Genomic DNA, 45,923 nt, shown 5'->3' on the forward strand with positions numbered 1-45,923 from the left:
AAGCTCGGCCGAGTCACGATCGATCGCACGCTGGACGAGCAAGGCAACAACAAGCATGTCGGCCGGTTGGTGACGTTGAAGCATTGGGCCTCGCCGCTCAAACTCGACGAGAGCCGATTGACCGCGCATGTGCTGGAAGCCGTCGATCCCGCAGGCGCGATCCTGGAATTTGCGGAAGCCAATCATATCGATCACATCGTGATCGGCGCGGGGCAGAATTCGTTTCCGCGCTTACTGCTCGGCAGCACGTCCGCCAAAGTCGCAACTGAGGCTTCCTGCACCGTCACCGTGGTTCGTCCGCCGCGGCAGGCAACGCTGTCCGGCGGGCGCGAGCCGCCGCCCGATGACCGGTCGATACCGGTACTTTAAATCGCTTCGCCCCGCGCGATTGCCGCGGCCTGGCGGATCGCCGAGATATTGGCCTTATAGGCCTCCATCGTGCCGCCCTTGAACACCGCCGAGCCCGCCACAAAGGCGTTGGCGCCGGCGGCGGCGAGTTCGCCCGAATTATCCTTGGACACGCCGCCATCGACTTCGATGTCGATCGGCCGGCCCGCCGTCATCGCACGCAGGTCGCGGACCTTGGCCAGCGTCGAGGGAATGAAAGCCTGGCCGCCGAAGCCGGGGTTCACCGACATCACCAGCACGAGGTCGATGTTATCGAGCACATATTCGATTGCGGAAAGCGGCGTCGCCGGATTGAGCGAGACGCCGGCCTTCTTGCCGAGCGCACGGATCGCCTGCAACGAGCGATGCAGATGGGGACCTGCCTCGGCATGGACGGTGATGTGGTCACATCCCGCCTTGGCAAAGGATTCGAGATAGGGATCGCACGGCGAGATCATCAAATGGGCGTCGAAAATCTTCTTGGTGTGCGGACGCATCGCCTTGATGACGTCAGGCCCGTAGGAAATGTTGGGGACGAAATGCCCATCCATCACGTCGAGATGGATCCAGTCGGCGCCGGCGGCATCAACGGCGCGCACCTCTTCGCCGAGTTTCGAAAAGTCGGACGCCAGGATCGAGGGCGCAATCACGAGGGGACGGGGGACGAAGGAAGCGGGCATTAGCGCTGTCTTTCGAAAGCTGTTTCGAATGCGCGGAAAGCGCTTTTTCGGCCTAACATGTCCTAGTGTTCCGATTCTGACATTCGTCCGGTGTTGCCGCGAGCGATTTTACGAATGTCAGAATCAAAGGAACACTAGCAAATGTTGTCTTGCAGTACAGTTTTGGATTTGACATTCGCGAGACGGACTCGCTGCGGCACCGAGCGAATGTCAAATCCACTGTACTGGCGTCCTGCCGGCAATGCAGGGCCATTGGAGCGGAAAAATCTGCCGTCGAGCGGCACCAATTGCCGATCGGAGGCGGTGTTCCGGAATCGCGAAAGCCATCATATCACTGACTTTTTCGCCATGGCACGGCGCTTGCTCACCAGTATCAAGGTTACTTTCAAAGCTTGCTTATTCGGAGCTCTGCCATGTTGCCTGCCATTGGCGCCGCCTCGGCCGCACTCGACGCCATCCAGTCGCTGACTTCGCCCCAGCCAGGGTCGTCGTCGCAGTCGGCTGACTTTTTTGGATCCTTCTCCGATGCGGGCGACAGTTCGGCCGCGTCATCGGTCCAATCGCCCGTTTCCGGTTTCAGTACTGCCCAGATTTCGTCCGATAACCTCAATGCGCTTTTCAATGCGCAGAGCCAGTCCTCAGGCGATGTCGCTGGCGCGCCGGATTCCGATAGTTCGAACCCGGATTCGTCGTCAGCTTCCGCCCCCGGCACGGCCTCGTCGGCTTACAACGCGATCAATCAGCTAACACAGACGGCGGCGATCCCGCTCGCATTCAGTCCGTTCTCCGTCAGCGCCTGACGCGGAGTCTGTTTTCGGGGCTACTTCGGACCGCTATCCGAAGCGATCCCGCCAGGCCGGCAACGCGCCGGGCAGCGGCAATGCGGTCGCCGCATGAACGCCGCGGGCTATCGCGCGCGCCACGACATTGGCCGCGACCATGCCGAGTTCGGTGATGCCTGCCAGCAGATCGATGGGTCGTTCGCCGGTCGATGCCGCGAATACCACGTCACCATCCATCGGGGCATGCACCGGGTAGATCGCGCGCGCAAATCCGGTCTGCGCCATCACTGCCAAGCGCTTGGCTTGCGTCTTGGTGAGGGCGGCATCGGTCACGACGACGGCCAAGGTCGTATTCTCGACCGCGGTCGCCGCAGGGCCGCCCTTGATGCGCATCTTCAGCATGTCCGACGTAAACGATGCCGGCAGACCGCGCCCGCCATATTCGCCTGACATCTCGAACGGCGCCGCCCAGAACCACGGCCCGTCGCCGACCGTGACGGAGCCGAGCGCATTGACCACGGCGAGGGCGGCGACTTTGGTGCCATCTTTGGTCTGGGCGGAGGCCGAACCGAGACCACCCTTCAAGTTCGCCGTCAACGCGCCGAGACCTGCGCCGACGCTGCCGAGCTCAAAACTGACCGCGGCGTTCGCGGCCGCCTGGAAGCCGAGATCGCGATAGGGGGCATATCGCCCCCAGTTCTTGTTGCCGCCGTTGAGCAGGTCGAAGCAGATCGCGCCGGGCACGATCGGTATCACGGCGCCGCGAACGTTGAGGCCGCGGCCCTGTTCGGCGAGCCAGGCCTGCACGCCGCCGCCGGCCTCGAGCCCAAATGCCGAACCGCCTGACAGCGCGATCGCGTCGATCTTCTCCACGGTGTTGGCGACATCGAGCAGCGCGCCTTCGCGCGTACCGGGGCCGCCACCGCGCACATCCATCGCCGCGACCACCGGCTGGTCGAAGACAACGGCGGTGACACCGGAAGCCAGAGCCGTGTCGCCGGCGTGGCCGACGCGAACGCCCGAGATGTCAGTGAGGAGGTTATTCATGGCGTTCTTTAGCTTTCGAGGGCCAGCCTGATCATGCGTGCCAGATCGGACTTCCGGTACGGCTTGGTGAGCAGCAGCACGCCGGTATCCAGCCGCCCGTGGTGAACGATGGCGTTCTCGGTATAGCCGGACGTGAACAACGTCTTCAATGCCGGACGCAGCACCAGCGCTTCATCGACGAGTTGGCGGCCGTTCAGCGAGCCGGGCATGATGACGTCGGTAAACAAAAGGTCGATTGTCTTGGGGCTGTCGATAATCTTCAGCGCTTCCGACGCCCGGCTCGCCTCAAGCGTCTTGTAGCCGAGGCTTTCGATCTGGGTGATGACATAGCGGCGTACGAGCGCATCATCTTCGACCACCAGGATGGTCTCATGCCCGCCCTTGATGCTGGCCGACGCCTGCGATTCCACGGATGTATCCGACAGCCCGGTCGCGCGGGGCAGATAGATCTTCACCGTGGTTCCATGGCCGACCTCGCTGTAAATCTTGATATGGCCGTTCGACTGCTTGACGAAGCCGAACACCATGCTCAAGCCCAGGCCCGTACCCTTGCCGACTTCCTTGGTGGTGAAGAAGGGATCGAACACCCGTTCCAGATTTTCGGGCGAAATTCCGGTGCCGGTATCGCTCACGGCGACCATGACATAGTTGCCGACGGTCACATCCGTGTTCATCGCGGCGTAGCTCTCGTCGAGATAGGCATTGGCGGTCTCGATGACGAGTTTACCGCCGAACGGCATGGCGTCGCGGGCATTCAGCGACAGATTCAGGACAGCGGTCGTGAGCTGGTTTGGATCGACCAAAGCAGGCCAGCCATCCTCCGCAAGCTGCGCACTGATCTGGATATGCTCGCCAAGCGTCGGTCGCAACAATGTGGTGGTTTCCAGCACCAGGGTTTTGACGTCGATCTCGCGCGGTTGCAGGGGCTGTCTGCGGGCGAAAGCCAGCAAATGTTTGGTCAGGCTTGCGCCGCGCTCGGCTGCATCGTCGATCATTTTCGCGATCGCCGAAAGCTGCGGCTCATCCGCCACGGCGTCGGCCAGAATGCCGATCGTGCCTGTGATGACGGTCAGAATATTGTTGAAGTCGTGGGCGACGCCCCCGGTCAGTTGGCCGACGGCATCCATCTTTTGCGCCTGGTGGAAATGGGCTTCGGCGGCCTGTTTTTCGGTGAGGTCACGCCCGACGAAGAAATGACGGTGAATCGGCTCGGACCAGGCTCCCATCCAGCTCAGATTCACGATGCGTCCGTCCTTGTGGACGTAGCGGGTTTCAAAGTTGCGCATCAGGTGTCCGCGCCTGGCCGCGCGCATTTCCTGCCGCGTGCTTTCGAGATCGTCGGCGTGAATGAAATCGACGGCGGTGTGGCCGGTCATCTCCTCCGGCCGATATCCAAGGATCGCCATTGAGCTCGGGCTGACCTGGACGAACGTTCCCTTGGTGTCCGTAACCAGGATCAGATCCTGCGAGGTCTCGAAAATGCGCTGGCGCTCCTCAATTTCCTGGTTGAGCGCCGTCTGGATTTTCCTGCTTTCGGTAATGTCGCGCGCGATCTTCGAAGCGCCGACGATCTCGCCGGAAATGGAGCGCAGGGGAGAGATCGAGATTGAAACATCCAGTATCCTTCCGTCTCTCGTCTTCCGCTGGGTTTCGTGGTGGGCGATGGCCTCGCCTCGGCCGATACGGGCAAGAATATCGCGTAGCTCCGCAAGCCTTTCGGGCGGGGCGATCAGGTCGATATGCTCACCGACAGCCTCAATGGATGTGTATCCGAACAGGTGTTCGGCGGCAGGATTCCAGCCGGTGATGGTGCCGTCGAGCGTCTGGGTGATGATGGCGTCGTTGGAGGATTCCACCACCGCGCTGAACAGGCGTTCGCGTTCGCCATGGCGCAGTTGCTCGGAGGCGCTCTCCCGGCGCATGGTGTGCAGCAGGCGCGACAGCCGCGCCTGCAAGTTGATATTTTGCAAGAGCAGCACCGCCAGCACAAAACAGGCGGCGAACAGCCCGTAGACGCGTCCGATGTAGAAGCCGAAGTCGAACCGCCCAGCATTGAGCAGCGCCGACGACACCACATCGAGCAGCCAAGCGTACAAAACCACCATGATCCAGATGTCGAGCACCGAATGTGGCCGTCGCAGCCACAGAACGATCAGGGCTGCAAAATTTAAGAGCGAAACGGCGATAGCTGCGCCATAGAGCGCCGGCCTGTAGGACGGGCCATAGAGCGCGGGACCACCTCCCTTGGCGTCAAGAAGCGCCGGTAGCAGGTGATGCAGCTCCGTCACCACATAAACCGCGGCTGCCATCGCGGCAAAGACCGCAATGATGCTCCAGACGATCGCTTCGGTGACCGATCCCTTGATTTCGCGGCCGCCGTCCTTGTCTTTGAGCAGGGCGTAGCCGAGCACGAAGAGCGGAAATCCGCCGTGCCAGATCATATAAAGCCAGGCGGTGGTTTGCGATCCGGCGTTAAAGAGACCCGTCGGAGTAAGCAGATTCGGGAAGGTGAGGCCGTGAACGACGGCTATGACGGAAGTGAACAAGTAACCACTGGCAAGCACCAAGAGGGCTCGCGACCGCAGCAACGAAAACTGCGAAAGCAAAAGAATCGTCGTGATCAGGTCGTTGATTGCCAGCGCCGACTGGTAGCTGGCGACAAATGCCGGAACCGCCGGTAGCTGCACCCGCGAGAAGGGAAGGGTAACCCCAAAGAAAATCGTCGAGACAATAACGACGCCAAGGGCAATGTGACGGTCACGGTTGGTGGCAGGCAGCGTCGAGAGAAAAATATTGCGGTCGTCGCCTGCTTCCACCTTCGTCTCCTGGCGACCACTTTTTCGAAGTTCGTGCGCTGCCTCAGTCCGCGTTCGCCCGCCGCGTCAGTGGCCCGCCGACGCGAAGCAGTCGACAGCTATATTGGCCTTATTGTCGTTCAGAGGGAATGCCCGCCGGCATTTTTCGGCTCACGCCGGGTGGAGCTGTGAACCCGACAGAATGCTATCGACCGCGGCCAACAGCTGGGCGGGTTTGAATGGCTTTTGCAAGCTTGAGACGGCGCCCAACCTGGTCGCCATGTGCAGGAAGTCCGGCGGCCGATCCGATACAAGACTGAATTGCTGTCCTGAAATCACGATGACCGGCATGTCCGGCCTCGATTGATGAACCAGCCTCATCGTTTCAAAGCCGTCCATTCCCGGCATGAAGATATCGACGATGAGCAGATCGAAACTTCGTGTTTCGAGCAGTTGCAGACCGTTGCGACTGGTGTCGACGGCTTCGACCGTATGTGATGTCCGTTCAAGCAGCACCTTGATCGTGGCAAGGACCGCGCGGTCGTCGTCGATGACGAGAATGCTCGCCATAGGTTCCCTAACGAATTTGTCCGTTCAACCAAGGGTTACATGATTTTCGATTAAAGCCAAGGTGGCTACGGACGCCGAGATTTTGATGGTTGATGCCAACTTACTGCGTCGCCGCGGAATCCAGATGATTTGGCACCGCGGTTCCCACGCAAGTCCAACCGGCGGCCGGGCTGAACGAGTTCGATTGTGCCGAACAAAGTAAAACGCCCCGGCGGACCGGGGCGTTCGACAATCTTGCTGTGAGCGGATCAGAAACCGGAATTCAGGAGCCTTTGGGATTGATCTCGGTGTACCCGCCCTTGGCATCCCATTTGTAGACCACGTAGTCGATCTGCTTGATGTCGCCCTTGGCGTCGAACTCGAGCTTGCCGATCACCGTATCCCAGGCGCCGGCCTTGATGGTTTCCATGACCTTCTTCGAGTCGGTCGTGCCAGCCTTTGCCACCGCCTGCGACCACACCTGCATCGCGGCATAGGTGTAGAGGGTGTAGCCTTCGGGGTCGATGTTGTTCGCCTTGAACTTCTCGACGATGGACTTTGCGGTCGGCTTGTTGCGCGGATCGGGCCCGAAGGTGAAGAGCGTGCCTTCGCCGGCCGGTCCGGTGATCGAAGCGAATTCCGCATCGGCGAGCGCGTCGCCTGCCATCAGCACCGTCTGCATGCCCTGATCACGCATCTGGCGCACGATCAGGCCGGATTCCTGATGGTAGCCGCCAACATAAACCAGATCGATATTCTCTCGCTTCATGCGCGAGACGATGGCCGTGAAATCCTTGTCGCCCTTGTTGTAGGACTCGTACATCTTTTCGGTGAAGCCGGCCTTGTTGAGCGCCTTCTTGGTCTCGTCGGCGAGGCCTTTGCCATAGGTGGTCTTGTCGTTGAGGATGGCGACGTTCTTGCCCTTGTAGAACTTGGCGATGTAGTCGGCCGCGACCAGGCCCTGCTGATCGTCGCGGCCGCAGACGCGTGCGACGTTCCAGAGCTTGCGTTCGGTGAACAGCGGATTGGTGGAGGCGGGCGTGATCTGCAGCACGTTGCCGTCGGCATAGGCTTCCGACGCCGGGATCGACGACGACGAGCAATAGTGACCCACGACAAACGGGATTTTGGCGCTGGCAAACTTCTCCGCCACCGAGCGTGCCTGTTTCGGATCGCAGGCGTCGTCGCCGATTTCCAGCGTGAGTTTCTTGCCGAGCACGCCGCCGGCGGCGTTGAGATCCTTGACCGCCTGTTCGGCGCCGTTCTTCATCTGGCGGCCGAAAGCGGATTCGCCACCGGTCATGGGGCCAGCCACGGCGACGGTGACGTCTTGCGCAAACGCCGCCGTCGACAGCGCCAGCGACGCGCCGATTGCCAGGCCAAAGAGCTTGATTGATTTCATAGGGATCCTCGCGGGTGGTTCGCCATGGGATTTCGCCGGCAGGCCGCCGGATTGAGAACGTATGGCGGTATTCTCGGCTGATTTTGCGGCGAAGTCATCGGTAAATTTTGGCCAAACGGGCTTTCAACGGGTGGTCATTTCCGGGTCTGGCGCCGGCCGTCCCGGAATGACGTGAGGATCAGCCCCGCCGTCCGCCTTCCAGATAGGCAGCGCGGATTTCCGGCCGTTGCAGCAGTTCCGCACCCGTTCCCTGAAGCGTAATGAGGCCATTGACCATGACATAACCACGATGGGCGAGCTTCAGCGCGTGGTTGGCGTTCTGTTCGACGATCAGGACGGTCAAGCCGTCTTGGCGGTTGAGCGTCCGAATGGCGTCGAAAATCTGGCGGGCGATCAAAGGCGCGAGCCCGAGCGATGGCTCGTCGAGCAAAAGCAGGCGTGGGCGGCTCATCAGCGCTCGCCCGATCGCCAGCATCTGCTGCTCACCGCCCGACAGCGTGCCGCCGCGCTGGGTCAGCCGCTCCTTCAACCGCGGAAACAGCGCCAGCACACGTTCGAGCGCGCCCCGGCGCTCGGCTTCGCTGGAATCGGTGGCGTCGGCGCCCATTTGCAGGTTTTCCGCCACGCTCATCCGTGGGAAAATCCGGCGGCCTTCGGGCGACTGTGCAATACGCAAGCGGGCGATCTCATGGGTCGGCACGCCGGTGATGTCGCGGCCGTCGAACAAGACTTGGCCGGCGCGGGCTCTCGGCTTGCCGAAGATCGTCATCATGAGTGTCGATTTGCCGGCGCCGTTGGCGCCGATCAGAGCGACAATTTCGCTGGAATTGATGTCGAGATCGACGCCCTTGAGCGCCTCGATCTTGCCATAGGCGGCTCGAAGGCCACGGATCGCGAGCAGGGGAGAGACGGCTGGCGCGGTCACGTTCCGCTCTCCATGACGGCGGCGGCTTCCTCTTCGTCGGCGCCCAGATAGGCGGCCACGACCTTGGGATCGTCGCGCACCGCCTGCGGCGCGCCTTCGGCGATTTTCACGCCGTAGTCCATCACCACGATGTGGTCGGAAATTTCCATCACCACACTCATGTCGTGCTCGATCAGGAGGATCGAGGTGCCTTCGCCGCGGATCGAGAGCAGCAATTCGCTCAACGCCGAACTTTCGCGCGCATTCAGTCCGGCGGCGGGTTCGTCGAGGCAGAGCAGCGCCGGTTCGGTGCACATCGCGCGTGCAATCTCCAGACGGCGCTGATCGCCGTAAGGCAGATTGCCGGCGGCATCGTCGGCACGCTCCAGAAGGCCGATCCGGTCCAGCCAACGCTTGGCCTGATCGATGGCGTGCTTCTCGGCGGACCGGTACGACGGCGCGCCGATCAGCCCCAGAAAAGTGAAACCGGAAGCCAGCATCAGCGCGTTGTGCTGGGCGACCATCAGGTTTTCCAGCGCCGTCATACCGGGAAACAGGCGGATGTTCTGAAACGTGCGCGCGATTTTCGCCTGTTTGGAAATCCGGAAATCGTTCAGCCGTTCGAGCTGAATAACGCTGCCATCCTCGTGGGCGAGGCGCATCGTGCCGGAGGTAGGTTTGTAAAATCCGGTGATGCAGTTGAAGACCGTGGTCTTGCCGGCGCCATTCGGTCCGATCAAGGCGGTGATCTTGCGGCGCTCGGCGGTGAAGGTGAGGCCGTTGACCGCGACCACGCCGCCAAAGCGCATGGTCAGGCCCTCGACGTTGAGGATGGTATCGCCGTTCATCCCCGTCCTTCCCGTGCGAGTTCCGAGGAGATGACCGTGCTTTGCCTCAAGAAAACGGTCGGCGCCCGATGGCCAATCAGGCCGCGCGGCCGCCAGATCATCAGAAACACCATCGCCATGCCGAACACCAGCATGCGGTATTGATCGAAGCCGCGAAACAGCTCGAAGCCGCCGATCAACGTCAGTGCTGCCAGCGCCACGCCGAGCTGCGAACCCATGCCGCCAAGCACGACAATGGCGAGCACGAGCGCCGATTCCTGGAAGGTGAAGGATTCCGGGCTGATGAAACCTTGCCTTGTGGCGAAGAATGCGCCGGCAAAGCCGCCGAACATCGCCCCGGTGGCGAACGCCGTGAGTTTTGTGGTGGTGGTGTTGATGCCGAGCGCGCGGCAGGCGACTTCATCCTCGCGCAAGGCTTCCCAGGCCCGGCCGATCGGCAGGCGGCGGAGTCGAATCGTGACCCAGTTGGTCAGAAGCGCGAGCGCCAGGATCACGTAGAACAGAAACACGATGCGATGGGTCGGCGAGAATTCGATGCCGAGTTTGGCGGCGAGCCCGTCGTCGCCGGGCGTCAGCGGAATGCCGAAAAACGACGGCCTCGGAATGCCGGAGACCCCATTGGGGCCGCCGGTCAGGCTCTGCCAGTTGATGATGACGAGGCGGATGATCTCGCCGAACGCCAGCGTCACGATGGCGAGATAGTCGCCGCGCAGCCGCAGCACCGGAAAGCCAAGCAGCACACCCCAGAAGGCGGCAAGAATGCCCGCGAGCGGCAGACAGACCCAGAACGACAGTCCGAAATTGGTCGACAGCAGCGCATAGGAATAGGCGCCGACCGCGTAGAAGGCGACGTAGCCGAGATCAAGCAGGCCGGCCAGCCCAACCACGACATTCAGTCCCCAGCCGAGCATGACATAGGTCAAGACGAGGATTCCGAGATCGAGAATGTAGCGTTGATCGTAGAAGATCACCGGCACGAGAAACGTGAAGATCAGAAGCACAGGCGGAATGGCGCGGCCTGCAAAGTCGAGTGCTCGTTGCGCCGATGCCGGCACGGCGCTTGCGATCGGTGTCGGTCCCCACCATTGCCGCACCAATTCGACAACGATGCTGCCGACGAACACGATTGCAACCATCGTGGCGAGATCGCCGAACCGCGTCCAGTAGATCAGTTGCCCCGTGGGACCAGCCTCGGTGCGGATGCCGATCATCAGCGCGAACAGCACCAGCGCCACGAGGGCGCTGATCAGGGCTTTCTTGAAGATGAAGGCGATGCCTTCGCGGCGCGAGGCTTGCGTGAGGTCGGTCGAGGCACCCGTCACGCGGTTGTCCTTAAACTTTCTCGACTTCGGGACGGCCGAGCAGGCCGGTGGGCAGGAAGATCAGCACCACGATCAGGATCGAGAACGCCGCGACGTCTTTATATTCGACCGAGAAATAGGCCGACCACATGGTTTCGATCAGGCCGATCAGAAGTCCGCCCAGCATCGCGCCGGGCAGCGAACCAATCCCGCCGAGCACGGCCGCGGTGAACGCCTTGATGCCTGCGACAAAGCCCATGAAGAAATCGACGAGGCCGTAATAGAGCAGGTACATCATGCCGGCGACGGCGGCCAGCGCCGCGCCGATCACGAAGGTCATGGAGATGGTGCGGTCGACGTCCACGCCGAGCAGCGCCGCCATGGTCTGGTCCTGCTCGCAGGCGCGCATGTCGCGGCCCAAACGTGTTCGCGAGACCAGCCAGGTGAAGATCGCGAGCAGCACGATCGTGGTGATGACGACGATGATCTGGGCGTTGGAAAGGCGGACCACAAACCCGCCGTCGTCGAGTAGCGTATAGCCGCCGGTAATGACGGGCGGGATCGGCTTGACGCGGGCGCCTTGCGAGATCTGGGAGTAGTTGATCAGGACGAACGACATACCGATCGCCGACAGCATCGGTGCGAGGCGAAACGAATGCCGCAGCGGCCGGTAGGCGATGCGCTCGATGGTCCAACCGTACAGCGCGGTGACCGCCATCGAGACCAGAAGCACGATCAGCAAAATCACCGGCACCATGGTCAATCCGATCGAGACCAGGATCAGGAAGGTGATCAGGGCGATGAAGCCGCCGATCATGAAGATGTCGCCATGGGCGAAATTGATCATGCCGACGATGCCATAGACCATGGTGTAACCGATGGCGATCAGGCCGTAGATCGAGCCTAGGACGATGCCGTTGATCAGTTGCTGGGCGAAATAATCCATGCGCTGCCGACTGTTGGTGCATTTTCCGGCGAAAATGCCATTTCTATTTTTGACACAGCGAAGGCTCCGGCAGCCGGACGTCGCGTCATTTCGATTTTTAACAGCGGGAACCCATCGCGGCAACTGCGCTGGTCGGCGCCTCAAGAGCCTGTACAGAGATCGTTTTTGTTCCTCTGGGCGGGGGCGTCGGAACCATGTGTGGACGAGCCGGAAAAAGCCGGCGCGGAACCCAACTTTCGCCGCAACCAATGGTGGGTTCCCCAGTTGACCCCCTGCGACTTTGAAAAAGGGAGATCGCAATGTCCAATCAGAACCAGAATCCCGGCCAGCAGAACCAGAACCCTGGGCAGAAGCCGGGTCAACAGCAGGGCGGCGGGCAGAAACCCGGACAGCAGCAGCAGGATCCGAACCGCCAGGGTCAGAAGCCCGGCCAGCAAGGCCACCAGGACAAGGATCGGTAACTCCACGATCCAGTCGAACTCTGGATGAGTTGATCGAAAGAAAGGTCTCGCCAACGCGGGGCCTTTCTTTTTGGATGTTGGCGCAACCGGGCGTCATTCCGAGAGGTCATCTGGACCTGCCGTGGAACCTCAACTAGGTTCCCCTCCCAAGCGGCGGCGCGGCAGTGGCGGCCTTTACCCCCCCTGCAGCGGAACGACCGCATGACCTCAGGAGGAAAATCCGAATGACTTTCACTCGCCGGGATGTATTTGCGACCGCAGGCGCTGCCGCCGCCACGCTGGCCGTTCAGAAGAGCGCCAACGCCCAATCTTTCGACTTCAAGCCGAACCAGCGCTACCCCGACGCCTCGGTCGAGGTGCTTGATCCGAGCTTTACCAAATACCGGCTGTTCTCCTCGACCGTCGAGCAAGTGGCGACGGGCATGCGCTGGGCGGAAGGGCCGGCCTGGTTCGGCGATGGCCGTTACATCCTGGTCAGCGACATCCCGAACAATCGCATCATGCGCTACGACGAGGCCAATGGAAACTGGGGCGTGTTCCGGCAGCCTTCCAATTTCACCAACGGCAATGCGCGCGACCGCCAGGGCCGCCTGATCTCTTGCGAACATCTCACGCGCCGCGTCACGCGCACGGAATATGACGGCAAGATCACGGTGCTGGCCGATAATTTCAACGGCAAGCGTCTCAATTCGCCGAACGACATCGTCTGCAAATCCGATGGATCGATCTGGTTCACCGATCCGCCGTTCGGCATCGGTGGCGACTGGGAAGGCGACAGGCAAACGTCGGAATTGCCGCACTCGGTCTATCGTATCGCGCCCGATGGCAAACTCGGTCTCGTCACGGCGGAGCTCGCAGGTCCGAACGGGCTCGCTTTCTCGCCGGATGAAAAGAAGCTCTACATCATCGAGTCGCGGGCGCAGCCGAACCGGCTGGTGTGGTCCTTTGACGTCGGGGCCGACGGCGTGACGTTGTCGAACAAGACCAAGCTGATCGATGGCGGGGCGACCGCCCTTGATGGAATGAAGGTCGACACTGACGGCAACATCTGGTGCGGCTGGGGCTCTACCGGCGCCCCCAACAGCAAAGGCGAAGAACTCGACGGCGTGAAGGTATTCAACCCCGAAGGCAAGGCGATCGGCTTCATCCGCTTGCCCGAGCGCTGTCCCAATCTGGTATTCGGCGGTCCCAAAAAGAACCGCCTGTTCATGGCGAGTTCGCACTCGCTATACGCGCTCTACGTCGAGGCGCACGGCGCGGTTTGACGTTTTGGCGCGCTCCCCGGACGCAGTGAAGCGCGCCGCTTTTCAGGCGCGTTGCGCTGCTGATCCGGGGTCCAAGGACGTCGGTCTCGGCTCTGCGGAGCAGCGTACCGGACGATGCTTTGCATCGCCGGGAGCACGCTGCTGCGGCGTCCGCAACGCGAGCCGCGCGGAAACCGCTGGATTAAGGTAAACAAAGGGTTTAAATTGCCGATCGCAGTTTAACGGCGTTACTTCCCGAACAACGCGCGAAGCCTAATAGCGCATGGAAAACGGGAAGCGACATGTCGAAAAACTGGCGTATCAGTTCATTCAGCGGCGTGCTGCTTGCCGCCTATTTCATTCCAACCTGGGCGATCATCGCCTGGGACATCGTGGCGTCGCCGGTGCGCGGTTTGTTTGAGCGGCCGAGCGTTGCGGTCGCGCTCTATGTCACCGATCACCTGCAACTGCCGACCATGACCGCGGTGCGCTTTGCCTGGCTGTTGGCGCTCGGCCGGCTGACGGTCGTCGCCTTCTTTGCGCTGTTTCTCGTTCTCACTGTGCGTGGTTTCATTCGCAAACAGAGCGGAGGGAGCGAGGCGCTCGCGATCGCACTCACCATCGGCAGCGTGATCAGCTTTGCGAGTATGTTGATGGCCTCGCAGGTTGGCGAAATCGAAGCGCTCCGGCTGCATGCTTCCGAACTGCTCGTCATGATCGGCACCGGCATCGTGATGCTGTTCGACACGCCTGCGCAGCCGCAGGCGGTAACGGTGCCGTCCGATCTGCCTTCCGATCTACCCTCTGATCTAGCCTTGGAGCAGACCGAGCTCGGCTATAATGGCTGAGGCTTCCTTCACCGCGTGATTGGCGGCCGGCACCCCGCAATAGATTGCCTGTTGAAGCAGGATTTCCTTGATGTCGTCCGGCGTGAATCCGCCCTCGGCCAGCGCCGCGCGCACGTGCAGGCGAAATTCGTCCCACTGGCCGAGTGCAACCATGGTGCCGATCACGAGCACCCGCCGCGTGCGATGATCGAAATGCGGCCGGGTCCAGATTTCACCCCAGGCATGGCGGGTGATGAGATCGATGAAGTCAGCGTTGAACGAATTCTTGCCCTTGATCGATTTGTCGACCCAGGCATCGCCCAGCACCTCGCGGCGCTGCGCCATGCCGTCGTCGCGGCGTTTCTGATCATCCATTGATGAGCCTCCTGGGACGTCGTTCCGGGGCGCCTCCAGGAGGCGAGTCCGGAATCTCGAGATTCCGGGTCTGGTCCTGCGGACCATCCCGGAATGACGATGAAATTACTTCTGCGTCAAAAAGCCGACCACCGCATCCGTAAAAGCGTGCGGCTGTTCGAGGTTGGAGATATGCGCCGCGTCCAGGATCGTCAGCGAGGCGCCCGGAATGTTGCTGCGGATGAATTCGTTGGCGGCGAGCGGTGTCGAGACGTCGTGACGGCCAGCGATCACCAGCGTCGGGCTCGTGATCTTCGGCAACAAAGCGCGCTGGTCGAGTGTTGAGAGCGTCTGGGCGCAGGCGAGGTAGCCGGCCGGCGGCGTGGCGAGCAGCATGGCTTTCAGATTTTGCGTGACCTGCGGCTCGCGCTCACGGAAATCGGCGGTCAGCCATGCCGAGATCACGGCATCGGCGATCGCGGCAATGCCGCCTTCCTCGATCAGCTTGATTCGGTTCTGCCAGTTGGTCGGATCGGGAAAATAACTCGACGTATTGGCAAGAATGATCTTGTTGAATCGTTCGGGCGCATTGGCCCCGAGCCATTGCCCGACCATGCCGCCGATCGAGAGCCCGCACCAATGCGTCTTCCTGATGTTGAGATCGTCCAGGATGGCAAGCACGTCGCGGCCCAGGCGTTCCATGGAATAGGGACCGGGCGGCACGCCCGATTTGCCGTGGCCGCGCCGGTCATAGCGGATCACGCGAAACACCTGCGTGAGCGCTTTCATTTGCGGCTCCCACATCGCCATCGTCGTTCCCAGCGAATTTGACAGCATCAGGGTCGGACCGCCGTCGCGGCCTTCCACCGAAACATTGAGCAGGCATCCGTCGGCGTCGATCATCGGCATTTTCTTTTTCCTTTTTCATGCGCGGCTAAAGCGCGAAGCGCGTCTTCAATAAGGTTACCCGCGCATCGTTCAAAACGAAACCCATTCGAGAAGATGGCTTGCCGGGTCAACGGCAACGATACCGCCGGTTATTTATCTTCGAGGGACGCAAGCAGGCGATCGATCAGGGTTTGCGAGACGCCTTGATAGGCCATCGGCTCAAGTAGTTGCGCGATCCGTTGCGAGTCGAGATGCGCGGCGATTTTCGGATCGCTCTCCAGCGCTGCGCGAAAGCCCTTCTTCTCTGCGACCGCTTTCTTGCTCGCCGCTTCCACCAGATGATGCGCCTCTTGCTTGCCGACTTTCTCGGCCAGCGCAAACGCAACTGCTTCTGCCATGATCAGGCCGCCGGTCGCATCGAGATTGCTGCGCATGCGCGCGGCATCGACTTCAAGGCCTTCCGCAATATCGACGATCGCGGCCAGCGCGCCTGAGGTCACGAGCAAAAGGCTCGGCAAGGTCGGCCATTCCGCGTGCCAGGGGCCGGCGCTGCGTTCGTGATCGCTGACCTGTGCGGCGAAGATCGTCGCCGCCAGATTCGGCGCCATGGTGGCTGCAGCTATCGCGCTGGCGGCCGCGACCGGGTTGCGCTTGTGCGGCATGGTCGAGGAGCCGCCGCGGCCTTCGCCGGACGGCTCAAACGCTTCCGCAACATCGGTCTGCATCATCAACTGGGTGTCGCGGGCGATCTTGCCACAGGTGCCGGCGATGATCGCGAGCACCGAGGCCGCTTCCGCGATCCGGTCGCGGTGGGAATGCCACGGAGATTCCGGCAAGGGGAGTTGAAGGATTTCGGAAAGCTTTTCGGCGACTTTCCAACCCTGGTCGCCGAGCGCTGCGAGCGTGCCGGCAGCGCCGCCGAACTGAAGCGCAAATGCGTGCCGTTTGAGGTGCAGCAAGCGCCCGCGTGAGCGATGTAGCGCCGCGGCATATTCCGCAAGCTTCAGTCCGAACGGCATCGGCAGCGCATGCTGCAGCCAGGTCCGTGCCACGACTGCGGTGTTGCGGTGTTTCTGTGCCAGCCGCGCAAAGCCTGTCACGGCACGGTCGATATCCGACAGCAACGCGTCGATGCCGGCGCGCAGGGTCAACATGGTGGCGGTATCGATCACGTCCTGGCTGGTGGCGCCCCAATGCACGTAACGAGCAGCCTCCTGGTCGGTCTTCGCGACCTCGGCGGTGAGCGCCTTGATGAGGGGGATTGCCAGATTGCCGGACCGCGTGGCGGCCTCGGCCAGATCCGCGAGATCGAAGGCGCTGACCGCGCAGGCCTTCGCGATCGCCTGGGCACTCGCAGGGGGGACGATGCCGATGGAGGCCTCCGCGCGCGCCAGCGCCGCCTCGAAATCGAGCATGTGTTGCAGGGTGGCCAGATCGTCGCAAGCCGCGCGCATGGCGGCGCTGGAAAGCATGGGCGCAAGCAGGGGTGAGAGCGAGGTACTCATCAATCGCGACCTAACCATCGTTGCCGTCTGATGCCAATCTCAAAACGAGAGTGCAACCCTGCTGCGCCGGCGAATCCGCAGGGCCTGTTGTCTGCGCTCTTTCTTTTGGGGCGTTGGTGCATTAGTTCATAGACTGAAGATCGGAAGCAAACGGAGACGCACATGGCCATGACGATGCAGGGAGAAGTCCAGCTTGGGGCTTCGCGCGAGGCGGTCTGGGCCAAATTGAACGACCCCGAGGTGCTCAAAGCCTGTATTCCCGGGTGCGAGGAATTGGAGCGCACCGAGGATAATAACGGTTTCCGCGCGGCGGCGAAAATGAAGGTCGGTCCGGTGTCGGCCCGCTTCAAGGGCAAGGTCGCGCTGAGCGATCTCGACCCGCCGAACGGCTACAGGATCTCTGGCGAAGGCGAGGGCGGGGTCGCCGGATTTGCCAAGGGCGGCGCCACCGTGGCGCTGTCGGAAAAGGATGGCGGCACGCTTTTGAAGTACGACGTCGAGGCGCAGATCGGCGGCAAGCTGGCTCAGCTCGGGCAGCGCCTGGTCAACGGCGCGGCCAAGAAACTGGCGGATGAGTTTTTCGCGAACTTCGCCAAGGCGGTCGAAGGCTGATTTTCCGGCCACCCGCAAAAAGCGGCTTTCTCTATCCGAACCAAGCCATGCGGCGATAAGGTTGCTCATTGTCGGTATGGCCCATATTATAGCCCTGAAACACCTGAAATGACTGCGCCGCCGGGTAGCGTCGGCGTTGATAAAGAGAGCCCGTAAATGGCGAAAATCTCCCTGATCGTGAACGGAAATCCCGTTAACACCAATGTCGATCCCCGCACGCTTCTCGTGCAATTCCTGCGCGAAAATCTGCGGCTCACCGGTACCCATGTCGGCTGCGATACCTCGCAATGCGGCGCTTGCGTCGTGCATCTCGACGGCAAGGCGGTCAAATCCTGCACCACGCTGGCGGTGATGGCGGACGGGCACGAGGTCCGTACGATCGAGGGGCTGGCGGTCGATGGCGGGCCATTGCATCCGATGCAGGAAGCCTTTCGCGAACATCACGGACTGCAATGCGGGTTCTGCACCCCCGGCATGATCATGACCGCGGTCGATATCGTCCACCGCAAGGGCCACGACCTCTCCGACCACACCATCCGCGAAGAGCTCGAAGGCAACCTGTGCCGCTGCACTGGTTATCAAAACATCGTGCTGTCGATCGCCGCCGGCGCCAAGGCGATGGCCAAGTCCGACCTCGCTTAAACGCCTCACGCAACCTCGGGCGACATCCAGGGAATACCGATGTACGAATTCAAATATCATCGTCCGGAGACCGTGCGGCAGGCGGCCAATCTCCTGATCAAGAACGAAGACGCCAAGGTGATCGCGGGCGGCCATACGCTGCTGCCGGTCATGAAGCAGCGGCTCGCAAGCCCGCCGCATCTGGTCGACCTCTCTCATATCGAAGGGCTCGATGGCATCGAGATGAAGGGCCGCTCGCTGGTCATCGGCGCCACCGCGACCCATCATGCGGTCGCGAACTCGGCGATCGTCGGCGAAGCGATCCCGGCGCTTGCTTATCTCGCCGGCCTGATCGGCGACCCCGCCGTGCGTCATCGCGGCACCATCGGCGGCTCGCTCGCCAACAACGACCCGACCGCTGACTATCCGGCGGCGGTTCTTGCGCTGGGCGCGACCATCGTCACCAACAAGCGCCGCCTCAAGGCAGAAGAATACTTTCAAGGGATGTTTTCGACCGCGCTGGAGAGCGACGAGATCATCACCAAGGTGATGTTTCCAGTCCCCAAGAAGGCGGCCTACGTCAAATTCCGCAACCAGGCCTCGCGCTATGCGCTGGTCGGGGTGTTCGTCGCCAAACGTCCGTCGGATGTCCGCGTCACCGTCACCGGTGCGGGCGGCGACGGCGTGTTCCGCGTGACTGCGTTCGAGGAGGCGCTCAAGAAGCGTTTTTCGCCGAAGGCGCTCGACGGTTTGACGGTGCCGGCCGAAGGACTGAACAGCGACCTCCACGGCAGCGCCGAGTATCGCGCGCATCTGATCGCGGTGATGGCACGGCGTGCCGTCGAAGCCGCAGCCGCGAAATCTTAAGACTTGGCTATTCTCGCTGCAGCAAGGCTCGCTCACTCATGACCGCATCGGCGCTGCCAAATTCTGTCGATGCCATGCTGGAATTGTTGTCCTCGCGCGGCTATCTCGCCGAGCGTTCGCTTGCGACCGTCACCTATCTGTCGCTGAAGATGGGCCGGCCGCTGTTTCTCGAAGGCGAGGCCGGCGTCGGCAAGACCGAGATCGCCAAGGTGTTGTCGGCGGGGCTGGGGCGCAAGCTGATCCGCCTGCAATGCTACGAAGGCCTGGACGCGGCATCCGCCGTCTATGAGTGGAACAGCGCCGCCCAGATGATTGCGATCAGGCTGGCGGAAGCCGCCGGCGATACCGACCGCGAGCAGCTTTCGGGCGATATTTTCGCCGAGCGCTTTCTGATCAAGCGGCCGCTGTTGCAGGCGCTCGAACCGGATGTCGCGGGCGCGCCGGTGCTTCTGATCGACGAACTCGATCGCGCGGACGAGGCGTTCGAGGCCTATTTGCTGGAGATTTTATCCGACTTCCAGATCACGATTCCCGAATTCGGCACGGTGAAGGCGCCGCAGCCACCGATCGTGATCATCACCTCAAACCGCACCCGCGAAATCCACGACGCGCTGAAGCGGCGATGTCTTTATCACTGGGTCGATTATCCGAACGCCGAACGGGAGCTTGCGATCGTGAAATCGCGCGTGCCCGGCATTTCCGCGAAGTTGTCGCAGCAGGTGGTGCGCTTTGTGCAGGCGCTGCGGCATCAGGATTTCTATAAATCGCCGGGCGTTGCCGAAACGCTCGATTGGGCCAATGCGCTTACCGAACTCGACGCGCGCTCGCTGACGCCGGGAGTAATCGGCGACAGCCTGGGTGCGCTGCTCAAATATCAGGACGACATCGCCCGCTTGCAGGGCGAGACGTTACAAAAAGTTTTGAAGGAAGCGACGAGCGAGAATTGATCGCGCGCCGCGACCCGACGAGGTCTCGAACCGATGACCATCGATCACCTTTCATCGCCGGTCGGCCGGACGGCCGACAACATCATCGGCTTTGCCCGTGCGTTGCGCACCGCAGGCGTTCCGGTCGGGCCGGGTGCCGCGATTGACGCCGTGAACGCGATTCAGCTTGTCGAGATCGGCAACCGCGCCGATGTGTTCGCGACGCTTCAGGCGATCTTCGTCAAGCGCCACGAGCATGCGCTGATTTTTGCACAGGCCTTCGACCTGTTCTTCCGCGCCGCCGACGAATGGAAGCAGATGCTGGACTCGGTGCCGTTGCCCGATCAGCCCAGGAAGAAAACGCCGCCGGCGTCGCGCCGTGTCCAGGAAGCGTTCTCACAAAGCCAGATCACGGAGACACCGCAAGCAAAGGCCGAGGAGATCCGGCTTTCGGTTTCCGACAAGGAAATCTTGCAGAAAAAAGATTTCGCGCAGATGACCGCGGCCGAAATTGCCGAAGTCACCCGCGCCATTGCCGGCATGAAGCTTCCGCAGGCGGAATTGCGCACGCGCCGTTACCGGCCGGATGCGCGGGGCCTGCGGCTCGACATGCGACGAACCCTGCGCGGATCGCTCCGCACCGGCGGCGATATCGTCGATATCTACAGGCTCGGGCGGATCGAGAAGCCGGCGCCGATCGTGGCGCTGCTCGATATCTCCGGCTCGATGAGCGAATATACCCGCCTGTTCTTGCATTTCCTGCATGCCATCACCGATGCGCGCAAGCGCGTCTCGGTGTTTCTGTTCGGCACGCGCCTGACCAATGTTACGCGCGCCTTGCGCGCGCGCGATCCCGATGAAGCGCTGGCAAGCTGTTCCTCGGCGGTGGAGGACTGGGCCGGTGGGACACGGATTGCGACCTCGCTCCATACCTTCAACAAGCTCTGGGGCCGCCGGGTGCTGGGTCAGGGCGCGATCGTGCTGTTGATTTCCGACGGGCTCGAGCGCGAGGCCGACGCCCGCCTTGCCTTTGAAATGGATAGGCTGCACCGTTCCTGCCGCCGCCTGATCTGGCTTAACCCGCTACTTCGGTATGGCGGCTTTGAGCCCAAGGCCCAAGGCATCAAAATGATGCTGCCGCACGTTGACGAATTCCGCCCGGTGCATAATTTGAAGTCCATCGAAGGGTTGATCGGGGCGCTTTCGTCGATGCCGCAAACGCATCACCGCAGCCTGATCCGCCCCGCAGCTTGAACGAGAAAACCGAACGAGGCTTCCATGCTCGATCGCGACGAAGACATTCTGAAGGCCGCCGAAGACTGGCAGAAGGCCGGCCACGGTGTGGCATTGGCCACCGTCGTCGAAACCTGGGGGTCGGCGCCGCGCCCGGCCGGCTCCAACCTTGTGATCAACGATGACGGGACGTTCTTAGGATCCGTCTCCGGCGGCTGCGTCGAGGGCGCCGTCGTCACCGAGGCGCTGGACGTGATCGCCAGCGGCAATTCCAAGATGCTCGAATTCGGCGTCGCCGACGAGACCGCCTGGAATGTCGGCCTGTCCTGCGGCGGCACAATCCGCGTGTTTGTCGAGAAAGTTGGGTAAATAGGTGAAACTAGCGACACTGAAACAACTCAATGAAGAGCGCGCCGCGCGGCGGCCGGTGATTGTGGTCACCGACACCGCCAATGGCGAGCAGCGCCTGGTCAAGGCCAAAGACTTCGCCGCCGATCCCTTGGCAGCCGAGCTTTCCAGGCAATTGCGCATGGGCAAGAGCGCCAATGTCGAGGTCGGCGGCAAAAAGCTGTTTCTCAACGTCTATGCGCCGACCGCGCGCATGGTGATTATCGGCGCGGTCCATATCAGCCAGGCATTGGCGCCCTTGGCGCGCTCGCTCGGCTACGATGTGACGGTGGTCGATCCGCGCACCGCCTTTGCGAGCCCCGAGCGTTTTCCGGACGTGCCTTTGATTGCCGAATGGCCCGACGTCGCGCTGCCGCCGCTCAATATCGACCACTATACGGCGTTCGTGGCGCTGACCCATGACCCGAAGATCGACGATCCGGCGCTGCTGCACGCCTTTGCGCGCGACTGCTTCTATATCGGTGCACTCGGCTCGCGTAAGACGCACGCCAAACGCTGCGATCGCTTGAAGGGACAGGGTGCGACCGACGCTGATATCGCGCGCATTCATGCGCCGGTTGGACTCGCGATCGGCGCGGTCTCGCCGTCCGAAATCGCGGTGTCGATCATGGCCGAGATCACCGCGAGCCTGCGGATGCCGAAAGAAAAAGAAGCGCTAGTGCCGCCTATTTGACGTTCTTGCATCACAGGCAGCGAACTCGATCCAAGAACGTCAAATAGAAAGGCGGCACTAGAATCAATAAATTTGATAGTACCCATGACTTTCCGAAGTTCGCGGAAGTGGGTGCTGCGATAGAGCACGAACTTCGGAAAGTGGGTACTATTATGAAATTCGGCCCTGCCAGTCCGGCGGATGCGATCGGCGGCGTCACCGTCCACACCCTGCGTCAGGGTTCGCTGGTGCTCAAAAAAGGCACCACGATCGGCCCGGCTGAAGTTGCTGCGCTGAACCGGGCTGGCGTTGCGGAAATCGTGGTGGTGCGGCTCGAGGAAGGCGACGTCTCGGAAGATGTTGCCGCCGCCGGCATCGCGCGCGCGGTTGCCGGGACCGGCATCCATGTCGAACGTGCCTTCACCGGCCGCGCTAATCTGTTCGCCGGTAAAGCCGGCGTGCTGGTGGTGGACCGCGCCGTGGTCGATCGCATTAACGGCGTCGACGAAGCCATTACCTTTGCCACCTTGCCGGCGTTCAAGCCGGTGGTCGAAGGCGAGATGGTTGCGACCGTCAAGCTGATCCCGTTCGGGGTCGAGGCGAAGCTGCGCGATGCGGCGGTCGAGGCAGCCACAGGCAGCGCGCTGCGAATCGCACCCTATGTCATCAAGCGCGTCGGTGTGATCTCGACCCTGTTGCCGGGGCTGGCGCCAAAGGTCGTGGACAAGACGATCAAGGTCACCGCCGAGCGGCTGGCGCCTGCGGGGGCGGCCATTATCGCCGAGCGCCGCGTGCCACATGACGAATCCGCGTTGAAGGCGGCGATGAAGGAATTGCTTGGGCTTGGCGCGCAACTCGTGATCGTGTTCGGCGCTTCCGCGATTGCCGACCGGCGCGATGTGATACCGGCGGCGCTCACCGGCATTGGCGGTGTGATCGATCATTTCGGCATGCCGGTCGATCCGGGCAATCTGCTTTTGATCGGCAAGGCCGGAAACATTCCGGTGCTTGGCGCGCCCGGCTGCGCGCGCTCGCCGGTGGAAAACGGCTTCGACTGGGTGCTGATGCGTCTGCTCGCGGGGCTGAAGGTAACCCGCGCCGAGTTGACGGAGATGGGCGTCGGCGGGCTGTTGATGGAAATCGTGACACGGCCGCAGCCGCGCGAAGGCCTTGAGGCCGACGGCGACCGCCATGTCAGCGCGGTCGTACTTGCTGCCGGCCGCTCGACCCGGATGGGTGGTCCGAACAAGCTGTTGGCCGAACTTGACGGCCAAAAGCTGGTCCGGATCGTCACCGAGCAGGCGCTCGCCTCAAAAGCCAAGGACGTTATTGTTGTTACCGGCCATCAGGCTGAACTGGTAGAGAAAGCGCTGACCGGCTTGAAGGTGACCTTCGTTCGTAACCCCGATTTCGCGCATGGCCTTGCGAGCTCGGTGAAGGCTGGCGTATCGGTGGTGCCGAAACAGGCGGACGGCGCCGTGATCTGTCTCGGCGACATGCCGATGATCTCGGCCGATTTGATCGACCGGCTGATCGACGCCTTCGCGCCGGATCGCGGCAATTTGATTGCGATCCCCGTCAGCGACGGCCGGCGCGGCAATCCCGTGTTGTGGTCGCGCCGTTTTTTCAACGAGTTGATGACGCTCGATGGCGATGTCGGCGCCCGCCATCTCATTGCCAAACATAATGAAGCGGTGGCGGAGGTCCCCGTCGAGGGGGACGGCGCCTTTCTCGATATCGATACGCCCCAGGCGCTGGAAGCCGCGCGCGGCGGATAAACTTCGCAGGCTCTAGAGCGCGGCGTCATCGTCCCCGCGTCGTGTCCAGCAAATTTTTCGATCAGCAATTTCCGTTCACCAAGTTGAAACGTCCTCTCTCTTAGATTTCCGCCCGCTGATGGGGGAGGGGATTTTGATCGTTTCGACTGCTGTCGCGCGCCGCCGCGCGCTGTTTGTACTTGCCTTCACGCTTGTGGTCGGTGTCTCACGTTTCGTGACGGAAAGCCGGGCCGCTGGAGCATTCGCGATCGGAAAATGCGGCGCCTACGGACAGGCCTATGACTATCCGGCTGAAAATGCGGCACGCGCTGCCGCGCTCAAACAATGCAACGGCGAATGCAAAGCGGTCACCATGAAACGCGCCTGTGCTGCGTTTTCCGTCGACATGGCCAATCCCTGCGGTGCCCACGGCTATGCGGTCAAGCCGCATATTTCGAGTTCGCTCAACGAAGCCACCCGCGAATGCTACAAATATGGCGGCAAGGAATGCGTGATCCGGGCCTGGGCCTGCGACGCCAAGGGATAGTGCGACAACGGCTGACGCGACAAGAGTTGATGCGATAGCTTCGAAGCCGGAATCTTGTTCTAATATTTCGGGTTTTTCGGATCCTTCGCGGATACCGGAATGACGTCGTTTGGAGCCATCATGCAATTCGATACCAAGATCGCGGTCGTGATCCGGACGGATCTCGAAACCTGGCAGAGGCTCAACGTTGCTTCCTTTCTCGCCGGCGGCATTGCGGCCGCGTTTCCAGAATGCATCGGTGAGCCCTATCTGGACGGTTCAGGTTCGCGCTATCTATCGCTCATCGGACAGCCGATCCTGATCTATGGCGCCGATCGCGCGGCGCTTTCCCGCGCACTTGAGCGGGCGTTGGCGCGCAACGTGACGCCGGCCGTTTACACGGAAGACATGTTCAGGACGACGCATGATGCCGCCAATCGCGAGGTGATGAGGGCGGTCGCCCGGGCCGATCTCAATCTGGTTGGGATTGCGATGCGCGCCGAACGCAAGGTGGTCGACAAGATCGTCGACGGATTGAAATTCCACAGCTAGGTGGGCCTGTCTAGGCCTGTCTGGCCATGAGATTGTCGATCCTCACGCCGTCGCGTTCTTCGATGATTTCGGCAATCCATCGCCGGTGACAATGCAGGTGGTCGCGCTCGTAGCAGAGGATGCAGACCGGGCCTGCCTTTTTCACCAGTGCCGACAGCTCGTCGAGTTCTTCTTTGGCTTGCGGCGTCTTGAGATGTCTAGCGTAGATTTTTTGCAAAGTGCCGTATTCGCCGGCGCGGGCGGCGAGGCGGCCCTCTTTCGGCGTGCCGAGCCCGCGCAAGTGCACATACGAAATGCCGCGCTCGTCGAGACCAGCCGCTAACTGGCTCTTTGAAAAGCCGGGGCGGCGCGAGGATGCGACAGCCCGCACGTCGACCAGCAGTTTAACGCCGGCCTGCTCAAGCTCGTCGAGCACCGATTTGGCCGGCGTCTGCTCATAACCGATGGTGAAAAGCTTCTTCGTCCTCGCCACGGCCTAGCGTCCCGGTTAGCTGACGCGTGCGATCAGTTCCATCGCGCCGGCGGGTGCGCGAATCTTGCCTTCGTGGATCACGTAAGCAAAGACGTCGCGCGGGATCTTCTTTATTTTCGCGTCATCGACGCGCGGAAGATCGTCGGGCTCGCCGCCTTCGGCCCACAGTTGCAGCCGCTTTGCCCAGGCATCGAGCTGTTTCGGCGGGTAGCAGGTCTTGATCTCGTCATCGCCTTTTTGCAGCCGCGCGTAAACGAAATCGCTGGCGACATCCGCAATCGCCGGATATTTGCCGTGCTCGGCAAACACCACAGGCGTCTCAAACTTTCGGATCAGCGCCACGAAGCCAGGGACGCAAAAGCTGTCGTGGCGCACCTCGACCACGTGACGCAAATGGCGGCCCTCGAGTTCGCGCGGCAGAAGCTCGAGGAATTTGCCGAAATCCGCTTCGTCGAATTTCTTGGTCGGCGCGAACTGCCAGAGTACGGGGCCGAGCCGGTCGCCGAGTTCGAGCACGCCGGAATCGTAAAACCGTTTCACGGAGTCGCCGGCCTCCGCCAGCACGCGGCGGTTGGTGGCAAAGCGCGGGCCTTTCAACGAGAACACAAAGCCGTCGGGCACCTCGCGTGCCCATTTGCGAAAGCTTTCCGGCTTCTGCGAACCGTAATAGGTGCCGTTGATCTCGATCGAGGTAAGTTTGGAGGCCGCGTATTGCAGCTCTTTGGCCTGGACAAGTTTTTCAGGATAGAACACGCCGCGCCACGGCTCGAACGTCCAGCCGCCAATGCCGATGAAGATGCGGCCGGATTTCGCGGCGGTTTCGGAGGCGGGGGCTTTGCTCACGGACGATCTCGCTCTCGGATATGAAAAAAGGGGGCGGAGGTCGAAGCGTAGTCAAACCGGCTGGCGTTGACCAGTTCGCGTGCCCGGCCAATCGAGCCCCCTTGTAAAGCGAGTAATCGTCCCCATATCCTATCCAACGGCGACGTTGATGCTTCATAGCTCCGGCGCTGGGACGACCACGAAATAGCTCGGCTGCGCCGGATGTACGCGCGCCATCTGTTCGTGGTCGTTGGCATTTTTGGGGATGTCTTGACCCTGAAAATGTTGTTTCCGGCCGTTCCCTTGGCTCCCATCGCACGATCGGATATACGCTGGCGTCATGAATGACGCTTCGCCAATGGGGGGCGGGAATCCAGCGCAAGCCGTTGGTTTACCTCAGCTTTCTGTCGTTATCCCGACCTTCAACGAGCGGGACAATGTTACCACGCTGTTTCGGCGGCTGGAAAAGACGCTGGCCGGCATCCCGTTCGAAGCCATTTTTGTCGACGACAATTCGCCTGATGGCACCTGGCAGGTCCTGCGCGAGCTCTCGCGCGAGGACCGTCGCGTGCGCTGCATTCGGCGGATCGGACGGCGCGGCCTGTCCGGTGCCTGCATCGAGGGGATCCTGGCCTCGAGTGCGCCGTGCGCAGCGGTGATCGACGCCGACTTGCAGCACGATGAGACCCAACTGCCGAAGATGCTCGCGCTGCTGCAAGGTGGCGAATTCGATCTCGTGGTCGGCAGCCGTTACATCGAGGGCGGCAGCGCGCAGAGTTTCAACCGCCAGCGGGCGGGCGCCAGTGCGCTTGCGACCGAAGTGGCCAAACGTGTGCTGCGGGTAGATGTCGCCGATCCCATGAGCGGCTTCTTCATGATCCGCCGTGACCGCTTCGAACAGCTCGCGCCGCAATTGTCGACACAAGGCTTCAAGATCCTGCTTGATGTAGTGGCGACTGCCCGCGGCACGCTCCGCATCAAGGAGGTTCCTTATACGTTCGGCTCGCGGCTGCATGGCGAGAGCAAGCTCGACTCCATGGTGGCGCTCGACTTCCTCGGGCTCGTGCTAGCAAAACTCACCAACGACGTGGTGTCGCTGCGGTTTTTACTGTTTGCGATGGTCGGCTCGCTCGGGCTGGTCGTGCATTTGGCCGCGCTCTATGCGGCGCTTGAGATTTTCCACGCTCCGTTTGCGGGGGCGCAGGCCTGCGGCGCGTTGTGCGCCATGACCAGCAATTTCATCCTGAACAATTTCCTCACCTATCGCGACCAGCGGCTGAAAGGCTTTGCGATCCTGCGCGGCCTGTTGTTGTTCTACCTCGTTTGCAGCGTCGGCCTGTTCGCCAATGTCGGCGTGGCGTTCTCGGTCTACGATCAGCAGCCGATCTGGTGGCTTGCGGGTGCGGCCGGCGCACTGATGGGCGTGGTCTGGAATTATGCGATGTCCGGACTGTTCGTCTGGCGCAAGCGATGAACCTTCCATGACTTCGAACGAGGGCGGCACGAGGCTCGTTCGCAACACCATACTGACTGTCTCGGCCCTCGTGTTGCTGCGGCTGGTCGGTGCGGCATTGACGCCGCTCACCTTCGACGAAGCCTATTACTGGATCTGGTCGAAGAATCTCGCTCTCGGTTACTACGACCATCCGCCGGGCGTGGCGCTGGTGATCCGTCTCGGCACCATGATCGCCGGCGATAGCGAACTTGGCGTGCGGCTGGTGTCGATCGTGCTCGCGCTGCCGATGAGCTTTGCGGTATATCGCGCGGCCGAAATCCTGTTCGGCAGCCAGCGCGTGGCGGCCAATGCCGCCATTCTCTTGAATGTCACCTTGATGGCGGCGGTCGGCACCCTGATCGTCACGCCGGATTCGCCGCTCCTGGTCGCCTCAAGCTTTGTGCTGTTTTTTCTCGCCAAGGTGCTGGAGAGCGGGCGCGGCGCGTGGTGGCTCGCGGTTGGCGCTGCCGCGGGCGCAGCACTGGTGTCGAAGTACACCGCGATGTTCTTCGGGCCTGCGATCCTGATCTGGCTGATCGTCGTGCCCAAGCTAAGGCCGTGGTTGCTCTCACCCTGGCTCTATCTCGGCGGGCTGGTGGCGCTGATCGTCTTTTCTCCCGTCATTCTCTGGAACGCCGATCACGGTTGGGTTTCCTTCATCAAGCAACTCGGCCGTGGCGAGGTCGTTAGTTTCAGGCTCTCATTCATTGGCGAGCTGATCCCGACCCAGATTGCGTTTGCGACCCCGCTGGTTTTCATTCTCGGCGCGATGGGCCTCTATGCGCTGATGCGGCGCGAGGGCGGCGCGCTCGCCTCACGCGTACTGATCGGCGTGATGTTCTGGGTCGTCACGCTCTATTTTCTCTGGCATTCGCTGCATGCCCGCGTCGAAGCAAACTGGTTTGCACCCGTGTATCCCGCGCTTGCGATCGCAGCCGCGGTCGCCGCCAGCCTGACGCGGTGGGAGCGAGTTTCGCAACGCGTCGCGGATTTTTGCCTGCGCTGGGCTTCGCCGGTCGGTGTTTTGATGTTTGTCGCCTTGATCGTGCAAGCCAACACGGGCGTGCTATCAGGCTTTCGCCGCGACGCCACGGTTCGCAGCATCGGCGTCGGCTGGCCTGTGCTCGCCGCCGAGATCGAGGCTACGCGGGCGCGTGTCGGCGCGGCTTGCGTGCTGGCGCCCGACTACGGCACCGCAAGCTGGCTTGCGTTTTATCTCCCCAAAGACACCTGCGTGGTGCAGCCGACCCAGCGCATCCGCTGGGTCAACATGGCCGAGCCCGATCCGGCCAAACTATCGGGCAAATTGCTGTGGGTCGACGAAGTGCGCGCCAACCTCCAGCCTTACGTGACGGAGACCTTCAACAAGATCGAGCGGGTCGCTGAGTTCAAGCGCCTGCGCGGACCGCTCGTGATCGAAACCTACGGGCTCGATCTTGTTGAGGGGGCGAAGCGCGCCGTTCTCGACAATTCGCCGCCGCTGGAGCTGCAGTAAAGGCGCGCGGTTGCTCGCGTAAATATGGCGGATTCAAGGAAAGTGAATTGCGAAGAGCCACGGCACTTTACGGGGTTTTCCGCCGCAAATCCGTTTCATTTCGGGACTGCCTCACAACTGCCCCGCACTTAATCGCCATTTAACTAAAACTTGCCTTAATGCCGTCCCGCACCTCTGCGAAATGCTGCCGATGAGTTCGGCGGACGATCGTACTGGCCGCCGTTCGAAGGTGCCCGCGCCGTGCACCTTGGAGCGGCGGTTATGGGGGAGACGAGGTGGAACCAGTCCGGATGCAAGGCGAATGAATATTAGTTTAGTTGCGTGTTACGAGTTCGCGGCACCCACTCTTAAGAGACCAGCCCGCAAAGTGACCTCGCAAAGTCTGATCACTGCGTCTGCAGTGATCGGTCTCGTGGTCGGCTGCGGCTGGACGCTATACGCCAATATTTTTGCGGCGAGCCCTTATCCTGAACTCGGCAGCACCAGTTTCGATGCGCCGGTCGCGCGCCGTTTCGTCGATTTCTCCGTCCACAGCGTTGTGCGGGTTGAGCCTCCGACGATTGAGGCGCCGGAAGCCACACCAGTCGAGCCCGCGCTTTCCTTCCTCGATCGTTTCGCCGCCGCTTCGCCGCAAGGTGTCGCGCCGTCTCCCGTGCCGGAAGAACCCGTAAAGCTCGCGATCGCGCCGAAGCCCGAACCTCTGAAGCTCGCCGAAGCGCCCAAGGCGAAAGAGACACCGAAGGAGCCGTCAAAGGAGGCCGCAAAATTCCAGCTCGCGTCGGCTTCGCCGGCGGCGCCGCCGGAAGATCCTCCGAAGGGCATGGGCAAGATCCGCGACATGGCGCAGCGCGCGAAGAATGCGATTCTGTCGCTCGGCTCCGGCGAGCGTCAGTCGATCGTCGACAAGCTATGGGGCAAGGAGCCGTCTTCGCGTAATCCAGTTTTAGCTTATGCTTCCGCCGACGCCAGCGCCACAGTGAATGTCACCGGCAGCGTCGGCCGCGAGCAGAATCCGATGCTGGGTGGTTCGCCGCCTTACGACCGCGACACCGCCATCTACGACATCACCGCGCACACGGTATATCTGCCCGACGGCACCAAGCTCGATGCGCATTCCGGCCTGGGCTCAAATCTCGACGATCCGCATTCCTCCCGCGTTCGCATGCGCGGCGTGACGCCGCCGCATATCTACACGCTGAAACCGCGCGAGTCGTTGTTTCACGGCGTAGCTGCGTTGCGGCTGACGCCGGTCGGCGGTGAGGACGCGATCTTTGGCCGCGAAGGCCTGCTCGCGCACTCCTTCATGCTGGGGCCGAACGGCGATTCCAACGGCTGCGTCTCGTTCCGCGACTACAACGCCTTCCTCAGCGCCTACCACAACCAGGGCATCCGCAAGCTCGCTGTGGTCGCGCGCGTGGACTAAGCAGGCGGGACCTCCGCTTCAAGGACTTGCACTTCAAGGGCTCCCGCTTCATCCACTTTGGGTTCATTTCCGCTTTCGGTTTTTCGGGCGTGTCGGTAATCTTGCTCCTATGTCCGAGCCAGATTTTCAGCCGACGCTGGTCGGCCCCAGCATCACCATCAGACCGATCAGACCGGATGACTGGACGGAGCTCTATGCGGCCGGCTCCGATCCGAAGATCTGGGAAGTACATCCGGTTTCCACCCGATACACCGAGCCTGAATTTCGAAAATTCTTCGACGGTGCGGTCGCTTCAAACATGGGCTTTGCGTTCGTCGACCGTGTCACCGGCCGCCTGATCGGATCGAGCCGTTATTACGGCTACGAGCCCGAGATCGGCGAAATCGAGATCGGCTGGACTTTTCTCGCCCGCAGCCATTGGGGCGGCGGCGCCAATCGCGAGGTCAAGCGCATGATGCTCGACCACGCTTTCAGCTTCGTCGAGACCGTTGTGTTTTGGGTCGGCCACGAGAATTGGCGCTCGCAGGGCGCGATGACCAAGATCGGCGGGGTCAAACGCGAAGGCCTGTTCACCCGCGCGCTTTCCGGCGATCAGCCGTATTTTATTTTCGAGATCAGAAAAGGCCGCTATGAAGCAGGGGGCCGCGCACTGTTGGCGTGAGTCGGGAGAGGGGCTTTCATGACGCTGACGCCGGACGAAGGCGCCCGATCTCCGTGGATCACCGTGTGGTTCAGCCCGCGCCTCACCATTGAACGCCTCGTTGCGACCCGACCGACCTACCTGGTCTGGCTGCTGGCGATCCTCGGCACGGTCGCGAGCCTCTACAACCAGATTTCGGTGATCGACGGCGCAACCTATCTGCTGAACTGGCAGCTTGGGCTGGGCCTCGTGTTGCTTGGCATACTCGTCGGCATCGCGTGGTTATATCTGGCGGGGTTGTTACTGAGTTGGATCGGTCGCCTGTTAGGCGGACGGGCGCCTGCTCTTCACCTGCGCGCCGCGTTTGCCTGGAGTAGCGTGCCGACGATCCTCGGATTCATCGTGATCGTTGCGATCGGTGCCGCGAACGGTCGCGGAACAGCCCTGGACCTCGTTCCATTGCTGGTGGCGGCTTCATCGTTGTGGTCGCTGATCGTCTTCCTGTTGATGCTGGGGCGTATCGAGCATTTCGGGTTCTGGCGGACGATACTGACTTATGTGTTCAATCTTGTTCTGGGACTTGCGGCTGCGCTCTTCATTCGCGGTCTTCTCTACCAGCCGTTCAATATTCCGTCGGCCTCCATGAGTCCGACGCTGCTTGTCGGTGACTATGTTCTCGTTTCGAAGTTCGCCTACGGCTATAGCCGCTTTTCGCCACCATTTTCGGCACCGCTACCTTCGGGCCGAATATTTTCCGCCGAACCGACGCCCGGTGATGTCGTCGTGTTTCGCGTTTCGAAAGACCAGGCAGTCGACTACGTGAAACGTGTCGTCGGACTGCCCGGCGATCGCATTCAGATGAAACAAGGCCGTCTTTACATCAATGACACGCCGGTCAAGCGCGAGCCTTTGGCCCGCATTTTTGATGACGGTGCGTGCGGATCGGCATCCGGCACGTCGGCGAGACGTTGGCAGGAAACATTGCCGAACGACGTGACTTACGAGACGCTCGATTGCGTGGACAACAGCTTTCTCGATAACACCGATGTTTATACCGTCCCGGAAGGTCATTTTTTCATGCTGGGCGATAATCGCGATAACTCAACCGACAGCCGTGTGCTCTCGCAAGTCGGCTATGTTCCCTTTGATAATTTGATTGGCCGCGTAAGCTTGATTTTCTTCTCGCGCGAGGATGGAGGCGGCGCGCCGGCGCGTGTTCGCACCGATCGGATCGGCAAGCTGGTGCGGTGAGGATGCGCTTCCTGTTCGAAGCTCGAACAGCGCAGTGGCCGCGCCCGAAAATGCGCGGGAACCGAGATGCGTCCTGCGAAAATGCGTCGCCGTTATCAAAAGCGCGACGCCCGTCAGTAAAATCGACCAGCGATTTTAACGCTTTAATAACCGATATTGCTAACGCGAACTCCACGCTCGGATTTTATTCTTGTCCGCCGGGGAGTGAAAAAAATGCTGAAAACCAGCAAAAACTTGGTCGGTGGAAAGGGTGCGGTCGACGTCGGCGGTTTTGCCGACGGCGAGCAGCCTGGCCGACGCAATCCAATTCGCTGGCTCGTCATTTCCGGCATTCTGCTGATCGTGGCCATTGCGATCGGCACCGCGGTCATGATCGCGAATTTCCGTGACCACGCGATCGAGAGCAGCACGCGGGAATTGGAAAATACCACGTTGTTGCTTGCCCGCCACTTCGACCAGGAACTGGACGATGTCGAGGTGCCGTTAATCGACCTCGTCGAACAGATCCATCAGGCCGGGATCGTGTCTCCCGACGATTTCAAGCGCCGGATGTCAACGCACGAAATGCACCTGCAGTTGAAGGAAAGGGTCAGCCGCGCTTACAAAATCGCCGGCGTCAACATCTACGACGCGGACGGCATCCTGATCAATTCGTCGGAAGTCTCGCCCGTTCCAAACGTCAAGATCGACGATCGCGCTTACTTCAAGACCTTCAAGTTCGACCCCGAGGCACCGAACCTGCAGATCGCACTGGTGTATAGCCGCTTCACTTCGCAGTGGAAAATAATGATCGCCCACAAGGTGAATGGGCCGAACGGCCAGTTCCTGGGCATTGTTTCGCGGGCCATCGCGCCGGCAAAAATCGAGGAGTTCTTTTCGGCCGTCGCGCTCGGAAAGGGTGCTGCGATTATCATGCACCACCATGACGGCGTGCTGCTGGCGCGATATCCCCATGTCGAGGAGATCATCGGCAAGAACTTCAAGGTCGGCTCGACGCCGCAGGCGGCCGTGTTGAGTCTGGATCACGGTACTTCCCGGGTGATCAGCCCTGTTGACGGTTCGGAGCGGCTGGTTGCCGTACGGAGCCTGGCCCGATTTCCGTTGACGGTGGTGGCGACGACCACGGTCGCCTCCGCTCTCGCCGACTGGCGTGCACAAACCAAATTCCTGATCATCGCCGCAAGTCTTTCGGCAATCATCGCCGCTGTCATTCTCGTGCTGATCGTCCGGCGCCTGTCCTGGCAGCATCAGTCTTCGCAGAATCGCGTCAAGCTGGAAAAGCAACGCCTCGATACCGCCGTCGAGAATATGACGCAGGGCTTGACGTTGTTCGATCGAACCAAACGTCTCGTCGTCTGCAACCAGCGATATATTGAGATGTACGGGTTGTCGCCCGAAGTGGTCAAACCCGGTTGCTATCTGCGCGACCTGATAAGCCATCGAAATGAGCTCGGCTTCATTCTGGTCGATATCGACGAATATTGCACCCGAATTCTCGAACATGTTGCACGCGGGGAGACGGTTACCCTGCAATCCAAGGATGGACGTTCGATTCAAATCACGCACCGACCGCTGTCCGATGGCGGGTGGGTCGCCACCCATGAAGACATTACCGAACGGACGCGCCAGGAGCAGGACACTTTTCAGCAGGCGACCGAACTCGCACGCATCAACATGCAATTTGACGCAGCCTTGAGCAACATGGCGCAGGGGCTTTGCATGTTCGACGGCCAGAGGCGGCTCGTGGTCTGGAACGAACGCTATGCCGAACTGTACCGGTTGTCGCCGGATCTGCTGAAAATCGGAACGCTTCACCAGGCCATCATTGCCGATCGAATCTCTCGCGGCATTCTCAAGGGTGAGACGAGCGACCTGGCGGCACGGAAAAAAATTGCTTCGTTGAACCAGCTTCCGAAGGATGCGGCATCGAGCAGGGTCGACGAATTTTCCGACGGGCGCTTCATCCTGGTGACCCGCCAGCCGATGGCCGACGGCGGCTGGCTGGCAACGCACGAAGACATCACTGAACGGCGGCGGGCGGAGGCGGAGATCATCCACCTGGCGCGCCACGACGCGCTGACGGGACTTGCGAACCGCGCCGAATTCAATGCCAAGCTCGAAGAGGCGAGCAAGCGACTGAAGCGGAACGGCGGTGCGGTCACCGTCATGATGATCGACCTCGACAGGTTCAAAGCCGTCAACGACACGCTGGGGCATCCGGCCGGCGACCAATTGCTGGTTGAGGTCGGACAACGGTTGCAGTCCACGGTCCGGGAAACCGACGTACTGGCGCGATTGGGCGGTGACGAATTTGCGATCATTCAGGAGGGCGGAGCTAATCAGCACGAGGCAGCGATTGCGCTCGCGCTTCGGATCATCGCCGCCATTTCGCAGCCGTTCGATCTCAACGGCAACAGGGCCAATCTCGGCGCCAGCATCGGAATTGTGCTGGCCCCGGAACATGAGAGTGATCCGGAGGGACTCCTGAAACGGGCGGACCTTGCGCTCTACGACGCCAAGGCCAATGGAAGAAACGATTACCGGTTCTTCCGAAGCGAGCTTCTGGAGGTTGCCGATACGCAGCGCACCGCGGAGATCGAGCTGCGCGATGCGATCGAGCGCCAGGAATTCGAACTGCATTACCAGCCCGTTGTGGATGCGAAGACGCGAACGTTGTGCGGCGTCGAGGCCCTGGTCCGATGGCGGCATCCGGCCAAGGGGCTGATTGGGCCGGACAAGTTCGTTCCGCTCGCGGAATCGACCGGCCTTATCGTGCCGCTTGGCGAGTGGATTCTGCGGCGGGCTTGCGCGGACGCCGCTTCCTGGCCCGCGCACGTCAAGCTGGCCATCAATATCTCGGCTATTCAGTTCAAAAAGGACGACCTCTTCGAGGTGATTTTGTCGACCCTGGTGGAGACAGGTCTCACGCCCGCACGGCTGGAGCTTGAGATCACCGAGACCTCGCTTCTTGAGAACCAGGAAGCTCACCTCACCACGATACGCCAGCTCAAGAATCTCGGAATATCCATGGCGCTCGACGATTTCGGCACAGGGTATTCTTCTGTCAATTATCTGGCGAACTTTCCGTTCGACAAGATCAAGATCGACAAGTCGTTCACGCAAGGCGTCCTCAGCCGCCGGGACTGCAAGGCCGTCGTCGCCTCGACGCTCGCGCTCGCGCAGGGGCTCGGCACCGTCACGACTGCCGAGGGCGTCGAGACGGAAGAGCAGCTCGAATACATGCGTGCGGCGGGGGTCGACCTGGTGCAGGGCTATCTGTTCGGCCGGCCGGTGCCGATCGCTCAGCTCGACCTGAGCGCCACGCTCGCGCGCAAGGAGCGGGTGGCATAGTTCGAACGGCCGGCTCAGATCGCGCCAAAGTTACGCCCGGCACGGGAACCGCAACGCTCCACACAAGTTCTTTCGTTCGAAACCTCATTGCAGGAGGGGATTCGCATGAAGCGTGTCCTGGTGTTGCTAACCATATCGCTGCCGCTATTTACCCCGCTTGCATTCGGCCGGGTGCCCGAGCTGAACATCAAGGCGCTATGCGAGGCGAGGTCGGCCGACGCGAAGAGGTCGCATTCAACCGCGGGACAGAGCACCGCGGACTGTGAGCATGATGAGGAAGCTGCAAAGCAACAGCTCAATACGCTCTGGACATCGACCCCCGCTTCCACACGAGACCAATGCGTAAGCGAGGCTCGCTCGCTGGGTACGACGAGCTACCTCGATCTCGTCACCTGCATCCAAATGACGGACGAGATCAAGTCAGACATGAAAAAGAAGACCTCGAACGAGTGAGGGCGCAGAGGTACGACAAAAACGCGTTCGTATCCTATTCGAATGTCAAACAGCCCGGCGAACATGTCTTCGCCATCTCACGGCGCCTGGACTCACCGACTACAACGGCCACATTGAGGTTCACAATTTCGCTGTCGAGTGCGGTCATGCACGACCCTGCACGACAAGCCACAGGTAAAACTAGATGAGAGCGGCGCCTAGCGTAGCGACAAAAATGCCTCAGGAAATTGAGAATCTGAACGGCGGCCTACGATGAAAATTCCGCATATGTGGCTCGACAGGCGTTCGCGATCAATCTCATCTGCTAATGCGAGCCAATTGAGCGCCATGATCCTATGCTCAACTGATCGCTGAGTTGAAACATCACTCGACGACGCACGCATCTTGCACTCGGCAGCGTACATCCTGCACTGTTTTGCGCTGATCATAGCGATTTCCCGAATTGGAGTGCGGAAACACAATACTCTCAGTCACCAAGCAAGGCGATAAACAAAGCAGCCCGTTACCTAACAGAGCAGGGTAAACACTGATTCGCTGGTCAATAACGCTCACCAACTCCAACAATCGATTAATCTGCCTCGTGTGAGCGCGCCGAAGCCGCGTGTTACCAGTTTGGGAACCTAATTGACCGAACGGAACTCAGATAAGAACTTAATCCCGACGGTCGAACTTCGCCGCCAGATTACCACGCACTGCTTTCTGCGTGCGGCGTTGGGGGAAGCTGAGAGATAGAACTTGGTGCCAATTCTCGGCGCGATCTCCATTATGAGCTTTGCCCCGCCGGCTGACACGTTGAGCACTTTGCACTCGCGGCCGCTGGCCTCTCCGACCACCGTGACCCATCCGCCGTGGATGCGTGTACGTCTCGGCGATGTACGTCGATTGCTTTTAGGCGGAGGCATAGTCAGCCTTGGTAGACAGCACCTTCATATTAATCCGTTCGGACACACGGGCGTCGTACCGACCAAAATTTGTGCCAATAAGAAACGAATGGCCATTTACTCGAGGTTACTTCAGCACGGATCGCTCTAGGTAGACGTTAATTCTTCTGTGCGTAGAAATACTCGACATCCCCCAAATTTGGCAACCGTGCCGGATGATTTGAGCGCGTTGTAAGTCAAAGCGCCGGATCGGAATTGTTAACGGTTGCTCTATATCGTGCAGATCGTCGCGGAATCGTTTCGCGTACCGCGACCATTGGTGTTGATGCATGCGATCTATCGAGATTACCGATCCCATCGAAGCCCGACGTTCCCGCTTCGCTCAATATCGGGGCCTGAAGGCGACTGTGATGTTGAATGGATTGCCGGTCACGGGGATGGTCCGTTCGGTGAAAGAGCATCATCCCATGCGCTGGACCATCACGGTGGTCGCCAGGGAGGGAAGGGCAAGCCCGCCAGTGGGGTGCAGCTCAGGCAATCAGCGTTCTGCTTGATCGGGTCGCCGCCGCTTGCGGCGGTGCCAAAAAAGCTCCCGGTCGAGCGGACTGGCCGCGCGCCGAGAGCTAGAGTTTGCGGGAGGAGAAACGAAGCGCCTAGCGCACTCGTTCGTGGTCACTGGATCAGACAACGTGCGAACACTCTACCCTCAGACGTGCATAGCCAGCCTATTGCTCGTCGCTACTCTCGCCCGGCTCTTCGAGTAAATTTAAAGCCATATCGATTTGGGCGATAAAACCCTCGATCTCTGCGCTCGTTCGGGCCGGGATTTTCGTGCAGCCGCTCTAACAGCTTCTGCTTTCGAGCAAGGAGGGTCGATAGGGTCGTCATCACGCGTCCACCAGACTGGACTGACGAGACATTCCTTTTCCGGCCGCTGCGCATTTGCCGATCGACGCGCGGATGGACGTGTCGCCAGCCGCAACAAACGCCGGATGTCCTTCGTTTTCCGACCATATTGCCGCAATCTGTCTTAGTTCATCGGCGGTGAGATACGTTGTGGGCGATTGGCGGGACACTGCGGTTCTCCTGCAATGGGGAATGAAACGCAGACTGGGAACCAGTAGTTCCACGCCCGGAACAATCGGTCCGCGGTGTTAGGTCAGGAACCGGACACTTCGTGACCTGTTATCCAAATGATCTGCGGGATCGGACCCCCTAACCCGGGCCTCAACTTCCCCACCTCCTGGTTGCGAACAACCTGGTCAAAACGCTTCCTTGCGTCCAAATACCCAAAAATTCTTCGGAGGCCATGATGCCCTCACGAAATGAAATATTGCGCGCGCGCGAACGACTTCAATTGGCGGCGCCAATTTCTGACGAGGCGAGTCTCAGCATATTGAAGGAAGATGTTGCCGATTTTCTTCGCGAGGCGAAGCGTAAAGACGTAGCAGGTGCTGATGAGTTGGTCTCGGCTGTGTTGGACGAGATCGCACGTAAATATTTTCAGCACGCCCTTCGACGACAGGCGCGCGTGACGCCGCTCCGGCGTCGAACGCGCGCCTAGACCGAGGTTGTCGTGGAAGCCCGCTATATCCCACCACGTCGATGGCGCGACAACTCACCGCGCCGCTGGCGCACCTTTGAGTGGCTCACACTCGCCGCCGTCGGGAGTGTCGGCATGCTGATCGTACTTGACCTGATTTATCGGTCCGCGTGTTGGTCGTAAACTTGGACAGCCTCGATTGATTGCTGTGATCCCTTGGCGTTGCGTGCGAACGCTATCCGCCGCACGTTACGGATTGCAGGCGCAGCATCGACTCGTGCTTCTGCTGGTAAGAGTCACCTTCAACGTTGTTTGGTCCCATTGCCATTGGACCGGCATGCATCTCGTTATTTTGAAAACGAGAGGCTATTTCCCGATGCGCCAGATCGCTCCAACGGTCAGCCTCTCCCAGCCATTTCCAGCTGTGCGCGAGGTCTGAAATGGCGCGTTGTCTGCACAACAATTCGATTTCGCGGCAGCCTGCTATTAGGTTGGTCATACCTGCTCCCTGGACTTGGGTTCTCTTCGGCCGACCACTACCGAGCCGGTTGGACCCTTTAGAGTCCACAGTGTGCTTTAAGAATGATGTGACAGCGGACCTGACGTGTTGGGACCATCCGAGGAGCGAGACGTTCGTATCCTATTTGAATGTCAAACAGCCCGGCGAACATGCCTTGCCATCTCACGGCGCGAATGCGTCTGAGTTATTGAATTAAACCCTCAAAAGAAGAGGGCGCAGGGAATGCCGGGTGCTCGCCGCACCCGTAGCCTCGTGTGTAAAATAAAAACACACGAGTAATTCACCACAGGTACGCCGAAACATTCCGGCATTTCCCCGTGCGACTGTTTTGACGGCTTGCTTCGGGCTCTCCCTGGTAATCGGCTCTTTTGTCACCATCCCCGGTGCGATGCGCAGGCATCGTCACCAGGTTGAACGTCAGCGTCGAGACGTCAGGACCACACGGCTTCGCCGTCCGCCATCATGTCGTTCGTCTTGCGAAACTACGGCGTCTGTTACGTCATTTTCGGAGACTTGTGGTGACCTCTTTTCGATGTCCAAACAAAACCCCGGCATCGCTGCCGGGGTTTTTGCCTCTAAAGCCAACTTCAGGCGTTGGTACCGCCGTCGACGGTCAGATTGGCGCCCGTGATATAGGATGCTTCCGGCCCCGCAACGAAGGCCACCATGGCCGCGACGTCGTCCACGGTCCCGTAGCGTTTGAGCGCGGTATTAGCCGTTTGGGGTTCAGCCCAATCGCCCGAGGCCGGGTTGAGTTCTGTGTCGATTGGGCCCGGCTGGATATTGTTGACGGTGATACCGCGGTCTCCCACCTCCCGGGCCAGTCCTTGCGTAAACATCCGGATGGCTCCCTTGGTCGCAGAGTAGGCGACGAGCCCGGGGGTCATCATGCGTTCGCCGACGCAAGACCCGATGTTGATGATGCGGCCCCCATTGTTGATGTGCTTCAGCGCGGCATGGGTTGCGATGAATACACCGCGCAGGTTGAGGTCGATGACGCGATCGGTTTCTTCCAGTGTGCTTTCTTCGAATGTCTTCGGGATCGCCGTGCCCGCATTGTTCACCAGTACATCGAGTTTGCCGAACGAGGTCACCATCTTGTCGATGGCGGACTGGACCGCCGCAGCGTCGGTCGCATCCGCCTGGATCGCGATCGCCTGTCCGCCGGCGTCTTTGATGGTCTCGACCACCGCCGCGGCCGCGTCGGCGCCCTTCGAATAGGTGATGGCGACCCGCGCGCCGTCGGCAGCGAGACGTTTTGCGATTGCCGCACCGATACCGCGCGAGGCTCCGGTCACGAATGCGGTCTTGCCTTCAAGTTTTCCTGACATGGGGAATCTCCTTATGAGTTGCGAGAGAAAGTGTCGAGGCGGTTCACAGCTTCGAGCCGCCGTCGACGTGAATCGTGTCGCCGGTGATCCAGCGCGCCTCCGACGAGGCGAGGAAAGCGATCGCATCGCCGACGTCGTCGGCCTGCGCGATGCGTTTAAAGGTTTGCAGGCCGAGCGCGTAATCGCGCCCTTCGTTCGTCTTGGTGAAGGACGACATGTCGGTCGCAACAACGCCGGGTGCCACCGCATTGACCCGGATGCCACGCGCGCCGAGGGCGGACGAAAAATGCTTCACCAGCGTGTCGATGGCGCCCTTGGTCGCAGCGTAAGCCGGCAGCGAGCCGACCACGGCATGTGCGGCGAGCGAGGAGAGCAGCACGATGCTGCTGCCCTCATGCATGATCGGCAGCAACTGCTGCACCAGGAAGAACGGCGCGCGGACATTGACCGCAAACAGCCGGTCGAAATCCTCAACCGTCGTCTCTTCGATAGAAGCCGATTTCGCCACGCCGGCGTTGGCAACCAGAATGTCGAGCCGGTCGCCGACGATGGAGCGAACCTGCCGCGCCAGTTTGTGGGGGCCGTCGGCTGCCGCGAGATCGGCGGCGATCGCATCGGCCTTGCCGTCGCTTTTGCGGATTTCGGCTACGACTTCTTCGGCTTCCTTCGCGGCGCTGCCGTAGTGGATAAGCACCTGCGCGCCGAGTTTGGCGAGGGCCAGCGCGCTGGCCCGGCCGATACCGCGCGAGGCGCCAGTGACGAGAGCGGTTTTTCCCTTGAGATTGGTCATGGTCATTCTCCGTGTCATGCAAAGTTGAGAAGGCGGCGGCTCATGCCCATTTTTCCTGGTCGAGGAACGCCGAGACTTCGCGGATAAACGTTTCCGGATACTGGTAGAAAGGAGCGTGGCTGGAATCCGGAAAGATGATGAGCTGCGCGTTCGGCAGGTGCTGTTGCAGGGTGAATCCGTTGACTGTGGGAATGATCAGGTCGTTGTGGCCATGCACGACGAGCGCCGGTTGATGAATTTCACTTAAGTAATCAAGAACGCCATCGACCTTCTTGTTCGACAAGGCGATCGCCTGGTACTGGGTGGCAGCGGATGCCTCGCTGACTTCTGGACTGCGGTCCCGGCGGCGGTGCTTGCGTTCAAGATACGCGAGACCGGCTGCCCGGCCGGCGGGAGAGGCTGAGAAATGCGCGGCGATCCAGAGATGTTCGGGCGGATCATACGTCGCGGAAAATATCTCCGCCGCTTTGCTGGCGGCGGTGTCGGCGCCGCGAGGGCCAGTGCCTACCAGGACCAGCTTGCGCACCAGATCCGGCGCTTGCACGGCGATCTCCTGAGCGATCTTGCCGCCGATCGAGTATCCCAGGATGTCGGCCTTGCTGATTCCGAGCGCCTTGATAAAGGCGATCGCGTCCCTTGCCATATCGGGGAAAGTCGGCGGCACCTCGCCCGAGCTCGCGCCAACACCTGCGTTGTCGAACATGATCACTTCGCGGCGCTCGGCCAGCCCGTCGGTAATCACCGGATCCCAGTGGTCCATGGTGCCGCGAAAGTGAATGTTCATGACGATCGGCACGCTGCCTGTCTTGCCGAAGCGCCGATAGGCGAAGCGGATGCCGGTGGCCTCGACGAATTGCGTGGGCGCGGTCTGGTGGGTGTAGGTAGTCATGACAGAACTCCTGTTGTTTTCGAGAGAAGCGGATCAGCTCGCGGTCTTGCCGCCATTGACGCGGATGATCTGGCCGGTGACGAAGGACGCCCTTGCCGAACCGAGAAACGTCACGGCGTCGGCGATCTCCTGAGGGTTGGCGCCCCGCTTGAGCGGCACCGCGGCATAGAACGCCGCCTTCTTGTCCGGCGTGCCGGTCAATCGATCGAGCATGGCGGTATCGGTCGGGCCGGGTGCAACCGCGTTGACGCGGACGCCGAAAGCGGCGGCCTCTAACGCGGCCGACTTGGTCAGGCCTTCGACCGCGTGCTTGCTCGCGACGTAAAGCGCGAGATTGGCTGCGCCGCGCTCGCCCATGGTCGAGGAAATATTGACGATGCTGCCTGTGCCCCGCGGCTGCATCACCCGCAGTTCATGCTTCAGGCTGAGCAGCGTGCCGAGCACGTTGGTGTCGAACGTCGCAGCGTAACTTTCGGGCGTCTGCGCGGTGAGCGGACCCGGCTGGCCCTCGGTCCCGGCATTATTGACGGCGACATCAAGGCGGCCGAAGCGGGCGACGGTCTGATCGACCAGGCGCCGAACGTCGTCCTCATGGCGGACATCGGCGGGGATGAACGCGGCCTCGGCGCCGAGGCGGCGCAGTTCGGCCTCCAGCGCCTCGCCTTCGGCCTGGCGGCGGCCGGATAACACGACGGTGGCGCCTTCGCGTCCGAAGGCTAAAGCGGTGGCGCGTCCGATGCCTGTGAGCGCGCCGGTGATGAGGATGACGGGAGTGGTCATGGCAATTGTCCTTTGGCCTGACCCGGCCCGAACCCTACCGGTCGGGTATGCCGGGCAAGTACGGTGCCGTTGTCAGATGCTTATTTGTGGCGGTCTGGTGCTTTTGAAAAAGACTTTGTAAGCTCCACATCATGCTTGGGAGGCATGGTATGGAGCTCCGTCATCTACGCTATTTCGTTGCGGTCGCTGAGGAGGGCAGCCTCACGGTGGCTGCCGAGAAGCGTCTGCATACAGCTCAGCCTTCGCTGAGCCGGCAAATCAGGGACTTGGAATATGAGGTCGGGGTGCCGTTACTGACCCGCAGCGTGCATGGCGTTGAATTGACCGCCGGCGGCCGCGCCTTTCTCGATCATGCGCGGCTCGCGCTCACGCAGGCCGAGGCCGCGGCAGAAGCGGCGCGCCGCGCCACTCAACCAGCCAAGCAGGTCTTCGCGGTCGGCTTTACCACCGGCCAGGAAGTCGACTGGCTTCCGCGCGCGACAGGTCTCTTGCGCGGCGAACTTGCCAAGATCGAGATCAGGGTTTCGAGCGACCATTCGGCGGCGCTTGCCAGCGAACTGGGGCAGGGCAAACTTGACATTGCCTTTCTGCGTGCCGAGCAGAATCCCGACATCGCGCTCAAGGTGATTGCGAAGGAGCCGCTGGTTGCAATCCTGCCGAGCGACCACAAGCTGGCCGACCGCAAGAGCGTCGACGTGAGGGATTTTGTCGGGGAGACCTATATCGGCATATCGAAGGTGCCGCGCGTGCTGCGCGGCGTCATCGCCGACTATCTCAAGCGGCGAAAGCTTGAAATCACGCCATCGTTCGAGATCGACAATTACGCGATGGCGATTTCGCTCGTCGCATCGACGCGCGGGGTGGCGCTGTTGCCGGCCTCGGCACGGCATTTCCTGCCATGGTCGGTGGTCAGCCGGCCGCTGAGGGGCGAAGCGCCGACGATCGACGTCGCCATCGGCTATCACAAGGCCAACACGTCTCAGGTCCTGAAGACGTTTCTGTCTCGTATCGACGAACTCACGGCGGAGCGATGAGATGGAGACGGTTCTTCAAACAAAAACCCCGGCAGCGATGCCGGGGTTTTGCATTTCGTGATTGGGAGCGAGGTCCCGGCTTCTCGCGAAGCGGCATGAAGAATGCCGCATCGCGTCCGGACCAGACCGGATCAGAAATCCATGCCGCCCATGCCGCCGCCCGGAGGCATGCCGCCAGCGCCACCGCCGGCGTTCTTCTTCGGCAGTTCGGCGATCATGGCTTCGGTCGTGATCAAAAGCGCGGCCACGGAGGCTGCGTTCTGGATCGCGGCGCGAACCACCTTGGTCGGGTCGATGATGCCCTTGGTGACCAGGTTGCCGTATTCGCCGGTCTGGCTGTCGAAGCCGAAGGCATACTGATCCTTCTCGAGGATCTTGCCGACGATCACCGAGCCGTCTTCGCCTGCGTTGATCGCGATCTGGCGCGCCGGCCAGGACAGTGCTTTGCGCACAATCTCGACGCCGGTCTTCTGGTCGTCGTTCTTGGTGCGGATGCCCTTGAGCGCCTCGGAAGCACGGAGCAGGGCGACGCCGCCGCCCGGAACGATGCCTTCTTCCACAGCCGCACGGGTCGCATGCATCGCGTCATCCACGCGATCCTTGCGCTCCTTCACCTCGACCTCAGTCGCGCCGCCGACGCGGATCACCGCGACGCCGCCGGCGAGCTTGGCCAGACGCTCCTGGAGTTTCTCGCGGTCGTAGTCCGAGGTGGTTTCCTCGATCTGCGCCTTGATCTGCGAAACGCGCGCTTCGATGTCGGCCTTCTTGCCGGCGCCGTTGACGATCGTGGTGTTTTCCTTGTCGATCATCACCTTCTTGGCACGGCCAAGCATGTTGAGGGTGACGTTCTCAAGCTTGATGCCGAGGTCTTCCGAGATCGCCTGGCCGCCGGTCAGGACCGCGATGTCCTGCAGCATGGCCTTGCGGCGATCGCCGAAGCCCGGCGCCTTGACGGCGGCGACCTTCAGACCACCGCGGAGACGGTTCACCACAAGCGTGGCCAAAGCCTCGCCTTCGACGTCTTCCGCGACGATGACCAGCGGCTTGCCGGTCTGCACCACGGCCTCGAGCAGCGGCAGCAGCTCGTTGAGCGAGGACAGCTTCTTCTCGTTGATCAGGATATAGGCATCGTCCATTTCAACGCGCATCTTGTCGGCGTTGGTGACGAAGTAGGGCGAGATATAGCCGCGGTCGAACTGCATGCCTTCGACGACATCGAGTTCGGTTTCGAGCGACTTGGCTTCTTCAACCGTAATGACGCCCTCGTTGCCGACCTTCTTCATCGCATCGGCGAGGAATTTGCCGATCTCGGCGTCGCCGTTCGACGAAATCGTGCCGACCTGGGCGATTTCCTCGTTCGAGGTGACCTTCTTGGAGTTCTTGACGAGGTCGGCGACCACGGCTTCCACCGCGAGATCAATACCGCGCTTCAGATCCATCGGGTTCATGCCGGCGGCAACCGACTTGGCGCCTTCGCGGACGATCGCAGCGGCAAGAACCGTTGCGGTGGTGGTGCCGTCGCCGGCAGCATCGGCCGACTTGGAGGCGACTTCGCGTACCATCTGGGCGCCCATGTTCTCGAACTTGTCTTCAAGCTCGATTTCCTTGGCGACGGTGACGCCGTCCTTGGTGATGCGGGGGGCGCCGAACGACTTGTCGAGCACGACGTTGCGGCCCTT

45 protein-coding genes (1 of these 45 only partly in view) are annotated in these 45,923 nt (G+C 61.1%); 24 read left to right on the forward strand and 21 right to left on the reverse strand.

Going from position 1 to position 45,923, the window contains the following annotated elements:
• A protein-coding gene (locus ABSE61_RS19460) for a serine/threonine protein kinase (RefSeq protein ID WP_423872758.1) crosses the window boundary here: on the forward strand, positions 1–369 show its end. The gene continues 1,086 nt to the left of window position 1, outside the view; the window shows 369 of its 1,455 coding nt (coding positions 1,087–1,455); the start codon falls outside the window, past its left edge; it ends in the stop codon at positions 367–369.
• Here ABSE61_RS19460 and rpe read toward each other — a convergent pair.
• Entirely contained in the window at positions 366–1,067 is a 702-nt protein-coding gene (rpe, locus tag ABSE61_RS19465; RefSeq protein ID WP_423872759.1) for a ribulose-phosphate 3-epimerase, read from the reverse strand. The genes ABSE61_RS19460 and rpe overlap by 4 nt on opposite strands.
• Before the next feature lie 413 nt (positions 1,068–1,480).
• On the opposite strand from rpe, the gene ABSE61_RS19470 reads away from it, so the two are divergent.
• Positions 1,481–1,867, forward strand: coding sequence for a hypothetical protein (locus ABSE61_RS19470; RefSeq protein ID WP_423872760.1), 387 nt, complete (start codon positions 1,481–1,483; stop codon positions 1,865–1,867).
• Between the two features lie 33 nt (positions 1,868–1,900).
• Here ABSE61_RS19470 and ABSE61_RS19475 read toward each other — a convergent pair whose 3' ends face one another.
• The 8 genes from ABSE61_RS19475 to ABSE61_RS19510 form a co-directional block, all read right to left on the reverse strand.
• Positions 1,901–2,896 carry a P1 family peptidase gene (locus ABSE61_RS19475; RefSeq protein WP_423872761.1) on the reverse strand — a complete coding sequence of 332 codons (996 nt, stop codon included), beginning with the start codon at positions 2,894–2,896 and terminating at the stop codon, positions 1,901–1,903.
• An 8-nt stretch (positions 2,897–2,904) separates the two neighbouring features.
• Entirely contained in the window at positions 2,905–5,712 is a 2,808-nt protein-coding gene (locus ABSE61_RS19480; protein WP_423872762.1) for a PAS domain S-box protein, read from the reverse strand.
• A gap of 150 nt (positions 5,713–5,862) precedes the next feature.
• The gene (locus tag ABSE61_RS19485; RefSeq protein ID WP_423872763.1) at positions 5,863–6,261 is read right to left on the reverse strand and encodes a response regulator; all 399 of its coding nucleotides are present in this window, start codon (positions 6,259–6,261) and stop codon (positions 5,863–5,865) included.
• Positions 6,262–6,523: 262 nt separating this feature from the next.
• On the reverse strand, positions 6,524–7,642 hold the full coding sequence (locus tag ABSE61_RS19490) for a branched-chain amino acid ABC transporter substrate-binding protein (protein ID WP_423872764.1): 1,119 nt from the start codon (positions 7,640–7,642) through the stop codon (positions 6,524–6,526).
• 178 nt (positions 7,643–7,820) lie between these two features.
• On the reverse strand, positions 7,821–8,567 hold the full coding sequence (locus ABSE61_RS19495; RefSeq protein WP_423872765.1) for an ABC transporter ATP-binding protein: 747 nt from the start codon (positions 8,565–8,567) through the stop codon (positions 7,821–7,823).
• Positions 8,564–9,394 (reverse strand): ABC transporter ATP-binding protein, encoded by an 831-nt coding sequence (locus ABSE61_RS19500; protein WP_423872766.1) that lies wholly within the window; start codon positions 9,392–9,394, stop codon positions 8,564–8,566. The genes ABSE61_RS19495 and ABSE61_RS19500 overlap by 4 nt, the downstream gene beginning before the upstream one ends.
• A complete protein-coding gene (gene livM, locus ABSE61_RS19505) occupies positions 9,391–10,716 on the reverse strand; it encodes a high-affinity branched-chain amino acid ABC transporter permease LivM (RefSeq protein WP_423872767.1) in 1,326 nt (441 codons plus the stop codon). Before livM ends, ABSE61_RS19500 begins: the two co-directional genes overlap by 4 nt.
• Before the next feature lie 10 nt (positions 10,717–10,726).
• Positions 10,727–11,641, reverse strand: coding sequence for an ABC transporter permease subunit (locus ABSE61_RS19510; protein ID WP_423872768.1), 915 nt, complete (start codon positions 11,639–11,641; stop codon positions 10,727–10,729).
• A gap of 299 nt (positions 11,642–11,940) precedes the next feature.
• Between ABSE61_RS19510 and ABSE61_RS19515 the strand changes: the two genes are divergently transcribed.
• From ABSE61_RS19515 to ABSE61_RS19525, 3 genes are all read left to right on the forward strand, one after another.
• Positions 11,941–12,102 carry a hypothetical protein gene (locus ABSE61_RS19515; RefSeq protein ID WP_423872769.1) on the forward strand — a complete coding sequence of 54 codons (162 nt, stop codon included), beginning with the start codon at positions 11,941–11,943 and terminating at the stop codon, positions 12,100–12,102.
• Between the two features lie 224 nt (positions 12,103–12,326).
• Complete coding sequence (locus tag ABSE61_RS19520) at positions 12,327–13,367, forward strand: SMP-30/gluconolactonase/LRE family protein (RefSeq protein ID WP_423872770.1); 1,041 nt, start codon at positions 12,327–12,329, stop codon at positions 13,365–13,367.
• 281 nt (positions 13,368–13,648) lie between these two features.
• Complete coding sequence (locus ABSE61_RS19525) at positions 13,649–14,194, forward strand: hypothetical protein (protein WP_423872771.1); 546 nt, start codon at positions 13,649–13,651, stop codon at positions 14,192–14,194.
• On the opposite strand, the gene ABSE61_RS19530 is transcribed toward ABSE61_RS19525, so the two are convergent.
• The 3 genes from ABSE61_RS19530 to ABSE61_RS19540 form a co-directional block, all read right to left on the reverse strand.
• On the reverse strand, positions 14,156–14,548 hold the full coding sequence (locus ABSE61_RS19530) for a carboxymuconolactone decarboxylase family protein (protein ID WP_423872772.1): 393 nt from the start codon (positions 14,546–14,548) through the stop codon (positions 14,156–14,158). The genes ABSE61_RS19525 and ABSE61_RS19530 overlap by 39 nt on opposite strands.
• A gap of 105 nt (positions 14,549–14,653) precedes the next feature.
• A complete protein-coding gene (gene pcaD, locus ABSE61_RS19535; RefSeq protein WP_423872773.1) occupies positions 14,654–15,436 on the reverse strand; it encodes a 3-oxoadipate enol-lactonase in 783 nt (260 codons plus the stop codon).
• Positions 15,437–15,564: 128 nt separating this feature from the next.
• Positions 15,565–16,920 carry a 3-carboxy-cis,cis-muconate cycloisomerase gene (locus ABSE61_RS19540; protein WP_423872774.1) on the reverse strand — a complete coding sequence of 452 codons (1,356 nt, stop codon included), beginning with the start codon at positions 16,918–16,920 and terminating at the stop codon, positions 15,565–15,567.
• A gap of 162 nt (positions 16,921–17,082) precedes the next feature.
• Between ABSE61_RS19540 and ABSE61_RS19545 the strand changes: the two genes are divergently transcribed.
• The 10 genes from ABSE61_RS19545 to ABSE61_RS19590 all read left to right on the forward strand — a co-directional run bounded on the left by ABSE61_RS19545 (position 17,083) and on the right by ABSE61_RS19590 (position 25,074).
• Positions 17,083–17,532 carry an SRPBCC family protein gene (locus ABSE61_RS19545; protein WP_423872775.1) on the forward strand — a complete coding sequence of 150 codons (450 nt, stop codon included), beginning with the start codon at positions 17,083–17,085 and terminating at the stop codon, positions 17,530–17,532.
• 156 nt (positions 17,533–17,688) lie between these two features.
• A complete protein-coding gene (locus ABSE61_RS19550; RefSeq protein ID WP_423872776.1) occupies positions 17,689–18,174 on the forward strand; it encodes a (2Fe-2S)-binding protein in 486 nt (161 codons plus the stop codon).
• 39 nt (positions 18,175–18,213) lie between these two features.
• Positions 18,214–19,020, forward strand: coding sequence for an FAD binding domain-containing protein (locus tag ABSE61_RS19555; protein WP_423872777.1), 807 nt, complete (start codon positions 18,214–18,216; stop codon positions 19,018–19,020).
• Between the two features lie 38 nt (positions 19,021–19,058).
• Positions 19,059–19,967, forward strand: a complete 909-nt coding sequence (locus ABSE61_RS19560) for an AAA family ATPase (RefSeq protein ID WP_423872778.1) — start codon at positions 19,059–19,061, stop codon at positions 19,965–19,967.
• A 33-nt stretch (positions 19,968–20,000) separates the two neighbouring features.
• Positions 20,001–21,200 carry a vWA domain-containing protein gene (locus ABSE61_RS19565; protein WP_423872779.1) on the forward strand — a complete coding sequence of 400 codons (1,200 nt, stop codon included), beginning with the start codon at positions 20,001–20,003 and terminating at the stop codon, positions 21,198–21,200.
• Positions 21,201–21,224: 24 nt separating this feature from the next.
• A complete protein-coding gene (locus ABSE61_RS19570) occupies positions 21,225–21,548 on the forward strand; it encodes an XdhC family protein (protein ID WP_423872780.1) in 324 nt (107 codons plus the stop codon).
• Positions 21,549–21,552: 4 nt separating this feature from the next.
• Entirely contained in the window at positions 21,553–22,260 is a 708-nt protein-coding gene (locus tag ABSE61_RS19575; protein ID WP_423872781.1) for an XdhC family protein, read from the forward strand.
• Positions 22,261–22,412: 152 nt separating this feature from the next.
• Positions 22,413–24,017, forward strand: a complete 1,605-nt coding sequence (locus tag ABSE61_RS19580; RefSeq protein ID WP_423872782.1) for an NTP transferase domain-containing protein — start codon at positions 22,413–22,415, stop codon at positions 24,015–24,017.
• Positions 24,018–24,153: 136 nt separating this feature from the next.
• Positions 24,154–24,543, forward strand: coding sequence for a DUF4189 domain-containing protein (locus ABSE61_RS19585; RefSeq protein ID WP_423872803.1), 390 nt, complete (start codon positions 24,154–24,156; stop codon positions 24,541–24,543).
• 120 nt (positions 24,544–24,663) lie between these two features.
• Entirely contained in the window at positions 24,664–25,074 is a 411-nt protein-coding gene (locus ABSE61_RS19590; protein WP_423872804.1) for a DUF2000 family protein, read from the forward strand.
• A 10-nt stretch (positions 25,075–25,084) separates the two neighbouring features.
• On the opposite strand, the gene ABSE61_RS19595 is transcribed toward ABSE61_RS19590, so the two are convergent.
• Both ABSE61_RS19595 and ABSE61_RS19600 read right to left on the reverse strand, forming a co-directional pair.
• Positions 25,085–25,546 carry a DUF488 domain-containing protein gene (locus ABSE61_RS19595; RefSeq protein ID WP_423872783.1) on the reverse strand — a complete coding sequence of 154 codons (462 nt, stop codon included), beginning with the start codon at positions 25,544–25,546 and terminating at the stop codon, positions 25,085–25,087.
• Positions 25,547–25,561: 15 nt separating this feature from the next.
• Positions 25,562–26,389 carry a DUF72 domain-containing protein gene (locus tag ABSE61_RS19600; protein WP_423872784.1) on the reverse strand — a complete coding sequence of 276 codons (828 nt, stop codon included), beginning with the start codon at positions 26,387–26,389 and terminating at the stop codon, positions 25,562–25,564.
• Between the two features lie 319 nt (positions 26,390–26,708).
• Here ABSE61_RS19600 and ABSE61_RS19605 point away from each other — a divergent pair, with 319 nt between their 5' ends.
• From ABSE61_RS19605 to ABSE61_RS19635, 7 genes are all read left to right on the forward strand, one after another.
• Entirely contained in the window at positions 26,709–27,842 is a 1,134-nt protein-coding gene (locus tag ABSE61_RS19605) for a glycosyltransferase (RefSeq protein WP_423872785.1), read from the forward strand.
• Positions 27,843–27,849: 7 nt separating this feature from the next.
• Positions 27,850–29,358 carry a glycosyltransferase family 39 protein gene (locus ABSE61_RS19610; protein WP_423872786.1) on the forward strand — a complete coding sequence of 503 codons (1,509 nt, stop codon included), beginning with the start codon at positions 27,850–27,852 and terminating at the stop codon, positions 29,356–29,358.
• 367 nt (positions 29,359–29,725) lie between these two features.
• On the forward strand, positions 29,726–30,781 hold the full coding sequence (locus tag ABSE61_RS19615) for a DUF2778 domain-containing protein (RefSeq protein WP_423872787.1): 1,056 nt from the start codon (positions 29,726–29,728) through the stop codon (positions 30,779–30,781).
• Between the two features lie 109 nt (positions 30,782–30,890).
• On the forward strand, positions 30,891–31,442 hold the full coding sequence (locus ABSE61_RS19620; RefSeq protein ID WP_423872788.1) for a GNAT family N-acetyltransferase: 552 nt from the start codon (positions 30,891–30,893) through the stop codon (positions 31,440–31,442).
• Between the two features lie 18 nt (positions 31,443–31,460).
• Positions 31,461–32,672: a signal peptidase I gene (gene lepB, locus ABSE61_RS19625; protein ID WP_423872789.1), complete on the forward strand. Its 1,212-nt coding sequence runs from the start codon at positions 31,461–31,463 to the stop codon at positions 32,670–32,672.
• Between the two features lie 213 nt (positions 32,673–32,885).
• Entirely contained in the window at positions 32,886–36,023 is a 3,138-nt protein-coding gene (locus ABSE61_RS19630; RefSeq protein ID WP_423872790.1) for a bifunctional diguanylate cyclase/phosphodiesterase, read from the forward strand.
• 105 nt (positions 36,024–36,128) lie between these two features.
• Positions 36,129–36,476: a hypothetical protein gene (locus tag ABSE61_RS19635; RefSeq protein ID WP_423872791.1), complete on the forward strand. Its 348-nt coding sequence runs from the start codon at positions 36,129–36,131 to the stop codon at positions 36,474–36,476.
• A gap of 620 nt (positions 36,477–37,096) precedes the next feature.
• Here the strand turns inward: ABSE61_RS19635 and ABSE61_RS19640 are convergent.
• The gene (locus tag ABSE61_RS19640) at positions 37,097–37,378 is read right to left on the reverse strand and encodes a PilZ domain-containing protein (protein WP_423872792.1); all 282 of its coding nucleotides are present in this window, start codon (positions 37,376–37,378) and stop codon (positions 37,097–37,099) included.
• Between the two features lie 1,288 nt (positions 37,379–38,666).
• Here ABSE61_RS19640 and ABSE61_RS19645 point away from each other — a divergent pair.
• On the forward strand, positions 38,667–38,921 hold the full coding sequence (locus ABSE61_RS19645; RefSeq protein WP_423872793.1) for a hypothetical protein: 255 nt from the start codon (positions 38,667–38,669) through the stop codon (positions 38,919–38,921).
• A gap of 214 nt (positions 38,922–39,135) precedes the next feature.
• On the opposite strand, the gene ABSE61_RS19650 is transcribed toward ABSE61_RS19645, so the two are convergent.
• The 5 genes from ABSE61_RS19650 to ABSE61_RS19670 all read right to left on the reverse strand — a co-directional run bounded on the left by ABSE61_RS19650 (position 39,136) and on the right by ABSE61_RS19670 (position 43,210).
• Positions 39,136–39,399: a hypothetical protein gene (locus ABSE61_RS19650; protein WP_423872794.1), complete on the reverse strand. Its 264-nt coding sequence runs from the start codon at positions 39,397–39,399 to the stop codon at positions 39,136–39,138.
• A gap of 608 nt (positions 39,400–40,007) precedes the next feature.
• Complete coding sequence (locus tag ABSE61_RS19655; RefSeq protein WP_423872795.1) at positions 40,008–40,751, reverse strand: 3-oxoacyl-ACP reductase family protein; 744 nt, start codon at positions 40,749–40,751, stop codon at positions 40,008–40,010.
• A 43-nt stretch (positions 40,752–40,794) separates the two neighbouring features.
• The gene (locus ABSE61_RS19660; RefSeq protein WP_423872796.1) at positions 40,795–41,541 is read right to left on the reverse strand and encodes an SDR family NAD(P)-dependent oxidoreductase; all 747 of its coding nucleotides are present in this window, start codon (positions 41,539–41,541) and stop codon (positions 40,795–40,797) included.
• Between the two features lie 40 nt (positions 41,542–41,581).
• A complete protein-coding gene (locus ABSE61_RS19665; protein WP_423872797.1) occupies positions 41,582–42,430 on the reverse strand; it encodes an alpha/beta fold hydrolase in 849 nt (282 codons plus the stop codon).
• A gap of 33 nt (positions 42,431–42,463) precedes the next feature.
• The gene (locus ABSE61_RS19670; RefSeq protein WP_423872798.1) at positions 42,464–43,210 is read right to left on the reverse strand and encodes an SDR family NAD(P)-dependent oxidoreductase; all 747 of its coding nucleotides are present in this window, start codon (positions 43,208–43,210) and stop codon (positions 42,464–42,466) included.
• Between the two features lie 149 nt (positions 43,211–43,359).
• On the opposite strand from ABSE61_RS19670, the gene ABSE61_RS19675 reads away from it, so the two are divergent.
• Entirely contained in the window at positions 43,360–44,244 is an 885-nt protein-coding gene (locus ABSE61_RS19675; RefSeq protein WP_423872799.1) for a LysR family transcriptional regulator, read from the forward strand.
• 131 nt (positions 44,245–44,375) lie between these two features.
• Here the strand turns inward: ABSE61_RS19675 and groL are convergent.
• Positions 44,376–45,923: chaperonin GroEL (groL, locus tag ABSE61_RS19680; protein WP_423872800.1), on the reverse strand; the 1,548-nt coding region annotated here is incomplete at its 5' end.

The organism is Bradyrhizobium sp. (assembly GCF_049519115.1).
Lineage (GTDB): Bacteria > Pseudomonadota > Alphaproteobacteria > Rhizobiales > Xanthobacteraceae > Bradyrhizobium.

Bases quoted from the DNA above. Each gene is read 5' to 3' on its own strand.
- rpe (WP_423872759.1), bottom strand. From the start codon at position 1,067: ATGCCCGCTTCCTTCGTCCCCCGTCCCCTCGTGATTGCGCCCTCGATC.
- ABSE61_RS19470 (WP_423872760.1), top strand. From the start codon at position 1,481: ATGTTGCCTGCCATTGGCGCCGCCTCGGCCGCACTCGACGCCATCCAG.
- ABSE61_RS19475 (WP_423872761.1), bottom strand. From the start codon at position 2,896: ATGAATAACCTCCTCACTGACATCTCGGGCGTTCGCGTCGGCCACGCC.
- ABSE61_RS19485 (WP_423872763.1), bottom strand. From the start codon at position 6,261: ATGGCGAGCATTCTCGTCATCGACGACGACCGCGCGGTCCTTGCCACG.
- ABSE61_RS19490 (WP_423872764.1), bottom strand. From the start codon at position 7,642: ATGAAATCAATCAAGCTCTTTGGCCTGGCAATCGGCGCGTCGCTGGCG.
- ABSE61_RS19500 (WP_423872766.1), bottom strand. From the start codon at position 9,394: ATGAACGGCGATACCATCCTCAACGTCGAGGGCCTGACCATGCGCTTT.
- ABSE61_RS19510 (WP_423872768.1), bottom strand. From the start codon at position 11,641: ATGGATTATTTCGCCCAGCAACTGATCAACGGCATCGTCCTAGGCTCG.
- ABSE61_RS19515 (WP_423872769.1), top strand. From the start codon at position 11,941: ATGTCCAATCAGAACCAGAATCCCGGCCAGCAGAACCAGAACCCTGGG.
- ABSE61_RS19520 (WP_423872770.1), top strand. From the start codon at position 12,327: ATGACTTTCACTCGCCGGGATGTATTTGCGACCGCAGGCGCTGCCGCC.
- ABSE61_RS19525 (WP_423872771.1), top strand. From the start codon at position 13,649: ATGTCGAAAAACTGGCGTATCAGTTCATTCAGCGGCGTGCTGCTTGCC.
- ABSE61_RS19530 (WP_423872772.1), bottom strand. From the start codon at position 14,548: ATGGATGATCAGAAACGCCGCGACGACGGCATGGCGCAGCGCCGCGAG.
- pcaD (WP_423872773.1), bottom strand. From the start codon at position 15,436: ATGCCGATGATCGACGCCGACGGATGCCTGCTCAATGTTTCGGTGGAA.
- ABSE61_RS19540 (WP_423872774.1), bottom strand. From the start codon at position 16,920: ATGAGTACCTCGCTCTCACCCCTGCTTGCGCCCATGCTTTCCAGCGCC.
- ABSE61_RS19545 (WP_423872775.1), top strand. From the start codon at position 17,083: ATGGCCATGACGATGCAGGGAGAAGTCCAGCTTGGGGCTTCGCGCGAG.
- ABSE61_RS19550 (WP_423872776.1), top strand. From the start codon at position 17,689: ATGGCGAAAATCTCCCTGATCGTGAACGGAAATCCCGTTAACACCAAT.
- ABSE61_RS19555 (WP_423872777.1), top strand. From the start codon at position 18,214: ATGTACGAATTCAAATATCATCGTCCGGAGACCGTGCGGCAGGCGGCC.
- ABSE61_RS19560 (WP_423872778.1), top strand. From the start codon at position 19,059: ATGACCGCATCGGCGCTGCCAAATTCTGTCGATGCCATGCTGGAATTG.
- ABSE61_RS19565 (WP_423872779.1), top strand. From the start codon at position 20,001: ATGACCATCGATCACCTTTCATCGCCGGTCGGCCGGACGGCCGACAAC.
- ABSE61_RS19570 (WP_423872780.1), top strand. From the start codon at position 21,225: ATGCTCGATCGCGACGAAGACATTCTGAAGGCCGCCGAAGACTGGCAG.
- ABSE61_RS19580 (WP_423872782.1), top strand. From the start codon at position 22,413: ATGAAATTCGGCCCTGCCAGTCCGGCGGATGCGATCGGCGGCGTCACC.
- ABSE61_RS19590 (WP_423872804.1), top strand. From the start codon at position 24,664: ATGCAATTCGATACCAAGATCGCGGTCGTGATCCGGACGGATCTCGAA.
- ABSE61_RS19605 (WP_423872785.1), top strand. From the start codon at position 26,709: ATGAATGACGCTTCGCCAATGGGGGGCGGGAATCCAGCGCAAGCCGTT.
- ABSE61_RS19610 (WP_423872786.1), top strand. From the start codon at position 27,850: ATGACTTCGAACGAGGGCGGCACGAGGCTCGTTCGCAACACCATACTG.
- ABSE61_RS19620 (WP_423872788.1), top strand. From the start codon at position 30,891: ATGTCCGAGCCAGATTTTCAGCCGACGCTGGTCGGCCCCAGCATCACC.
- lepB (WP_423872789.1), top strand. From the start codon at position 31,461: ATGACGCTGACGCCGGACGAAGGCGCCCGATCTCCGTGGATCACCGTG.
- ABSE61_RS19630 (WP_423872790.1), top strand. From the start codon at position 32,886: ATGCTGAAAACCAGCAAAAACTTGGTCGGTGGAAAGGGTGCGGTCGAC.
- ABSE61_RS19635 (WP_423872791.1), top strand. From the start codon at position 36,129: ATGAAGCGTGTCCTGGTGTTGCTAACCATATCGCTGCCGCTATTTACC.
- ABSE61_RS19640 (WP_423872792.1), bottom strand. From the start codon at position 37,378: ATGCCTCCGCCTAAAAGCAATCGACGTACATCGCCGAGACGTACACGC.
- ABSE61_RS19645 (WP_423872793.1), top strand. From the start codon at position 38,667: ATGATGCCCTCACGAAATGAAATATTGCGCGCGCGCGAACGACTTCAA.
- ABSE61_RS19650 (WP_423872794.1), bottom strand. From the start codon at position 39,399: ATGACCAACCTAATAGCAGGCTGCCGCGAAATCGAATTGTTGTGCAGA.
- ABSE61_RS19655 (WP_423872795.1), bottom strand. From the start codon at position 40,751: ATGTCAGGAAAACTTGAAGGCAAGACCGCATTCGTGACCGGAGCCTCG.
- ABSE61_RS19660 (WP_423872796.1), bottom strand. From the start codon at position 41,541: ATGACCAATCTCAAGGGAAAAACCGCTCTCGTCACTGGCGCCTCGCGC.
- ABSE61_RS19665 (WP_423872797.1), bottom strand. From the start codon at position 42,430: ATGACTACCTACACCCACCAGACCGCGCCCACGCAATTCGTCGAGGCC.
- ABSE61_RS19670 (WP_423872798.1), bottom strand. From the start codon at position 43,210: ATGACCACTCCCGTCATCCTCATCACCGGCGCGCTCACAGGCATCGGA.
- ABSE61_RS19675 (WP_423872799.1), top strand. From the start codon at position 43,360: ATGGAGCTCCGTCATCTACGCTATTTCGTTGCGGTCGCTGAGGAGGGC.